This window comes from Streptosporangium sp. NPDC002607, assembly GCF_053592655.1.
On sequence record NZ_JBSFWD010000006.1, the window covers coordinates 245,544 to 303,214 of the forward strand.

Sequence of the window (57,671 nt, forward strand, 5' to 3'; positions counted from 1 at the left end):
GAAGCCGCGGGAAATCGCGGATCCGGCCGTGTGTGGTCTCCTCCTCCGACCGCGCTGCGCCCCGATCGGGGTATGCGGCCTCGGTCCGGCGACTAGTCGTCCTCACCCCGGAAAAGCGGTACGAGGCGGTCGCTGCGGTTGTCGTTACGCAGGTTGTTGTTGTTGTTGTTGTGGTTGTTGATGATCAGCCTGAAGCGGTGGTGGGTGCGGTGGTGGTTGCGGAAGCGGTGGCCGCCGCCGCCGCAGCAGCTACGACGGCAGCCGCAGCCGCCGCCGCAGGTCGGGAAGGCGGCGGCGGTGACCGTGCTGGTCATCGCGTTGGCGCTCGTGACGGTGGTCGCCGCGCCCATGGCGACGACTCCGCCGGTCAGCGCTGTGCTGATCGCGAGCCCCGCGACGACACTCTTGAGCTTGGGCATTGCGTTTCCCCCTTGAAAGGATCGATTACCCCGATTTTTGGCATTTTCCGCATAAGCCGGAATCGCCGGAGATGGCGAGTGATGAGCCATCCCTGCTTGTCATGATTTCCACCCATGTCTTTCGAGAAACAGGAATCGAAGGCTTTTGCGCTCCTCTTATCTATTTGTGGCATACCTTGGGCCTTTATTAGTTATTTTGAAGTGAAATGCCTTTAATGTCGCTTTTGTTCTTCGGGGGAAGGGTGGCTGGAGGGGGCGTGTAACTAATGGTGATAAAGTATGCAATAAAAAGATATCTAGCTAAAATGGGCTTATGTGCCTTTTGTGGTACCCGGGGGCTGTCGTCTGTCGTATCGAGAGGCGAACTATCGTGGAAGAGCGGCCGGACGACAGGAGGAGACGCGTGGTACACAAACCGATCCCCAACTGGCAGGGCGAGATGGTCGACCTCGGCGACCAGCGGATCCACGTGCGATCGACCCCGCCAGGCCCCGCGGAGACCGCCGTCTACGTACACGGCCTCGCGGGCTCCGCGACCAACTGGACAGACCTGATGGGTGAGCTCTCCGACGTGGTGACCGGTCATGCCGTCGACCTGCCGGGCGCCGGATACTCGCCCGAGCCGCCCGGCGGCGACTACTCCGTCGACGCCCACGTACGGACCGTCACCGCCCTGATAGAGCGGGTCTCGCGGGCCCCCATCCACCTGTTCGGCAACTCCCTGGGCGGAGCCGTCTCCGTGCGGCTCGCCGCCACCCGTCCCGACCTGGTCCGCTCGCTCACCCTGATCTCACCGGCCCTGCCCGACCTGCTGCCCAGGTACGGCCCCGCGCGGGTGGCGCTGTCCGCCGTGCCCAGGCTCGGCGAGTGGGCGGCGAGCCGGCTGAGCCTGCTGCCCGCCGAGCGCAGGCTCGGTGCCACGCTCGCCATGTGCTACGCCGACGTGGGGAGGATTCACCCGGAGCGGCTCAAGGAGGCGATCGAGGAGGTGCGCCGCCGGGACGGCCTCCCGTACGCGGGGGCGGCACTGATCAACTCGGCGCGCGGCATCGTCGCCGAGTACTTCCGGCGCGGGGAGACGAACCTGTGGCGGCAGGCGGCCCAGGTGACCGCGCCCACGCTGGTCGTGCACGGTCGCCACGACCGGCTCGTCAACCCCCGGATGGCGGCCCGTGCGGGCCGGACGTTCCCGCAGGTGAAACTGGTGCTGCTGCCCGACGCCGGGCATGTGGCCCAGATGGAGTTCCCCGACAGGGTGGCCCGCGAGGCCAGGATCCTGATAGGTGAGACGGTCCTCACTCCGGTTGGGGAATGACCAGGGCACCAGGTTAGGTTGTGAGTGGAGCGTGCTGCGCTAACCGTATCGTCAAGACCCCCTGAAACGGGAGCAGAACTGTGTCGTTGCCACCGCTGGTAGAGCCGGCAGCCGAGTTGACCGTCGATGAGGTGCGCCGCTACTCGCGCCACCTGATCATCCCGGACGTGGGCATGGCCGGGCAGAAGCGCCTGAAGAACGCGAAGGTGCTCTGTGTGGGCGCGGGTGGCCTGGGTTCCCCGGGGCTGCTCTATCTCGCCGCCGCCGGAGTGGGCACGCTCGGCGTCATCGACTTCGACGTGGTCGACGAGTCCAACCTGCAGCGGCAGGTCATCCACGGCCAGTCCGACGTGGGCCGCCCCAAGGCCGAGAGTGCCGCGGACAGCGTCAGGGAGATCAACTCCCTGGTCAACGTGGTCATCCACAACGAAGTGCTCACCACGGACAACGTGATGGAGATCTTCGCCGGCTACGACCTGATCGTGGACGGCACGGACAACTTCGCCACCCGTTACATGGTCAACGACGCGGCGGTCCTCCTCGGCAAGCCGTACGTCTGGGGCTCCATCTACCGCTTCGACGGCCAGGCCAGCGTCTTCTGGGCCGAGCACGGCCCCTGCTACCGCTGCCTCTACCCCGAGCCCCCGCCGCCCGGCATGGTCCCCTCGTGCGCCGAGGGCGGCGTGCTCGGCGTGCTGTGCGCGTCGATCGGCTCCATCCAGGTCAACGAGGCCATCAAGCTCCTCACGGGCATCGGTGAGCCGCTGGTCGGCCGTCTGATGATCTACGACGCCCTGGAGATGAACTACCGCTCGGTCAAGGTCCGTAAGGACCCCGAGTGCGTGCTCTGCGGCAAGAACCCGACGGTCACCCAGCTCCTGGAGGACTACGAGGCGTTCTGTGGCGCGGTCTCCGAGGAGGCCCAGGAGGCCGCCTCCGGCTCCACGATCACCGCGGCCGATCTCAAGTCCATGCAGGACGCGGACGAGAACATCTACCTGATCGACGTCCGCGAGCCGAACGAGTACGAGATCGTGTCCATCCCAGGCGCGGTGCTCATCCCCAAGGGCGAGTTCCTCAACGGATCCGCGCTGGAGGGGCTCCCGCAGGACAAGAAGATCGTCCTGCACTGCAAGTCCGGTGCCCGTTCCGCCGAGGTCCTGGCGGTCATCAAGAGCGCGGGCTTCTCCGACGCCGTCCACGTGGGCGGCGGAGTGCTCAGCTGGATTAAGACCATCGACCCGAGCCTGCCGACCTACTGACCGGCCCGGTGGGGTTTTCACCGCCCGCGCCCCGTGGAGCACGCGCCCCACGGGGCGCTCGCCGTTCCCCTGCCGTTCGGGAGGCACTCGCCCCGCCGCCACATGTGCTTTCCGCTCCGACGGATATGGACGGAACGGCGGATGACACCCGCCTCACCGCATTAAGGTCGAGAGCGTGAACGAAGTCCCACGTCAGCGACGGCATTCATGGCCGGCGCTGGTCGTGGCATCGGCGCTGACGCTGTTCTGCGCGGTCGTGGCCGGGGTGGCGACCAGCGCCGCCGGAGCGGAGCTCACCCGGGGGCCGACCCAGGCGGAGCTCGATCGGGCGGCACTCGACGAGGTGGCCCGGCGCTGGCAGGCGTGGCCCGCCGGGCGGGTCTTCCCCAAGACGGTCCGTTACGCCGCGGAGCAGGGGGGCGAGGAGAAGGCCCGCAGGGTGGGCATCTCGCCGGAGACCCGCTGTGACGACGCGGTCGACGCCAAGCTGCGCAAGGCGCTTCGGGAGGCCGGCTGCCTGGGCATCCTGCGCGCCACCTACATCGACGCGCTCCAGGGGGTCGTCGTCACCATCGGGGTCGCGGTCTTCGCCGACGAGATCGGCGCCACCAGGGCCAAGGCGGCGCTGCCCAGGGGCGACCGGCCCTCGCCGGGCCTGAGGGCGCTGGCCTTCCCCGGCACCGTCACCGACCGGTTCGTCTCCGCGGGGCGCCAGGCCGGCCTCGTCCGGCAGGCGGGTCCCTACGTGGTGATGGCCACGGTCGGCCAGACCGACGGCCGGCCCGCCAGCGCGGTCGGCGAGCAGCGGCCCACCCTGTTCGCGTTCACCGGCGACATCGCCGACCGGATCCTCGCCGACCTGACCAGGCCCGCCCGTCCCGACTGTGCCTCCGCGGAGTGGCGATGCTGACCGTGCCGAGGCGTCTTTCCGCCGCCCGCGGGGCGCTCGCGGCGACGACGCTGCTGGCACTGGTGGTGCTGACGGGGGCGGCGGGACTGGCCCCGGCCGCGCGGGCCGACGACGTCAGGGACAGCCAGCAAGAGGTGCTGCGGACCCTCGACCTGCCCGCCGCGTGGCGGGTGTCCGAGGGGGAGGACGTGATCGTGGCCGTGCTCGACTCGGGGGTGGACAGCGGCCACCGCGACCTGGTCGGGTCGGTGATCGAGGGTAAGGACTTCACCGCCGGGGCCAACCCGCGGGGTGTGCAGCCCCTCCGGCTGCACGGCACGTACATGGCGTCGCTGATCGCCGGGCACGGTCACGGGCCAGGCGGGGCGGACGGGGTGATCGGTGTCGCGCCTCGCGCGAAGGTGCTGTCGGTGCGGGTCATCCTGGAGGACGAGGAGCCCGGCTTCCGGGAGTTCAACACCGCCGAGCGTTACGAGAACGTGGTGGCCAGGGGCATCCGGTACGCGGTGGACCACGGTGCCGACGTGATCAACATGTCGATCTCCAAGGAACTGGCGACCAGGGAGGAGCGGTCGGCGATCCGCTACGCGATCTCCAAGGGGGTCGTGCTCGTCGCGGCGGCGGGCAACGACGGCGCCGAGGAGACCGACGCCAGCGGCAACGCCCCCTACTCCTACCCGGCGGCCTTCCCGGGAGTGGTCTCGGTCGCCGCGACGGACCGGGGGCTGCGCCGTGCCTCGTTCTCCAACCGGAACCCCTCGGTCCTGGTGGCCGCGCCGGGGGTGGACATCCTCGGGGCAGGCCCCGGCGACGAGTACTGGGTAGGCCGCGGCACCTCGCAGGCGACCGCCCTGGTATCGGGGGTCGCCGCCCTCATTAAGGCGAAATATCCAGAAATGTCGCCCGTGCTGGTTGTCCAGGCGATCACTGCGGGAGCCACCCGGCGGCCCACCGGCGGCTACGACACCGGCATGGGCTTCGGCGTCGTCAACGCCACCCGGGCACTCGCCGCGGCCGCCAGGATCTCCCGGCACACCCTCACCGCGGAGGGGGCCGGTGGTCACGACCCCGCCCGCCCGCTGGGCCTGGTGGTCGAGCCGGTGCGGGTGGTCCACCGTGACCGGGACAGGATCAACCTGTACGGCGGGGTGGCCGTGGCCGCCGGGCTCGGCGCGATCGCCTGCCTGGTCACGATCGCCGTGTTCGTCGGCCGTGCGCGCTCGTCGACGACCTACCAGGAACCCACGCCCGACGCGGTCACCGCGCCCTGGCCGTGAGCACCGGGCCCGGACCCGGGTCGCGGCCGGAGCCGGGCCGAGGTCGGTACCAAGGTCGCCGCCGGAGCCGGCACCGCGAAAATGCACGCCGCTGATAGGGCGGAGAGGGCAGGCGACGTAGCATCGGAGTATGTCGCAGTCAGGGCGGTCCCAGGAGCCGGAGCGGCATCTGGGAGCCCCGGCCTCCCGCGCTCGCGGCGGCTGGCCACCGTCCGGCTCCCGGGTGAGCGCCGCCGGGGACGGCCGGACCAGGCGGGCGCCCGCGCAGGGCGCCACGGTCAGGCGGCACCGCGTGCGCTCCTGGCCCGCGGCGGGCCGTGATCGCGCGGCGATTCAGCGTGCCGAACTGGCGGCCCTGGAACAGGGCGTCCGGTTCCGTACGATCTTCCTGATCCTGGTGGGCACGATCCTCGCCATCGCCGCCACCAACGTGCTGACCGGCGCGGTCGGGCTGCTGCGCGAGACGAGTTCGCGCCCGCTGACCGCCGCCGAGCAGGCCCGCTACATCTCCGACGACATCGCCAGGCGCTGGTACACCTGGACCGCGGACCTGGTCTTTCCCGTCGAGCTGCAGTACATCGGCCTCAGCAGGGTCCAGCAGTACGCCCGCAGGGTCGGCCTCGCGCCCGAGGTGGCCTGCGCGGCCGGTACCGACGCGCAGGTGGGGTCGGTGCTCACCCGGAACGGCTGCCGCACGCTGCTGCGGGCCACCTACGTCGACCAGACGTCCACGTTCGTCTTCACCGTGGGCATCGCCGTGCTCGCCGACGAGGAGCGGCGGCTCGCCGCCTCCGCGCAACTGGCCGTGGACGACAGGGTGGGGGTGCGGCCCGTGGCCTTCCCCGGCACGGCGACCGAGCTGTTCGGGGCGGCCCAGCGCCAGCACAACGCCTGGGTCGGCGTCGGCCCCTACATCGTCTTCTCCACCGCCGGTTACACCGACGGCCGCACCCGCCAGGCGATCGCCCCGGAGGAGATCCTGCACAGCGAGCTGTGGCCCGCGGCCCAGGCGGTCGCGGGGCGCATCGCCAGGGCCCTCGGCGACGAGCCGAGCGCCGTGCCCCAGTGCACCCAGGGGAACGTGTGCTGAGGCGGCGATTGTGGGCGACGGGAGTGCTGGTCGCGATCTCGGTGGCGGTCCCGGTGGTGCCCGCCTTCGCGACCGTGCCCACCGAGATGCCCGCCGAGACGCCCGCCGCTCCGATACTGGCCGCGCCGCCGGAGGGCGCCGCCGACGTGCGCGAGGACCAGCGCTGGGTGCTGGAGATGCTGCGCGCGCAGGAGGCGTGGAAGGTCACCAGGGGCTCGGGCGTCACCGTGGCCCTGGTCGACAGCGGGGTGGACGACCAGGTGGCCGAGCTGCGCGGGCGAGTGATCTCCGGACCCGACATGGGATCTGTCAAGTTCGACAGGAGCAAGCCGGACGCCGGACGGCACGGCACCGCCATGGCCTCGCTCATCGCCGGGGCGGGCAACGGCGAGGAAGGTCTTCTCGGGATCGCCCCCGAGGCCGGAATCCTCTCGCTGCCGCTGATCGTCGAGGAGCGGCCCAAGGACGGTTCCGCGCTGCCGGAGGAGGATCTGCGCTCGCGCAACGACAGCCCGCTGGCCCGGGCGATCCGTTACGCCGCGGACAACGGCGCCAAGGTCATCAGCATGTCGCTGGGTGCCTACGGGCCGCACCGGAGCGAGCGGGAGGCGGTCTCCTACGCGCTGTCCAGGGGCGTGGTACTCGTCGCCGCCGTGGGCAACGACGGAGACTCCCAGTACACCATGGACAACTCCACCTCCTTCTGGAACTTCCCCGCCGGATATTCCGGGGTCATCGGTGTGGGCGCGGTGGACAGGCTGGGCAAGCCGGCGAGCTTCAGCAGTGACAATCTGTCGGTTCTGGTTTCGGCGCCCGGTGTCGGGGTACCGGTGGTCGTCCCCGGCGGAAACTACGGATCCTCTGAGGGGACCAGTTCGGCGACCGCGCTGGTGGCAGGGGTCGCCGCACTAATAAAAGCGAAATACCCGAATATCGCGCCGCAGATGGTGGCGCAGGCACTGGTCTCCACGGCTTCGGCGAGTCCCACCGCCGGCTATGACGACCACATCGGGTTCGGCGTCGTCGACGCCGCCGCGGCGCTCGCCAAGGCGGATCGGCTCGTGGCGGGTGCGGTGGAGATCTCGGTCCCGGATGACAAGCACTTCGGCGCCGGCGTCCCGCACGAGGAGTACAGCAGGCCGGGCCCCGATCCGCTGAGGCTCTGGCTTTACGGAACGGGCCTGGTCGGCGGCCTGGTGGCGTTCGCGGCGGCCGTGGTGATGCTCGGCCGGCACTCGGACGGGAATGGACCGGTAGTGGTCGATGCCGAAACGGCCAAGCGCGGGAGATCGCGGGGATAAGCGCAGTTTGAAGTCAATTAGAACGCGTTTAGGACACTGTTCGGATGCGGTAGCCCGAATGTCGGGATTTACACTCCGGGAAACCCGGAAGGTTCGCTATTCTCCCGCGTTATGGGGTACGAGTTGCGCGTGGAGCGCCCTGCGCCTCTCGCCTTCGCGGAACTCGCGACTGTGCTGGGGCAGGCGGGGTTCGAGTTCAGAGGGTCGCAGGAGTCGGGGGAGGTCCTGGCCCGCCACAATGGCGCGGTTCATGCCATAGCGATATGGAACGGCCGCCTGTCCGGCGCCCCCGGATCGGACTGGCAGGTGGCCCAGCTGGCACGCGTGTCCGCTCTGCTGGGGGCGCGGCTGGTCGGCGAGGACGGCGAGTCCTACGCGATCCGCGGCGGTCTGGTCGAGCAGTTGAACGGCTCGGTGGCCTACGAGTTCGGCAAACTCGACGAGATCCTCTCGGCCGGACCGACGGTATGGAGCCAGTAGGCCATCCCACCCCGTACGCCGAGCGGGTGCTGGATCTGGTCGAGCGCATTCCGCCCGGCATGGTGATGTCCTACGGCGACATCGCCGAGTATCTCGGCGAGGGTGGCCCGCGCCAGGTCGGCAGGGTGATGTCCACCTGGGGCGGGGGCGTGCCCTGGTGGCGCGTCGTGCACGCCGACGGCACCCCGCCACCCGGCCACGAGCAACGATGCCTGGCGAACTGGCGCGAGGAACGGACCCCGCTGAGGGGCGCCCGAGCCGATATGCGGGAGGCCAGATGGGACGGAAAGCCTTAGATCACAAAAGCCTGTAAATCCCGGGAACCCTTAATTCACCGCGTAACCGGCCCTGCCGTGGCGCACTAACATGGCCTAGGACAGCGCTCTGTCCGAAAGGCGGTGCTTTCCCCATGGCCATCGGTGCCACCCCCGCACGAGCCAGCGGCGACCCCGTCGTTGATCGTCTTCGGGTTGTCCAGGATCTCTGCGACCGGGGAGAACCACTCGACTCGATCATGGCCGCGGTGCTGGCCGACGGGCTGAAGCCGCATGAGCGCCGTCGTTTCGACGCCGACGCGCTGGCCGGGCCGCTGGGTTCCCGGCTGGACATCGCCACCAAGCGGGGCGCCGCGCGGCGCCGCGAGTTCGTCACGGTCCTGAAGCCGTACGTGACCGGTGTGGACGCGAGGGTCAAGCGGGACCTGCCGGTCGCTCGCAGGATCGCCTTTCACCTGATCGAGCACCGCGAGATCGACGACCTCGCCGACGGCGACGCGCTGCAGAAGCTCGTGGCCGCCGCCGCGGAGCCGTCCAGGCGCGTCCGCAAGAAACTCCGCTGGTACGCGGATCTGCCGCTCCAGGACGAGCTGCCCGAGGCCCTGTTCCGGCTGCGGGCCGCGGATCTCATCCCGATGACCCAGATCGAGGACGTCTCCTGGTCCGGCGGGCGGCTGCACGTCAGCGGCCACGCCTATCTGGCCGGGCTGTCGGTGCGCAGCCGCCGCTTCAACAGGGCCACGGTGGTGCTGCGCGGCCCGCGCTGGCTGCCGCCGGTGCGGCTGCGCACCCGGCGGGTCTTCCACCCCGAGGCGACCTACGGCGCGGAAGAGGCCGGCTGCAACTACGACTGGTCCGGGTTCACCGCCGAACTGAGCCCGTGGCCGCTGCGCTGGCGTTCCGCGGTGCGGGCCGTCGTGCGCGGCGGCAAGCGGCTGCTGCGCCGCCGCGCCACCGTGCAGGACACCACCACCTGGCGCGCCGAGATCGTGATCTGGAGCCGGGGCGCCCGTGCCGTCGGCCTGCTGCGCGGCCCCTCCACCGGCCGTACCGAGCGTCCCTCGGGGCTTGATCTCGGCGGGGGCTGGTGGATCCGCCCCGTCTGGACCTCCGACCGGGCACTCCAGGTGGTGCTACAGCCCACCAGGGCCGAGCTGACCGGCGTGAAGCTGGACGGCGAGCGGCTGGAGGTCCAGGTCTTCCTGCCGGGCAAGGAGGCGAGCAGGGGGCACGCCAGGCTGGACGGTCATCGGATCGCCGCGGACTTCACCCCCGTCGACGGCGGCACCGCGGTCGTCGTGCCGCTCGCCGTGGCCTCCCTGCTGCAGGAACGCGACGGCGGCCGTCTCTGGATCGAGCCCAAGGGCGATCCCGCCGCCTCCGTCATGATCGGCAAGGCGGAGGAGAGCCGTACGGTCGTCGGGGATCGTGAGATCACCGTGCTGCGTGACCGGCGTGACCGGGTGAGCGTCTCCGCGCACCGGATCCGCCCGGTCATCACCGCCGCGACCTGGGACGAGCAGGGCGTGCTCGTCCTGGAGGGCTCCTACCCGGGCTCCGGCGCGGCCGAGCTGACCCTCAAGCACCGCAGCGGGCTGATCCACGCCATCCCCCTGGAGCGGGAGGACTCCCGTTTCACGGTGCGGATCGCGGCCGCCGCGATGCCCCGTTTCGGGGACACGGTTCCGCTGGGCAGCGGCACCTGGAGCATGGCGGTCCGCGACCCGGCCGGCCAGATCGTCCCGTTCCGCGTCGACCACGCCATCCTCGACGATCTGGACGAGGACACGAAGATCCGCGACGGCCGTGAATACCGCCTGATCTCCACCCGCTTCGACATTCCGGTGCTCTCCGTCGCCGAGCACCGCCCCGACGACGAGAAGGGCGCCGGCGGCCTGTACGCGCTGCGCCGCGGCTTCTATCCCGCGGAGCGGACCCGCGAGCTGAACGACGCGATCGTCTACGTCGCCTACGACGGGCGGCAGTACGAGGGCAACGTCCGCGCGATCTACGAGGAGCGCGTGCGGCGCGGCGACGCCGGAGAGCACATCTGGGTGGTCAAGGACGGCGCGTTCACGCCGCCGGGCCCCGCGGAGCTCGGCTTCGGCGAGGGCGAGGGGCCGACCGTGGTGCGCGCGGGCAGCCGCGAGCACTACGCGGTGCTGGCCCGCTCGCGGTACGTGGTGACCAACGGCTTCCTGCCGCCCTGGTTCCGGGCGCGAGAGGACCAGACGGTCGTGCAGACCTGGCACGGCACCCCGGTCAAGCGCCTGGGCAACGACCTGCCGCACATGTCCCGTGACCCCAGGCCGCCGGCCTGGCACCGGCAGGCGGTCGAGGTGCGCGGCTGGGACCTGCTGGTCTCCCAGAGTCCCTGGGCGACCCGGGTGCTGCGCAAGGCGTTCGGCTACCAGGGGGAGGTCCTGGAGAGCGGCTACCCGCGCAACGACGTGCTGGTGGCCCCCGACCGCGACGAGATGGCGGCGCGGATGCGCGCCAGGCTCGGCATCGCCGAGGGGGCGAGGGTGGTGCTCTACGCGCCGACCTACCGCGACTACGACCGCAAGAACGCCTCGATCCGCCTGGACCTGGCCGAGGCGCACCGGGTGCTCGGCCCCGGCCACGAGTTCCTGATCAGGGCGCACTCGATGCAGGCGGCGCCCAACGTGCCCGCCGGCCTCGGACGCGACGTCACGACATATCCCGATATTACGGATCTACTGCTGATCGCCGATGTGCTGATCACGGACTACTCGTCGGTCATGTTCGACTTCGCGGCGACCGGCAGGCCGATGCTCTTCTTCACACACGACCTGCAGCGCTACTCGTCCAAGCGGGGCATGTACCTCGACCTGGCCGCGGAGGCGCCCGGCCCGCTGCTCTCCACCGGGGCCGAGGTGATCAAGGCACTGCGGTCGATCGACGAGGTGACCGCCGCCCACGCCGAGCGGTACGACCTCTTCCAGCGCACCTACGCGCCCCGCGACGACGGCAAGGCGACGGCCAGGCTCGTCGACCACGTCTTCCTCTCCTGAGCGGTTCCCGGGGTCGGCCGCCGAGCGGCCCCCGGGGTCGGCCGCCCGGCCCCTGAACCCGTCCCGGGACGTTCCGGCGCAGGTCAGCGCCTTGCTCTGATCATCGCTCCCAGCCGGCCCCGCCCGTAGCCCACCCGGCGGGGCCGACAATCCGCCATGCCGTACCCGCCGACTCGGCACGATCATCGTCCGGGATCTGGTGGAATGGCGAGTTGTGAGTGGTCAGGACTGGCGGCTGGTACGTCGTGAGGGTGCGGGGAGAACTGTTGCCCCTGTGCTGGACGAGCACCAGCGGGCGGTGGTGGCCCACGAGAGCGGTCCGCTGCTCGTGCTCGCCGGGCCGGGCACCGGCAAGACCACCACGATCGTGGAGACCGTCGTGGACCGGATCGAGCGCCGGGGCGTCGACCCCGAGCGGGTGCTCGTCCTCACCTTCAGCCGCAAGGCCGCCGAGGAGTTGCGCGAGTGCATCACGGCCCGGATGCGCCGTACCACCCGCACCCCGCTCTCCCTCACCTTCCACAGCTACGCCTACGCGCTGCTCCGCCGCGAGGCGGTGATCGCCGGAGGGGTGCCGCCGCGCCTGCTGACCGGCCCCGAGCAGCTCCTGGAGATCCGCCGCCTGCTCCACGGCGAGCTGGAGGACGGCGCCGTCCACTGGCCGCAGGACATGCACGAGGCGCTCAAGACGCGCGGCTTCGCCTCCGAGCTCCGTGACTTCCTGGCCCGCGCCGCCGAACGCGGCCTCGACGGGCCGGAGCTGGTCGGGCTGGGCCGTCGCCACGGCCGCCCCGACTGGGTGGCCGCAGGCAGGTTCGCGGACCGCTACCAGGCCAGGTTCGACCTCGATCTCGAACCGGTGCTCGACTACGCGGAGTTGATCCGGGCAGCGGGGGCGCTGCTCTCCGACCCCGAGGTGCGCGACCGCGAGCGATCGGCGTACGACGCCGTCTTCGTCGACGAGTACCAGGACACCGATCCCGCCCAGGAGTTCCTGCTCCAGCAGCTGGCGGGGGAGGGGCGCGACCTGGTCGCGGTCGGCGATCCCGACCAGTCGATCTACGGTTTCCGCGGTGCCGACGTCCGAGGGATCATGAACTTCACCGACCGGTTCCGCGACGCCCACGGCGCGAAGGCCCCCGTCGTCGCGCTGCGCGTCTGCCGCCGCAGCGGCCGGAACCTGCTGCGGGCCACCCGCCGCGTCACCACCCGGCTGCCCGCCACCCCCGGCGGGGCCGCCCACCGCGACCTGCGCGCCCTGCCGGACGCCGACCCCGGTGACGTACGGGTGCTGGTGGCCGACGGGACACCTCAGGAGGCGGCGATCGTGGCCGACACGCTCCGCAGGGCGCACCTGCTCGACGGGGTCCCCTGGTCGCGGATGGCGGTGCTGGTCCGCTCCGCGACCCGCCAGGTGCCGCTGCTGCGCCGCGCCCTGGTCACCGCCGGGGTGCCGGTCGTGGTCGGCGGCGGCGAGGTGCCGCTCTTCCAGGAGCCGGGCGTGCGGCCGCTGATCAGGCTCATCCAGGTGGCGCTGCACCCGGAGACCCTCGACGAGGGGGTGGCGGAAGAGTTGCTGACCGGCGCGCTCGGCGGCACCGACATGATCGGTGTGCGCCGCCTCCGCCGTGCCCTGCGGATCGCCGAGCACGAGGCGCTGGCCCACCCCGCCGAGCACGAGGCGGCCGAGCAGGCGGATCGCGACGTGGCTCTCGATGTGCATCTCGATGTGGATCTCGACCTGGAGCGCGAGGCCCCCGGCCCCCGCTCCTCGGGAGAGCTGCTGGTCGCCGCGTTGAAGGACGCGCGGGAACTGGTGCGGGTGGAGCCGCACGTGGCGCTGCCCGCCGAGCGGGTCGCCGGTCTCATCTCCGCCGCCACCGAGGCCGTACGGCAGGGCGGCACCGCCGAGGACGTGCTGTGGACCGTCTGGCAGGCCACCGGGCTGGCCGGAAAGTGGACCGAGGTCAGCCTCAGGGGCGGTGTCAGGGGCACCATGGCCGACCGTGACCTCGACGCCGTCGTGGCGCTCTTCGACCACACGGCCAGGTTCGTCGACCGGCTCCCGCACGCCGGGGTGGACGTGTTCGTCGAGGACCTGGTCGCCCAGGAGATCCCCGGCGACTCCCTCGCCGCTCGGGCTCCCGACGGAGACAAGGTCCGCATCCTCACCGCGCACCGCTCCAAGGGCCTGGAGTGGGACGTGGTGGTCGTCGCCGGGGTCCAGGAGGGCGCCTGGCCGGACCTGCGGCTGCGCGGGTCCATCCTGAGTACCGACGACATGGTCGCCAGGGCCGAGGGTTCCGAGCACGAGAACCCGGCGGCCGTCTCCGCCGCGCTCGCCTCCCAGCTGCTGGCCGAGGAGCGTCGGCTGTTCTACGTGGCCACCACCAGGGCCAGGAGCAGGCTCATCGTCACCGCCGTGGGCGGCGACGACACCGAGGAGCGGCCCTCCCGCTTCCTCACCGAGCTGGTGCCCGGCTCGACCGAGGAGGCGGGCGTCGACGAGCGGTCCCGCTGGCTGAGCATGTCCGCGCTGGTGGCCGACCTGCGATCGGCGGTCACCGACTCCACCAGGCCGGAACCGCTGCGCAGGGCGGCGGCCGAGCATCTGGCCAGGCTCGCCGCCGCGGGAGTGCCCGGCGCCCACCCCAACGACTGGTACGCCCTCACACCCATCTCCGACGACCGCCCGCTGAGCTGGCCCGACGACATCGTGCGCGTCTCGCCCTCGGCGGTGGAGAGCTTCAGCAAGTGCGGCCTGCGCTGGCTGCTGGAGACCTCGGTGGGCGCGGGCGGCACCGACGTGGCCCGAGGTCTGGGCACCGTCGTGCACGCGCTGGCGGTCCTCGCCGCGACCGGCATGCCCACCGAGGAGACCCTCGGCAAGCGCCTGGACGAGGTCTGGAACGAGCTCGACTTCGGCGGTGTCTGGTACAACCGCAAGCAGCGCGCGGTCGCCGAGGAGATGATCTCCAAATTCGTCGCCTGGCACGAGAACAACCCCCGGACACTGGTCGGCCTGGAGGAGGCGTTCACGGCCATGGTCTCCGAGGGGGTGCAGATCAAGGGCCGGGTCGACCGGGTCGAGCGCGACGGTGAGGGCCGAGCCGTGATCATCGACATCAAGACCGGCAAGACCGGCGCCAAGGACACCGAGCTCGAACGCCACCCCCAGCTCGGCGTCTACCAGCTCGCCGCGCTGCTCGGCGCCTTCCAGCGGCACGGCCTGACCGAGCCGGGCGGCGCGGCCCTGGTCCAGGTGGGCGACGCGGCGGGCAAGAAGCAGGCCAAGGAGCAGGCACAGCCTCCCCTGTCCGACGACCCCGACCCGGATTGGGCCAAGGACATGGTCGGCACCGTCGCCGTCGGCATGTCGGGGCCGTTCTTCCAGGCCAAGGTCAACGACGGCTGCCGCACCTGCGCCGTACGGTCGAGCTGCCCGGTCAGCAAGAACGGAGACCAGGTGTGCTGAACCGCCTCGGCGCGGGGTGTCTCCGGCACCACGCGCCGTTCCCCGGGCACGTCCGTGCCGATCTCCGGCACCGGGGCCGTGTCGCGTCCACCGGGGGCGCCGCGTGCTGAGCCCGGTTCAGCTTGCCGCCAAGCTGGGCATCCTGCCGCCGACCCCGGAACAGGCGGCCGTGATCGAGGCCGGGCTCGAACCGATGGTCGTGATGGCCGGGGCCGGGTCGGGCAAGAGCGAGACCATGGCCGGGCGCGTCGTCTGGCTGGTCGCCAACGGGCTGCTCCGCCCCGAGCAGGTGCTCGGCCTGACCTTCACCAGGAAGGCCGCCGCGGAGCTGGCCGCGCGGGTGCGCGAGCGGCTCAACGGTCTCGTCGAGGTCGGGCAGGTGCCGGCGGAGCTGATGGAGGGCGAGCCGACCATCTCGACGTACCACGCCTACGCGGCCCGTCTGGTCACCGAGCACGCCCTGCGCGAGGCGCTGGAGCCGACCATGCGCCTGGTCTCCCCGGCCGTCTCCTGGCAGCTCGCCAGCCGGGTGGTCAGCGCGTACGACGGACCGATGGAGCAGGTCGAGTGGAGCCCGGCGACCGTCACCCGGGCGGTGCTCGAACTGGCCGGTGAGCTGGCCGAACACCTGCGCACCCCGCAGGACGTGCGCGACGTCGGCACCAAGCTCGCCCAGCGGTTCGCCGAGCTGCCCGGCACCCCGACCAAGGACCAGCGCAGACCGCTGCTCACCCAGCGGGCCAGGGAGCAACTGCTGCCGCTGGTCGAGGCGTACAACCGCCTCAAGCGCAGCCGGGAGGTGGTCGACCACGGCGACCAGATGGCGCTGGCCGCCAGGATCGCCGACAGGCACGCCGACGTCGGCGAGATCGAGCGCGGGCGGTTCGCCGTGGTCCTGCTGGACGAGTACCAGGACACCAGCCACGCCCAGCTCGTCCTGCTCCGCGCCCTGTTCGGCGGCGGCCACCCGGTGACGGCGGTGGGCGACCCCTGCCAGTCCATCTACGGCTGGCGCGGCGCCTCGGCGGGCAACCTCACCCGATTCCCCCGTGACTTCAGAACCGCCTCGGGGGAGCTCGCGCCCGTCAACCGCCTGTCGGTCAGCTTCCGCAACGGCGACGCCGTGCTGGACGTCGCCGCCCGGCTCCAGCTGCCGCTCCGGATGGAGGCCAGGGAGGTGCCGGTCCTGGTGCCCGGTAAGAACCGGGTCGAGCGCGGCCGGGTGATGTGCGCCTTCCACCAGACCGCGGACGACGAGGCGAGCTGGGCCGCCCTGGAGATCGCCAGGGTGCTGGGCGTCGAGAGCGCGCCCGACGGCATGCCGTGGGGCGACGGCGAGCGTAAGAAGGCCAAGCAGAGCATGTGGGGCGGGCCGCAGTCGCTCCAGCCGCACGACGTGGCGATCCTGGCGCGCAAACGCTCGCAGTTCCCCGCGCTCCGCAAGGCCCTGGAGGAGCGCGGCATCCCGGTCGAGGTCGTCGGCCTGGGCGGCCTGCTCCTCGTGCCGGAGATCGCCGACATCGTCTCCACCCTGCGAGTGATCTACGACCCGAGCGCGGGAGACGCCCTGGTGCGGCTGCTCTCCGGTCCCCGCTGGCGGATCGGCCCCGCCGACCTCAAGGAACTGGGCGAGCGGGCCCGCGAGCTGAACCGGGAGACCCGCGAGGGCGCGTCGCCGGTGGCCGACCCGCTGGACCAGGTCGTGGCCGACATGGCCGAGGAGCGCGGCAGCCTGGTCGACGCCCTCGACGAGCTGCCCGACCGTCCCGCCTGGCAGGATCTGTTCTCTCCGCTGGCGAGGGTGCGGCTGGTCGCCATGGCCCAGGAGTTGCGCCTGCTGCGCGCCCACACCGGCCAGCCGCTGCCCGACCTGATCCTGGAGATCGAGCGCAGGCTCGGCCTGGACATCGAGGTGGCGGCCAGGGGGACGGCCGTCGGCCCGTTCGCCGCCCGCGCCGACCTCGACGCCTTCCTGGACGCCGCCGCCCGGTTCGCCGGAGACTCCGAGGACCCCACGCTGGGCGCGTTCCTGGCGTTCCTGAAGGCGGCGGACGAGGAGGAGAACGGCCTGGACGCCGGGCGGGTGGGCGAGAGCAACAGCGTGAAACTGATGACGGTCCATGCCTCCAAGGGGCTGGAATGGCCGGTCGTGGTGGTGCCCGGCCTCTCCCAGGCGCTGTCGAAGGCCGGGACGCTCACCGTCGGCACCGTGTTCCCGGCCCGCTCCACGACCAGCCCGAGGTGGACGGAGAACCCCCGCAAGCTGCCCTACCAGCTCCGCGGAGACGCCTCCGACCTGCCCGGACTGGCCGGGCTGGCCAAGGAGGAGCTGGCCGACTTCGACGAGCGCTGCCGCGACCGCGACCTGCTTGAGGAGCGCCGCCTGGCGTATGTCGCCGTCACCCGCGCCCACTACCTGCTGATCGCCTCCGGCTACCGCTGGGGCACCGCGTCCAGGCCGCTGGAGCCGTCGGACTTCCTGCTGGAGATCCGCGACACCTGCGGCAGGGTGGCCTTCTGGGCCCCGGAGATGGAGGAGGGCGCCACCAACCCGCTCCTCGCCGAGCCGGCCGAGGCCCGGTGGCCGATCGAGCCCGACGATGCCCGCTACGCCGCCGTTCTCGACGGCGCCACCATGGTGGAGGCCGCCCTCGCGGCCCTCGCCGGGGGGACCGCTCCGGTCTCCTTCGAGGACGTCCCCTTCCCCGAGGTTCCCCGGGACTACGAGGATGTTCCTCTCCCCGAGGCTCCCCGGGACGAGGAGGTGCCCTTCCCCGAAGATCTGTGGGACGAGGAAGCGTTCTTTCCCGAAGACCTGTCGGATGGGGAGGCTCCCGGCTCGGACGACCGCGGGCCCGTTCCCGAAGAGGCGGAGAACGGTGATGTGCCCTTCCCCGCCGATCCGCAGGAGGGGAACGCGCCCTTTCCCGGGGCTTTTCCCGGGGCGGCGAACACCGGGCAGAGCGACCGGGCCGACTCCGGTGCCGAGACAGCCGAGACAGCCGAGACAGGGGAACGGCGGCCGGTGCCGGCGGCCGAGCTGCGGGGGTGGGACAGGGAGCGGGCGAAGGCCTGGGAGCGTGACATCGAGCTCCTGCTCAGGGAGCGGGAGATGAACCGGCGGCGCGGTGGCGGCAGGGTGGAGCTGCCCACCCACCTGACCGTCTCCTCCCTCGTCACGCTGGCCTCCGACCCCAAGGCGCTGGCCAGGCAGATCCGCCGCCCGGTGCCCAAGAAGCCCGCGCCGCTGGCCCGCCGGGGCACCTCCTTCCACCGCTGGCTGGAGGGGCGCTGGGGCCAGCAGCGGCTGATGGACGAGTTCGAGCTGCCCGGCGCGTCCGACGACTTCGAGGAGACCGACGCCCACCTCGACCAGCTGCGCGACCGCTTCGAGGAGAGCGAGTGGGCGGGCAGGGAACCACTCGACGTCGAGGTCCCCTTCGAAACCGTGATCGCCGACCGGGTGGTCCGCGGCCGGATGGACGCCGTCTTCCAGATCTCCGAAGGGCGCTACGAGGTCGTCGACTGGAAGACCGGCCGGCGTCCCAGGGGCAAGAAGGCCGAGGCCGCCGCCTCCGTCCAGCTCGCCGCCTACCGGCTGGCCTGGTCCCACCTGGCCGCCGTCCCGCTGGAGCAGGTGGGGGCGGCCTTCCACTACGTCCTGCTGGGCGAGACGGTCCGCCCCGTCGACCTCCTCGACGAGCACGGCCTCGTCACCCTCGTCGAGTCGGTCCCCGAACTCCCCTGATCGGCCCGAAGATGTGGGCGAACCTGGAGCAGCACGCGCCGGGCCGTCTCGCCGGGTCAGAGGTCGGGGCGGTTCTCGCCGCCGCACACGCCGTGATCCTGGCCGAAGCGCGTGGAGGCCGGCGAATCATCACCTCCGCGCCACATCTGTACTACGACATCCCTGATGTTCGGCTGGAAACCCTGCCCTGAGCGCCTTCCCGGTAAGCCCTTCGAACACCAGGAGGCAGGCGCGCCGGTCCGAAAAGGGATTGTCCGCGCCGGAGGGGAGGTCTACTCTCTGACTTGTTGACCAGATTTCATAATTGGTCACGAGGTCAGAGGGAAAGGTTTCAGGGTGACGGAACGAGCAGGGCAGACCGTCGGCCGCGCCGACCGGATCCTCGACGCGGCGGCCGAGCTGCTCGTACGCCTCGGCTACCGGAAGGTGACGATCGACGACATCGCCCAGCTGGCCGGCATCGGCAAGGGCACCGTCTACCTGCACTGGCGCACCAAGCAGCAGTTGTTCGAGGCCGTGCTGCTGCGCGAGTCCATCTCCTATGTCGAGGAGCTCCTCGACGAGCTGCGCCGGGACCCGGCGATGCTGCTGCCGCACCGCTTCATCCCCGCGTCGTTCCTCATCGTCGATCGCCGGCCGGTGCTGCGGGCGCTGTCCGAGGAATACCTGCGGCAGGCACAGAGCAGGTCGGCCGACGCCTTCCTGCACAGCCAGGAGCTGCTCGCCTCCGAACGGTTCTACGACCTGATGACCCGGCACGGCCTGCTCCGCGACGACGTGCCGAACCTGGCGTACACGCTGAGCGCGACGATGACCGGGTTCCATCTCTACCAGGACCTGGATCCGATGGCCGTCCAGCTGGACATGCGGGCCAAGCTCGACTCGCTCGCCCACGTCGTCAGACACGCCTTCGAACCGGCCGAGCCGCCGACCTCCGAGGAACTGGCCAAGGCGGTCTCGGAGGTCATCGCCGTCTTCGAGGACCTGATCCCGCCCTACCGCACCTGGATCTACGCGTACGAGAGAACGCACGAGCCCGGCTGATCCCGGACCCGTCCCGATGAGAAAGGCACGCCATGACCACCATCGCCGACACATGGAGCCTGCACGAGGGGCACTTCTGGCTACGCGGAAGGCGGCCGGACCAGCCGGTGAGTTTCGACGCCGGCACCGGGATGTGGAACGTCTACGGCTACCCCGAGGCACTGCGGATTCTCGGCGATCCGAAGACCTTCTCCTCCGATACCAGCCGCGTGGTGCCCGAGGTCGCCAAGCCCGCCGAGCGCAGCCTGACGCAGCTGGACCCGCCCATGCACAGCAAGCTTCGCAAGCTCGTCAGCCACGCCTTCACCCCGAAGGTCGTCGCCGACCTCGAACCGCGCATCGCCGCGCTGACCAACGAGCTGCTCGACGCGGCGGCCGAGACGGACCGGCTGGAGCTGGTGGCCGACCTCGCCTACCCGCTGCCGGTCATCGTCATCGCGGAGCTGCTCGGGGTGCCCAGCTCCGACCGCTACCTGTTCAAGCAGTGGGTGGACAGGATGTTCGAGGGGTCCCAGCGGTTCTCGCTCGTCAACCGGAGCGAGGAGCAGGAGCGCAACCTGGAGTTCGTCATGGAGCAGGCCAAACACCTGGCCGACTACCTTGGCGAACACGCCGCGGAGCGCAGGGTTCGGCCACGCGCGGATCTGCTCACCCAGCTCGTCGAGGCGGAGGTGGACGGTGAGCGGCTCAGCCAGGCCGAGGTGGTGAACTTCGCCAACGTTCTGCTGATAGCCGGGCACATCACCACCACCATGTTGCTGGGCAACACCGTGCTCTGCCTGGACGCCCAGCCCGAGCAGTTCGCTCGCGCCCGCGCGAACCGGTCGACGGTTCCCGCCGTGATCGAGGAGTCCCTGCGCTTCTTCAGCCCGTTCGCGGCCCTGGGCCGGGTAACCAACGTCGACGTCGAGCTCGGTGGACAGCACGTGCCCGCCGACCAGCTGCTCATGGTGTGGATCGCGGCGGCCAACCGTGACCCCCGGCAGTTCGCCGACCCCGACGTCTTCGACCCGACCCGTGACCCCAACCCCCACCTCGGTCTCGGCCGGGGAATCCACTTCTGCCTCGGCGCGCCGCTGGCCCGCCTGGAGGGCAGGGTCGCGCTCGACATCCTGCTCGACCGCTTCCCCCGCCTGCGCACCGACCCGGACGAGTCACCGCAGTTCATCCCCAGCCCCAACATGACCGGCGTACGGAAACTGCCGCTGCTCACCTCCGCCGGCTGAGCGGGCTGCTCCGCCAGGAGAAAAGGGGCGTGGAAGCAAACGCCTCCACGCCCTTTTCTTGGTGTTCGTTGCCCCTAGCAGTGTCGGGCGCGGGCGTGTTTGTACCCCAACTCGAATCCGCGCTTGTATTCCGCGGAACCGCTAGGGGTTTTGCTGCTCACGCCGCTCTTGCAGGAGCGCTCACCGGCTTTGTACCCGACCGCGTACCCCTTCTTGCAGCTCTTGTCCTTCTGGCATGACTTGGTCGGGGATGGGGCCGCCGTCGCGTTGTGCGAGGGGCTGCCTGCTACCGCCTCCGGGTTGGTCGGGGTCGCGCCCGCCATGCCCGCCAGGCCGCCGATCAGCACGACACTCGTTGCGCCGACCGCGATCGTCTGAAGGATTCGGTTGGACATGGTGCTCATCTCCTTTGCCGATCGAGCGGTGCCGTCGTGCCGGCCGAGGCCGGACCACGGGACCGCGACATTCTCAGCGGGAGAGTGATACCCGACATTCGCTGACAAAAGCATATAAAACGGACTCTTTATTTCAAACCTGTAATCATCGTAAAAAAATTATTCGGCAGGAATCTGGGATTCATTGTTGAACGGATGAACTCCGGGGGACACGCAAGTCTTTCAGACCCCACTCGACGAGCGGCACGCACGGTTTGAGGGGGGCGGCGGGGCAACCCGTCGCTCCCCCTCAGGTGCCTGAACGGGCCACCCCAGGCTTGACGGTGCCCCGGCGGCCAAGATCCTTTATGTGATGAAAACAGGGATGCACGGAGAGGAAGGCCGCTCTACTCTCGGTTCCGCTGACGTTCTTGAACGGTTGGACGGAACGGGAGGAACCCATGGAGAACGCGGCAGAGGCCCGTGCCGACGAGCGTGCCAGGATCGTCGCGGACCTGCGCCGCGCGGCCGAGGGCTACCGCTCCTACGCTGCCTTCATCGAGGAGATCACGGACCCGTCGACGCCGTGCGATCTGAGCGACAGTCTGCCGGTCGTGCAGGCGGAGGCCGAGATGCTGGAGAACGCCGCGAAGGTCGCCGAAGGCGATCGCCGGGCGCTGGCGAGGCTCATCCCGCCCGTCCTGCAGACGGACGAGGACGTCGCCGCGCTCGCTTCCTCTCCCGAGGACGCCGAGGTGCACAGGCGAATCCGTGACCATGCCGTCCAGACGCAGGAATGATCTTTCGTGACCGATGAAGCATCCGGGCAGGAAGCTCGTGCTCTCGCCCGGCACATCACGCGGGTCAGGAGGGTGTGACCGTCAGGGCTTGCGGCCTACTCCGACGTAGCCGATCGAGGTGTTCCGCTCGCCGAACAGGGGCGGATCGACAGGGCGCCAGTCCTTGGGGAACACCAGGCCGGGTTCGACCAGCTCGTAGCCGTCGAAGAAGCGGGAGATCTCCGCGTGCGTGCGCAGGCTCAGCGCCTCGGTGGCACGGTTGTAGATCTCCAGAGCCTCCGGCGTGGTGTCGGGCTTGGCATCGATCGCGTGACTGAGAACGAGGTGGCTGCCCGGCGCGCTCGCCTCGTGGAGCCGCTGGATGATCTGGTAGGCGCCCGCGCCGTCGGGGTTCTCGTCCGGGATGAAGTGCAGAATGGCCAGCAACAGGAACGCCACGGGCCGGTCGAAGTCGACGTGCTCGCGCAATTCGGCCAGCAGCGTCTCCGGGGCACGCGCGTCGGCCTGCACGATGGTGACGTTGTCGCCGTTCGCCAGGAGCGCCCGGCTGTGCGCGCACACGATGGGGTCGTAGTCCACGTAGACCACGCGGGTGTCGGGCGCGACCGCGTGCGCGATCTCGTGGGTGTTGCCCCGCGTGGGTAGCCCGGAGCCCAGATCCACGATCTGCCGGATGCCCGACTCGACCAGATGGCGTACGGCACGTGCGAGGAACGCCCGGTTCTCCCTCGCGGAGTCGCGGGTCTCGGGAAAGAGCTTCAGAATCTGCTCGGCTGCGGCCCGGTCGGCGGCGAAATTGTCCTTGCCGTCCAGGTAGTAGTCGTACATCCGGGCGACATTGGGCACGTTCGGGTCGACCCCGGCCGGCGTAGCCTGATCATCCACACTTTCTCCTGATTTTTCGGCATCCGTCCGGAATTGATCTTAGAGAGTCTGCCGCACGTTGGCAGCAGGATGAGGCCATCGATGTGGGGCTTCGGCGGCGGACGCCGCCGGGACCGGTGAACAGCCCAAACGGCCTGCCCTCCCGGTCGGGTTTGATCCCTCCGGTGATGTGCCGGTCATCCTCGCGAGTGACGTCACGGCCCTGTCCCTGTTGTCACGATCTGGTCTGTGGCAACAGAGGCGGCTTTACGGGCGGGTTGGTGGCGGGTCGTCGGGAGGGGGGTGCTGTTCCTGGCGGCGATAGCCGCTTCCTGGTGGCTCGTCGGTATCATCTTCGCCCTCGGCTCAGGATGGTCGTTTCTGGGCGGGTTGCTCGGCCTCGCCCTGGTCGGCTGTGCCCTGGTGGTGCTGGACGAGATCTCCGAGGACGTTCCCTGGGCGCTCTGGGGGACACTTCCGTTCCTCGCCGTACTGGTGTTTTTCGGCATGTTCCTACCGGGCGACTACTACCTGAGCACCTTCGGTGAACCGGTGACCACGACCGTGGCAGAGCGGACATGGGTCGAGGGCCGGAGGTCGAACAGTGACTATTACCGATATGTCCTGCGGGGACCGGACGGTCGACTCCTTGAGGAGGTAATCAAGGACTACAGGAACGAGCCGCCACTGGAGATCGGGGCGCCGGTCGAGATGCTGGTGGATCCCCGGGGCGTGTTCGAGGCCAGAGAGCCGCAGGAACTGGGATCGTTCACCTTCCTCTGGGTCCCGGCGGCCGGGGTGGTGCTGATGACGATCGTGCTCAGCGTGATGGGTGAGCTGCGACGCCGGACCATGCTTCCCAAGGGTTCAGGCGCTTCGAAAGCCGATGACTCCGAAAGGCCTCCGACAAAGCGCGGTTCCGGGAACCCCGCCGAGTCCGACAGACCCGAACGAGCGAACGACTCCAGAAGATCCAACAAGCGAAGAGGTTAGAGCCCCCACTGCGGCGGCATGGCCCTCGTTTCCCGGCGCCACGCCCACTGGCTGGGGAGACTCATGCACCACCTCCGTGGGCACAACCCGTCTCAACGGCTGGTAACGCGTAATGGCGATGAGTTCGCCAGAGGCACCGAAGCTCGAAACCCGGCTCTGTTGTCGACGTGGCCGACGGCGTGCGGCACCGTGACCAGGCCGTCGACGAACGCGGTGATCTTGTGGTGGGAAGCGGTAGTTTTCATATGAAAAGTGCCTCGTGGACTGGTGTGGACAGGGCCTTCGACAAGCCCTGTCCTCCCAGGTCGTAGGAACTTTTCTGAGGTAGACGATCAAGCCCGGCGAAATTCACCGCGAAAGCCCGAAGCCGATGGAGGCATCTCATGACCGCCGGGTCCGAGAACAAGCAGAACAAGTCCTCCCGCAAGGGTGGCGTGCGCGAGAGCCTGTTCCTGTTGGTTTGCGGCGTCGTGGTGGCGGTGCTGCTGCAGCTTTTCGTCTTCCGGCTGTTCTGGATCCCGTCGGAGTCCATGGAGAACACCCTGCGCGAGGGCGACGGCGTGGTCGTCAACAAGCTGCACGGTGCGACCGAGCGTGGTGACCTGGTGGTCTTCAAGGGCTGGAACGGCGAGGACACCATCAAGCGGGTCATCGCGATCGGTAGCGACACCGTCAAGTGCTGCGACGCCAAGAAGAGGATCACCGTGAACGGGGTCCCGCTCGACGAGAAGGACTACCTCCACCCCGACGACTTCCCTTCAGGGGAGGAGTTCGAGAAGGTCGTTCCCGAGGGCCGCCTGTGGGTCATGGGCGACCACCGCTCGGCCTCTCAGGACTCCCGCAGCCACGAGGAGCAGGAAGGCGAGGGAACGATCGCGGAGGCCGACGTGATCGGCCGTGCCATGGCGATCTTCTGGCCCTTCTCCCGGGTGGCCGTCCTCTCGACGCCGGACACGTTCACCCAGGCGTTCACCGAAGACAGATAACTGCACCTTGTCATCCCTGGGCGATGGTCTGCCTGGTCACAGCATGATCGCACCAGGTCCACAGGATCCACGGCGCGGGACCACACGGTCACGGCCGTCCCATTCGTGTCGCGGTACGACGTGGACCACATACGATCGTGCCTCTGACCAGAGGTGGTTGAGGTGGCGCGGTGTGTTTGCCGGGAAACCCGGTCCCTCGCCAGAGCCGGAGCAGCCTCGGATCAGCCGATCCGGTACTCCACCCAGTCGCGGCCCGCTGCGGCGGCACGTGCGCGCGAAGCGCGAATGTGCTCGGGGCCGTTGCGGGCGACGAACTCCCGGAACAGCGACCACACCGAGGCCAGCCCGGTCACCGCGGCCTCGGGCGCGGACTTCCACGCGGGTACCTGCTCGGCGGCCCGCTCGGCCTGCTCGGGCGTGTGGCCGGCAAGGATGAGCCGAGGGATCAGCAGGGCGGCCTCCACCCAGGCGGCGCCCTGGCAGGCCAGCCCCCAGTCGATGAGCCGGACACCGTCCACCCCGGCGAGAAGGTTGTCCTCGTGCAGATCGGCGTGGAGCATTGTGTCTCCGGCTATCGCGGCCCAGTCCAGGCCGGTGCGGGCGCTGCGATAGGCGGACAGACCCCGCAGGTCGGCGGGCGGGTCGGCCAGCAGCCTGTCGGCGCGGCGGGTCAGAAACTCCACGTTGTCGGTGACGGATGGCACTGCTGCGCCCGGGGTGGGGGTGAGCCTCTCGCCCAGCACGTGGACGATGTCGAGCACGTCGGGCAGGTCGGGTGAGCCCGGTGCGAAGTCGACGGCCCGCTTCACATCGACGTGCTCGAACATCAATGTGATCCACCCTGCGGTGTGCCCGCTCCACAACATGCGCGGAGCGGGCACCTCCTCGGGCAGTACGGCGCCAACGAGGCGCTCGCGCTGGTAGAGCGGCGCAGACGGCGACCCGTCGGGGATTGCCTTGACGAACACCCGCCCGGTGGGCGTGTCCAGCCGCGCGGCGAATCCAGCGGTGAGACCACCCGGCAGCGAGGTCACACGCTCGACCGGCCCGCAAGCAATCCCGACCGCGTCGCGAACCTCTGCGGGGAGGTTTTCCCATCCGTATCCGGTCATGTGCCGCACTGTACGCCGCTCCTGTCTCGTTGACGGGTTAGTTGCTGTCGGTGCAGCCCTGGTGACACTGGCTGCACTTGCCGGTGCCACTACCGCTGCAGGCGGCGGGATGAGCCCACAGATCAGAGATGACGGGCAGACCGAGTTCGCGCATGACGGTGGTGGTGGCCGCCGCATTGGATCCTGACGGGACGGAGATGTCAGGAGCGTCGGGGGCGTGATGGATGAACCTGCTGGCGACCCGCTGGCAGAACTCGGCGTACTCGCGGGTGTACATCAGGAAGGTGTGCCAGCCGATGTCGACGATGGCAGATGGTGCGAGCCTGGCGCTGGGACGTGCCCCGCATGCGACCAGGAACGAGAGTGCCTGCTCCATGATCTGCTCAGCCCGGTCGGCATGGGCAGGGTGGTCGGCTTTGATGCGCGCGGTCAGGCGGTCGAACAGTTCGGGGGTGATCAGGGGTCGGGTGTTGATCGGTCGGTCGGCGGTGATGGTCATTTCATGCCTTCCCAGTCGGTGGTGCCGTTGGCCTGCTCTCACCGGTGGCCGCTGCGGGCACGCCGTCGTTGCTGGGCTGACCGCTGCCCACTGAGGGTGAGGCGTCAATCACACAGGCATGCCCTGTGGCCACTCAACGAAGTGGTACGAACTTGCGCGGTTCAGCCGAGGGCACGGATCGCAGCCGTGATCAGGGCTCGCGCTTTGATCCCGTAGACCGCATTGGAGGCCAGTTCGCCGAACCCCTTCACGTACAGGGCGATCTCGCGGGGCTGGGTAACTGTCACGCCCGCTGACAGCAGTTCCACGAACACGCGCCTGTCGTCATAGATGGAAAACGTCTCCATCGTCCACAGTTTCCGGCGCGCGGTGAACGGGATGATCCCGAGTGAAATCGACGGCAGAGACATTCCCTCCAACAGGTGACCGAGTTGCTCGGCCATCGCGCCGTCATCCGCCACCCGGTCGCGTAGCACCGACTCCTCCATCAGCATGGCGAACCGATGGTCGCCTTCACGCAGGAGGCGACCACGGGCCAGCCGCGTGGCCACCGCCTCGTCGACATCACCCGGAGTTCCATGGAAGTCGGCGAAGCACGACAGCACGCTCCGCATGTAGCCAGACGTCTGTAGAGGCCAGGGAATGAACTGCGAGCTGTAGAAACGAAACAGCCGAGTCTGCTCGTACAGCGACACCCACATCTCCTGGAGTCGCTTCATGCCGCCGCGCTGGAGTCGCCTCCACTCCACGTACATGCTGTCCGCGTCGCGAGAGGCGGCGATCAGGTCGGTGGTCTCGCTTTCCGCGCCACAGACGCGGCACCAGATACGAATGTCCTCATCGCTGGGTGGCGTACGGGCGTGAATGAGCCGTGAGCATTTTGACTCGTCCCAGCCGGCTGCCGCTGCCAGTGCCCTGGCGCTGAGGCCGGAGTCGCGCAGGATCTCTCTGAGGCGGTTGGCGATGACCTGGCGTGCCTGCTGGGCGCTGGACGACGGAGAGGTGGACACGCGCGACGGTAGGTCAGGTGGGCCGATAGTCCGCGTGATCGACACCCCGCTCCCAGACGGCCTCGAACGCCGCCAGGCAGAGCTTGATCACGGCGGGATCATCGCAGAACGCATGACCAGCGGGCTCACCATCTCCGGAGAAGTAGGCGAACCGGATCAACCGCTCGTCGAACAACCAGAAGTCGTTGCCGGGTAGCGCCAGGTCAGAGGTCAGCCGCCGGGGAAGCCAGCGCACCTGCTCGCCTCCGGCGAGGTTGGCGTAGGGAGTGGCCGAGTGCTCATAGCGGATGTAGTCGCTCACCGGTTCCGACACGACCCGAGCCCGCCGTACGGCCACGCCCCGAGCGACCGCACCGCTGACCAACGTCACCCACGGGGCATCGAAGTCGGTGCGGTTGAAGTGGACGCCCTCACGCCAGGCGACGAATCCTGGGCTGGAGATGCCATAGTCGTCGCGCATCTCCAGGTGGAGCGCGGAACGATGGCACTCGCCGAACAGGTCATCGAACGTCGGTTCCGCCGTCACCGCACGCCTCCATGAGCAGGTCCCTCATCCGGGCTGGAATCCTGACGATCTTCTCATTTCTCGCGATCGGGCTGCGGGCCTCGACCTCGGCCAATTCGGCTGGATCATCCACCTCCCAGCCCTGGATCACGAAACTGCCGTCGGTGCCGTCCACCCAGACCGAAGGACAGCCACCGTGCTCGCTTCCTGGGTCGATGCCGATGAACCGCAGCGCCACGGTGGCCTCCCGCGTAGGTGGTATGTACGGACGATTCCAACCGGAGGTACACGCGCTCGACGCTAGGTAACGGCCTGCTGGACGAGCAACGAACTTGCGAGGACTTGCGCACGGGTCTCCTCGCCGAGGTCGTTGACCGCATTCATGGCACTCAGCAAGCCCGCGAAGGCCACCGGCTATCTCTGGTCGAACTCGCCGCTCTTCACGCCACTGATGAAAGCGCGCCACTCACCGGAAGCGAAGCTCAGCGTGGGGCCGCTGGGGTCCTTGCTGTCTCGTACGGCCCGGCCGCCGCTGGACAGGTTGGCTACCTCGACGCAGTTATCGGTGTTGGCTCCACTGAGAGTGCTCTTGTACCAGGTGAGGTTCTGAGTGCTTTGATCCATGGTGTTTCGTCTCTCTTGATTTACTCCGGGAGTGTCTCCAGATGATGGACTGGCTCTGCCGGTTGTTCGGGTCAGTCGAACTTGCCGTTTTTGATGTTGTCGGTGAATGACTGCCACTCGGTGTGGGTGAAGCTCAAGGTGGGACCGTTGGGGTCCTTGCTGTCCCGTACAGCCCGGCTGCCGCCAGGTAGGGCCGCTACTTCGACGCAGTTGTCGTTGTTAGCCCCGCTGAGGGTGCTCTTGCGCCAGGTGAGACCATGAGTGCTGCGGTCCACTGTGTTTCGCCTATCTCTTGAGGTGCTACACGAGCGTCGCCATGTGTCGAACTGATTCCTCTGGTGATAGAGCCAATGTCATCACATGACTGAAAATAAGGCTATATCTCTGGTAGTCCCTCTGCTGCTCAAGCCAGAGGCTTTCCGTCGTGGTCACTGTGTAGATGAGGCTCGGGTCGTCGAGGAAGTCCAGGATGACGAATGCCCCTTCCAGGGCGTGGTGAGCGCCAGCAGAGTCGGGAACCACCTGGATAGTGATGTTTGGTTTGGCAGCCATGTCGATGAGATGGCGAATCTGCTCACGCATCACCTCTGCCCCGCCGATCAACTTTCGCAACGCGGCCTCGTCGATCAGCGCCAACAGGGTTGGTGGATTCTCTCTGGTGAGAATTTCCTGACGCGCAAGTCTCGCCTGTACGTGGCGCTCTACGAGACCCTCGTTCAGAACCCGACCGGCTTGCCACACTGCTTTGGCATAACTCTCCGTCTGAAGCAGACCTGGGACAAGGATGACTTCCCATGTGCGGATGGCACTGGCGCCCGTTTCGAAGTCGGGCAGGCTGCCACGGAAGACGTCCTGGTACTTCTCCCACCAGCCGCGCTGGCGTGACTCCCTGGCGAGGGTGATCATCGCCTCGCGCTGGTCTTCGTCGGTGACACCGTAGAAGTCGAGCATCAGGCGGATGTCATGGACGCTGGGAAGCTTCCACTCGTTGCGCTCCATCCTCGATATCTTCGACGGCTCCCACTCCAGTCTTCTGGCGGCCTCGGTCACCGAGAGGCCGGCTTCCTGGCGGAGTTGGCGGAATGCCTGAGAAAGCCTCCGCCGCTTGACCGTAGGGCTGTTCACCATGCTGAGACCCCCTTGAGAATTGCCCGGTATGACCTCCGGTCAAAGTGGACAATTTATCGCACAATCACTTGTGCGTTGCGATTTATACTTTGCTCTGCCGGCATGCTAGTGGGCTTGAGGCGAGAAAGTGGGCGCATTGCGACAGTGGTAAGCGCTCGCCCCCGGGACCTGGGTAAACGTGTCCGAGTTGATGATATATCGACGATTAGCATATTTAATGCTACTTGCAGGTCGACAATTCGGACATGGGTTGCATTTTAGCCCTAAATCGACGGAAGGAATATCTGCTCTGATCGATGTGGAATAAGAGGGATGGTGACGTTAGTGATCCTGGTCTACCTATCCGGCCCAAGCGGTTGCGATGGTCGCATCCCGTCTTGTCTCCACTGAACCGACGCCAATAGGCGAGGCCGTCACGGTGCAGCAACACCGTGACGGCCTCTTGAACCGGACTCTGGAGGTCCAATTCCGTGATCGATTTTACAAGGGCGATCCGGGTCATCCGGATGCGCTTCAGCGGTGACCGGCCGCCGGCCCCGTTGGGGTGTCGGTGGTGTGGGCATTCGCCCTACGCGCACGACGACCGATGCCTGCCACACCGGCAGGCGCACGCCTACGAGCGGCCGACTCCCGCGCAGTTCCGGGCGAGGCTGGCGGAATGGTGGCGGCTGGGGTTCGCGGGGCGCCTGTCCGCCTCGGCGGAGGTACGCCCGCCGGGGGAGACACGGTCGTTTTCCGGTCACGGACGTCACGCCCGGCCTGTGGAGCCGGTGGTCGCCGGGTCGCTCGCGCCGTACGGGCGAGGTCGACCACCGGACGATCTCGCCTTGAGCGGGCGGAGGTCGTACCCGGGCATGCTGCGGCAAGGGAAGGCGGCGTGAGCGGGCGGCATCGGCGGGGAGAGCCCGTCGATCAGCGAGGCCCACGGCAGTGGGACCGCGAGCAGCGGGAGGTCGCGGCCCGGCTGGATCGGGCCGAGGCGGGCTGGCTGGTCATGTACGGGGTGGGCGGGCGCCGGTTCTACGCCATCGCCGCCGGATGGGTTCCCGAGCCGCTGGTTGTGCAGGCGGGTACGGCCGAGGAGTTGTGCGCGCTGATGCGCGAGACCGAAGAGGCGGAACCGGCGACGCCGTCCGGTGTGCGGCCAGCGCCGGAATCCCACCGGCAGGCGGAATCCCACGAGCAGGCGGAGTCCCACGGGCAGGCGGAATCCCGCACGCAGAAGGAATCCCACCGGCAGGCGGAAACCCACCGGCAGGCAGAAACCCAAGGGCAGGCGGAATTTCACCGGCACGAGCAAGGAGATCCGATGATCGCAGGCACCCCCGATGGCCTCCGGACCGTCTGCTGGGACGTTCCCCGTGACCCGACGACCGTCAGCGAGGCCCGCCGGATGACGCGCGACACCCTCACCGGCTGGGGCCTGCCGCCCGAATTCGCCGACGATGCGGTGCTGGTGGTCGGTGAGCTGGTAGCGAACGCCACGCTGTACGGCGAGGAACCGATCCGGCTCTCACTCTGGGGCATGCCCCAGGGAGTCTGCGTACGGGTCACCGATCACGGTTCCGAACGGCCCAGAAAGCTCAGTCTGGGCGAGGACGCCTCCCACGGGCGAGGGCTCGCGATCGTGGAGGCGCTGGCCGATCGGTGGGGTGTGATTCCGATGCCTGGCGGGATCGGCAAGACGGTCTGGGCCGCCCGGGGGACTTCCCACTCGGAGTCCGACGCGTCCCGCACCGTCGACTGCGCGGAGCTGGTTCCGTCCTCCGGAGTCCGTGAGGAGGCATCCATGGAAAAAGGGGCCCGTGCCCGAGCAGGGGCGTTCGTGCGATCCTCCTCCGTCATCGAGGCGGCGCTCATGGCATCCGCCCGGTTCCGTGCGGGCGACCTGCTCGCCTGATGTCCGGTATGGACTGTGATCCCGCGGCCGAGAAACCGGGACCGCCAGGGCGGCCTTCCCGATGCTCAGCGCAGGTGAGGAAGGCCGCACGGGGCCGCAGGATCAGCCCGCCGGTGAGGCCGGCAGGGGCGGAGGTGATGCGCCGGCTGCGGGATCACACCGGACGGTCAGCCCGTGACCAGTTTGCCGAGTTCGGGGAGTACCGCGTCGGTGACGGTGATCCTCTTCTCGATCAGCCCGTTGGCGTGGAAGAGGTCGGCGACGTGCTGCTGCTCGGCGATGAACTCCTCGCTGATCGGGTGCAGGCCCCACGGGCGGGTGCGCAGCGCGTGCTCCCAGGCGTCCAGGTCGCCGCCGTCGTCCTTGGCGAACAACTCCGCCGCCGCGCGGGGGTTCTGCCGGGTCCACTCGTCGGACTCCTGGAGCGCGGAGACGATCCTGGCCAGCTCCTCGGGCTGTTCGAGGGCGAAGTCGCGGCGGGTGAACCACAGGGAGCGGTGGCTGAACAGGCCGTCGGTGGCGACCAGTTCCCGGATGGATGCCCGCTGCTCGACCCCGGTGAGGTAGGGGTAGGAGCCCACCCACGCGTCGACCCCGCCGGACAGGAACAGCTCGGCGGCGTTGTCGTAGACGTCGACCGGGACGATGTCGCTCCAGCCAAGCCCGACCCGCTCCAGGGCGAGCAGCAGCAGCGTGGTCTGCCACGAGCCGTGCCCGAGGGCGACCCGCTTGCCCTTCAGGTCTTCCAGGCTCCGGATCGGTGAGTCGTCGAGGACGACCAGGCGGCCGTTCTCGATCCGGGGTTCGGAGATCGCGACGTAGACGACGTCGTGCCCCTTGGCCTGGGCGGTCACCGGGGGTGTGGCGCCGGTGCCGATGAAGTCGTAGCCGCCGTCGAACAGGTGGTCGCTGTGCACCGACGGCAGCGCCCTGGTGGGGTCGACCCGCTCGCCGGTCGGCAGGGAGCGCAGGTTCACCCACTCCACGTCGGGGAGTCCCCGGTGGCGCAGCACCCAGAGCGAGTTGTTCTGGGGGAAATATCCGACTCGGGTGGTCATCAGGTACGTCCTTTCAGGAGGGGGAGCACGTGCGTGCCCACCCGGTGTGCCTCTTCCAGGTGCGGGACTCCGGCGAGGATGAGGGCGTCCACGCCGAGCCCGATCAGTTCGTCGAGCCGTTCGGCGACCTGGTGGTAGTCGCCGACCAGGCCGAAGGCGGGGCCGTCGCGCAACTCGCTGAACCCGCCCCAGACGCCTGGCGAGACCTCCAGGTCGCGGAGGTCCCCGCCGGCCGAGGCGAGGAAGGACCGGCTGCGCCGCACGCCGACCGAGTCGCCGGAGCCGGACTCCCCGCCGGAGTCGCGGGGCACCCTGGCCGCCCAGCCCCGGCGGAGCTCGTCCCACGCCTCCTCCTCGGTCTCGCGGGCGAGCACGTCCACCCGGACCGCGAACTTCGGCGGGGTGTCGCTGTGCGCGCGGACCAGGTCGAACTTCTCCGCCAGCGCGGGGTACGGCTCCAGCCAGGACAGGTAGTGGTCGGCGTGCCGCCCGGCGGCGGCGATCGCGGCGGGGGAGGAGCCGGAGAAGAAGATCTCCGGGAACGGCTGCCCGGCCAGCTCCTCGGGCAGGCCCGCGTTCTCCACCTGGTAGAAGCGGCCGTGGTGGGTGTGGGAGCCGTGCCACACGCCCTTGAGCACGTCGAGGAACTCCGAGGTGCGCGCGTAGCGGTCGTCGTGGTCGATCCGGTCGCCCCACCAGAGCTGCGCGGGTCCGCCGCCGCCGGAGATGACGTTGTAGACCACCCGCCCGCCGGTGGCCCGCTGCAGGGTGGCGGTCATCCGGGCCGCCTGCACCGGGTGCAGGAACCCCGGCTGGAAGGCGATCATGAACCGGTAGGAGCGGGTCTCCCGGGCCAGGGTGGCCGCCGCGGCCCACGGGTCGTCGGTGTGCGGGAAGGACGGCAGCAGCCCGCCGACGAAGCCGGAGTCCTCGGCCGCCCTGGCCACCTCGGCCATGTAGTCGACGTGGCTGTAGCCGTCGGGGGCGCCGTCCCTGACTCCCGGCGCGAGGGCGCCCGGCAGGTCGGCGAAGCCGCCGCGGCTGCCGCCCCTGCGGCGCAGCGAGGGCTGGTCGCCCTCCATGTGGATGCGCCAGTAGATGTCAACCGGCATGGGTGCTCTCCTTCAACAACGGCAGCAGGTGCTCGCCCAGCCGGTAGGTCTCCTCGGGGCGTGGCCCGGCCTCAAGGAAGAACTCCGAGACGCCCCGGTCGGCGTACTCCCCGATCGCGGCGGCCACGGCGGCGTAGCAGCCGGTCAGCCCGGTGAAGCCGGTACGGCGGGCCGCCGCCAGCGCCTCGTCGTCGTCCTCGCGGGCCAGCACCGGCAGCCGCAGACCGTACGCCGGTCCGGGCAACCGCTCGGTCAGGGTCTCCAGGTCGTCCTGCGGTGAGAAGACGTGCACGTCGGCGTGGCGGGCGGAGAGCTCAAGCGCCTCCGGCGAGGTGCCGCCGAGGTAGACGGTCGGGAAGGCCCGTCCGGAGAGCGGGGCCGCGAAGCCGCCCCCGGCCACCTGGTAGAAGCGGCCCCGGTACTCGAAGTCCCCCTGCCAGACGCCCTTGGCGACGGTGAGGAACTCCTCGGCCCGCGCGTACCGGTCGGCTCCGGTGAGGAAGTCCCCCTGGGCCCTGGCCACCGCGGGATCGAGGTCCACCGCGAGCCGCCAGCCGAGCCGGTCGGCGGAGAAGCGCTGCAGCGAGGCCGAGAACTTGGCCAGGTAGACCGGGGTGGCGATGCCCGGGGGGAACTCCGCGATCACCCGCAGGTGGCGTGAGTCGCGCAGCACCCCGGCGGCCAGCACCAGCGACTCCTGCCCCTCGGGATCGAAGGGCACCAGCGCGCCGGACAGCCCCGCCAGCTCGGCGGCCCGGCCCGCCGGTCCCGCCGGATCCGAGCGGGCGGGCCGTACGTCGGTGACGAAGCCGGGCAGCACCGGCCGGGCGGCGCTCCGGGTGGGCAGCGTGACGTTGAACCTGGCCATCACGCCACCGCGCCGGGCGGAACGTCGTGCGTTCGCGTCACTGTGCTGAGTGGCACGCGGTGCGCCCCTGGCACCGCGCCGAGTGGAACGTCGTGCGTCCGTGGCACCGTGCCAGGGGAAACGTCGTGTGCCCATGCCACTGTGCCGGGGCGCCGTGCCGCGTGGGAGCGTTCTCGCGGACTGGCCGGAATCGATGGGACAGCCATGTCAGATCTTTCCTAGAGGCTCGGCGGAGACGGGAAAAGGCAGCGCGGGGAGGGTGAACTCCTGCCCGGTCTCCTTCAGGAACTCGGGCGGCGGCGGGTAGCGCGGGGGAGTCGCGTCGGCGGGCAGCAGGCTGTGCCAGGGCTCCCGCGCGTCGAACTCGTCCCGGATCGCCGCCAGCGTCTCCGGCTGCTCGACCAGGGCGACCGCGGTGGCCGCCAGGTAGCGGGCGGCGGCCAGCAACCCCTGGTGGGCGATGGCCGCGCCCGCCGACGCCGCCGCCAGCGCGTTGTGCCCGCAGCTGTGCCCCGGGCCGTACGCGGGGCCGTAGAGCGGGTCGCCCGCGTAGCTGATCGGGTCGTGGTACGGCACGCCCGCGCGCTGGGACAGGCCGGGCAGCGCGTCGTACTCCACGTTGAACCCGAGCACGGGGCCGCGCCCGCCGCGGGTGGCGACGAAGGCCGCGGGGAATCCGGCGGTGCCCCACTCGATCGCGAAGCCGTACGAACGGAGCAGGTCCGCGGTGGCCGATGCCGAGCGCCACTCGCGGAGCGACGGTTCGGTGTACGACCAGATGGTGTCCGACAGGCCGGTCAGCACGGGCTCGTTCGCACCGATCCAGTTCAGCGCGGTTTTCTCCGTGCTCACCGCGCCACTCCCACGTGTCCGGGCTCCTTGGCGGAGACCCCGAGGTCGGCGAGCAGGCGGCGGCGGAGCGCCACGAAGTCGCCGTCCACCCGGTCGCGGGGGCGGTCCAGCTCGACGGTCAGGTCGGTGACGAACGCGCCCTCGCGGAGCACGACGATCCGGTCGGCGAGCAGGATGGCCTCCTCGACGTCGTGGGTGACCAGCACCACGGCGGGGCGGTGCCTGGCGCACAGTTCGGCGATCAGGTCCTGCATGTGCAGCCTGGTCAGCGCGTCGAGCGCGGCGAACGGCTCGTCGAGCAGCAGCAGCTCGGGCTCGCGGACCAGGGCGCGGGCCAGCGCGACCCGCTGCGCCTCGCCGCCGGACAGCGTCGCGGGCCAGGCGTCGGCGTGGCCGCTCAGGCCCACCTCGGCGAGTGCCGCCAGGCCCTTGGCGCGGGCGCCGCGGCCCTGCCCGAGGATCACGTTGGCCAGCGCGCGCTTGGAGGGGATCAGCCGAGGCTCCTGGAAGACGACGGTCCGCACCGGCGGGACCAGCACGGTCCCGCTCGTCGCGGCGTCCAGCCCGGCGAGGATCCGCAGCAGCGTCGTCTTGCCGGTGCCGCTGGCACCGAGCAGCGCGAGGAACTCACCGCGCCGTACCCGCAGGTCGATCCCGTCCAGTACGGCGCGGTCACCGAAGACCCTGCGCAGGCCCGTGGTCTGTACGGCCAGGCTCATCGGGCCGCCACCGCCTTCCGCCACGGCATGGTGAACCGCTCGGCCAGCCGGAGGATGACGTCGGCGGTCAGCCCGATCAGCGCGTAGAGGATGACGCAGAGGGCGAGGATGTCGGTGCGCAGGTAGTCGGTGGCCCTGGCCATCAGGTACCCCAGACCGGCGGTGACGTTGATCTCCTCGGCGGCGATCAGCGCGACCACGCTGAGCGTGGTCGACAGCCGCAGTCCGGCGAAGATCGAGGGCAGCGCGCCCGGCAGCACCACCTCCCTGGCGAGAGCGAGGCGGCCGAGCCCGAACGAGCGGGCGGCCTCCACGACCTTGCGGTCGACGTTGCGCACCCCGCTGGAGACGTTGATGTACATCGGGAAGGTGCAGGCCACGCTGATCAGCAGGATCTTGGAGGTCTCCTCGATCCCGAACCAGACCATGAACAGCGAGGTCAGCGCCAGGAACGGGATGGCACGCAGCGCCTGCATGGAGGAGTCGAGAAGCTCCTCGCCGAGCCTGCTCAGCCCGGACAGCACCCCGATGACCAGCCCGGCGGAGGCGCCGAGCAGCAGGCCGAGGCCCGCGCGGGTGAGCGAGACACCCAGTGCCTCCTGCATCTGCCCGTCGGCCCACAGCTCGCCGAAGGTTTTGACCACGTCCTGCGGACCGGCCAGCACGTCAGGGGTGATCACTCCTGATGCGGTTCCCGCGTACCAGAGCCCGACGAGCAGGACCGGGCCGAGGACGCGCAGGGCCAGGCTCGCCGCCGGATGGCGGCCGGTGTTCCTGGGCGGGTCTGGCGGGACGAGCCCCGCCGTTTCCTGTCCGGTCAGGACCGTCATGAGGCCGCGTCCGGCAGTGAGGTGACGTCGACGACGTACTGGGAGACATCCAGCGGGGCGGTGAGGACCTTCTGGTCGAGGAAGAACTTGGCGACCTCCTGGTACTTGGCGATCTCGGCGGCGGTCACCGGCTGGGCGGGCTTGCCCTGCTTCTGGATCTGGACCACCAGGTCCTGCTGGGCGCCGGTCACGGCCTGCGGCCCGGCGGAGGTGAAGACGTTGAGGTAGGCCGCCGGGTCGGCGTTCTCCTTGGCGGTGCCCTCCTCGATGAACGCGTACAGCGCCTTCAGCACCTCGGGGTGCTTGTCGATCAGGGTGTTGGCGGCGACGTAGATGACGTAGTTGTCCGACTTGATCTCCGCCCCGCTGGCCAGGATGCGGGCGTCCAGGCTGGTCACGGCCGGGATGAGGAAGGTGGAGAAGGTCGACCAGGCGTCCACCTTGCCGGAGCCGAAGACCGGCGCCGTCTGCGGCGGGGCCAGGTAGACCCGCTTGACCTTCTCGACCGGCACGTTGAACGTCTGCAGCGCCTTGAGGAGCAGGTACTCGCTGGTGCCGCCGTGGCCGACCGCCACGGTGTGCCCGGCGAGGTCGGCCACGGACTTGATCGGGGAGTCCTTCTTGACCACGATCCCCTCGCCCGCGAGGTCAGGCGGGACGGTGGCGAAGATCTTGAAGCTGGGCTTGACGGCCAGCGCCGTGACGCCCGAGGTGATCGAGCCGACGGCGATGTCGAGCGACCCGGCGTTGATGGCCTGCGCCGCCGGAGCGAAGACGGAGAAGTCTCCGGCCCACTGGACCTTCGCGTTCACCTTGGCCAGGGCGGCGTCGAGGCTGCCGTCCTTCTTCGCCACCGCCAGGAAGCCGCTGTTGCCCGGATCGGAGATCCGCACCACCACTGGCTCGGCCTTGGCATCCGGCGCGGCGGCGGCCGAGGTGTCCGCCGAGGGAGTGGAGCCGCACGCGACCAGCAGGGCGAGGGGGAGCGCGGCGGCCAGGGCGAGTCTACGCATGGGATTCTCCGTGGGATCGGGCATTGGCGAGCGGGGTGTGGTCGGCCCAGGTGGCGACGTCCACCGCCGACTCCAGGAAGCCGTGGCCGCGCAGGAACCGCTCCTGCTCGGCGAGCAACTCCAGGCGCTCCGCGGACAGGTCGAGGTGGAGGGAGGCGCCGGAGTGGTAGGCGCCGGCCACTCCCGCCGAGCCCGCGCCGGTCTCGGCGCCCAGGATCCTGGTGACGTCGGCCGGGTGGTCCGCGGCCCAGTCGGCCGCCCGCAGGAGCACCGCGAGGAACCGGGTGACCAGGTCGGGGCGCTCGTCGAGCAGCCGCTGGTGGACGGTGATGGGGCGCGGCGTCCCGTTGTTGATCCGCGCCCGCCGGTCGGGAACGGCGTCGAGGTCGACCGCCACCTCGGCGTTGTGGCGCAGGGCCGCCTCGACGGCGAGCGCGCCCTTGACATAGACCGCGTCGACCTCGCCGCGGGCCAGGGCGGCCAGCTCGGCCTCCCACTGGCCGCCGTCCGGGGTGGCCTCGACGTCCACCGGGTCCGCGTCGCCCAGGTCGAGTCCGGCCAGGGAGAGTGCACCCCGGAAGCCCTGTAGCGCCATGGCCCGCCAGAAGTCGATGGCGAGGCGGTGCCGGGGGACGGCCAGACGTAGACCCTTGAGCTGCTCCGGGCTCTCCAGACCACTGCCGCCGCGGACCAGGATGACCTGGCGCTCCTCGATCCAGGTCAGGCCGATGAGCCGGGTGGCCTCGCCGCGCGAGCGGGCCCAGAGCGCGGGGACGTTCCCGCCCTCGCGGAACAGGCCGGTCAGCTCGTGGGTGAAGTGGTGGTCGGCGGAGACGTCGGCCGTCGCGTCCTGCAGGGACCGGACGCCGATCCCGTCGGGTGCGAACTCCTCGGTGAGCCAGCCCCGGTTGGCGGCGACACCGGTCGCGGTGGGCACCGGACACCGGGTGAACCAGATCGTGTCTGGCGCAGCTGTGGTCATGCGAAAGAGTTTGCTAGTAAATTGGTAGGAAATGCAAAGTATGTCCCGCGATGCGGGAAGCCTTTCCCCCGCCAACCGCCTCTACCTGCTCATATCCCTCCCCACCCGAGAGAAGGAGATTCCCGCATGACGGCATCGAGCCGCGTGGACGGTGTCCAGTCGGTCCTGCGGGCGGTCGGGATACTCAACTGCTTCCGCGAGGGCGAGCCCGCGCTGACCGTCTCGGAGCTCGCCCGGCGGACGGACCTGTCCACCTCCACCGCGCACCGGCTGGCCCGCAGCCTGCTCGACACCGGATTCCTGGAACAGGACACCGAGACCGCCTGCTACCGGCTGGGTCCTTCGATCACCGAACTTGGCCAGCTCTCCTTCCATCGGCGCGGCCTGCACAAGGTCGCCCCGGAGCTGGGGCAACTCGCCCGTGTCACCTCGGCCACCGTGGATCTGGCGGTCCGCAACGGCCCGCACGCGGTCATCCTGGTCGGGGGTTCCCTCAACCCCGACCGGGGAGTCGGCCTGCACCGCCCGCTCCACTCGACGGCGCTCGGCAAGGTCCTGCTCGCCTGGGCGCCGCCGGGGAACGGCGACCTCGCCGCACTCGGCCCGCTCCAGGCCCAGACCCAGCGGACGATCATCGACCACGCCGCCCTCCGCGCCGAGCTGGACCAGGTGCGCCAGAGTGGCCACGCTCTCAACGACGGAGAGTCCTCGGAGGGCGTCCGCACCGTCGCGGTCCCCGTTCTGGACCGCGCCGACCGTGCCCGCTACGCCCTCGCCGTACGGGCGACGCCCCGGCTCATCAGCGACGCGCGAATCCCCTGGTTCGTCAAGCAGGCCCGCGCCTGCGCCCGCGTCCTGGAGGTGCTCCTGCTGCCTCCCGCCGAACGCCGCTGGCACTCGTGATCCGGCGGGCACGGCACCCCTGTTTCGACCTGCCGCACTGACGGCGAGTCATGAACCGGCGCAGACGATTATCACACCGGCCATTGATTCGCCGTTGGTCCGGAACGTATGTTCCTAGCAACATCCGAGTATGCCTCATGTTTTAGGGATTCTCCTATGCATGCACGTCTCAGGCGGACGATCACGGCGGCCTCCGCGCTGCTGATGGCCCTCGCGCTGACATCCCCCCTCGTACCGGCATCCGCATCCGTACCGACGTCCGCGGTCACGGCCGCGGCGGCCTACCCTCCCGACGACTACTGCCTCGGCGAGTGCGTCGACATCCTGCCCCCGGGCCAGAACGGCAACGCGACCCTCGCCGGGATCCTGGCCCACCAGTCACTGGGGACGAAGCCCAAGCACAGTGACGACCAGCTCGGCAAGTACGCCAACCTTCTCTCCGGCTACACCGGGCTGACCAACGACCAGATCGCCAATTTCTTCAACGACGCCTCGTTCGGCGTCCCCGAGGGGCAGGTGGAGAGCACCATCAGCCCCCGCTCGGACGTGACGATCGTCCGTGACAAGGCGACCGGCACCCCGCACATCACCGGGACCACCCGCGAGGGCACGATGTTCGGCGCCGGGTACGCGGGCGCGCAGAACCGCCTCTGGGTGATGGACCTGATGCGGCACGTCGGCCGGGGCGAGCTGACCTCGTTCGCCGGAGGCGCGCCGGGCAACCGGGAACTGGAGCAGAGCGCCTGGCGCAACGCCCCGTACACCGAGGCGGACCTGCAGGCGCAGATCACCAGGCTCAGGAACGCCAGCCCCCGGGGCGCGCAGCTCTACACCGATGTCGAGCACTACATAGCCGGCATCAACGCCTACATCGACACCTGCATGGCCAACCGGGACTGCCCCGGTGAGTACGTGCTGACCGGGCACATGGACGCGATCACCAACGCGGGCGGCCCGGTGAAGTTCACCATGACCGACCTGGTGGCGATCTCCGGTGTCATCGGCGGTCTGTTCGGCGGCGGCGGCGGTGCGGAGATGCAGTCCGCGCTGGTCCGGGTCGCGGCCCGCGCCAAGTACGGCACGACGATCGGCGACCAGGTCTGGTCGGCGTTCCGCGCGCAGAACGACCCGGAGACGACGCTCACCCTGCACGACGGCCAGAGCTTCCCCGCAGGGAACGCGCCCGCCGGAGCCACCGGAGTCGTCCTCCCCGACCCGTCGACGGCGCCGGTGAACATCGTCGAGAACAGGACCGGATCGGCCACCACCCCGGCCTCGGCCCTGACCGCCAAGGGCATGCTGGACGGGCTGCTCGTCGACAACTCCAAGCCGGGCATGTCCAACGCCGTGGTGGTCTCGGCGGCCAAGTCGAAGACCGGGCACCCGGTCGCGGTGTTCGGCCCGCAGACCGGCTACTTCGCCCCCCAGCTGCTCATGCTCCAGGAACTCTCCGGCCCCGGCATCCGGGCGCGCGGCGCGGCCTTCGCCGGACTCAACCTCTACGTGCTGCTCGGCAGGGGCACCGACTACGCCTGGAGCGCGACCTCCAGCGGCCAGGACATCACCGACACCTACGCCCTGCAGCTCTGCGAGCCCGGCGGCGGCGCGGCCACCGTCGCGTCGAACCACTACCTCTACCGGGGCGTCTGCACCGCGATGGAGACGCTGCGCAAGACCAACTCCTGGAAGCCCACGGTCGCCGACTCCACCCCCGCCGGCTCGTACGACCTGGTGATCCAGCGCACCAAGTACGGGCTGGTGAGCTGGCGCGGCACGGTCGGCGGGCAGCCCACCGCCTTCACCGCGCTGCGGTCGACCTACCACCACGAGGTCGACTCGGCGATCGGCTTCCAGATGTTCAACGACCCGGCCGCCATGGGCGACGCGACGGCTTTCAAGAACTCGGCCGCCACCATCGGCTTCGCGTTCAACTGGTTCTACGTCAACTCCACCGACTCGGCGTACTTCATGTCGGGCAGCACCCCGGTCAGGTCCTCGGTCTCCGACCCGAACCTGCCGATGACCGCCGACGCGGCCCATGAGTGGGCGGGCTACGACCCGGCCACCAACAGCGCGACCTACACCGCTCCCGCCACCCACCCGCAGGCGGTCAACCAGGACTACTTCGTCAGCTGGAACAACAAGCAGGCCAAGGACTACGGCGCCGCGGACGGCAACTTCAGCTTCGGGCCGGTCCACCGGGCCGACCTGCTGGACGCCCCGATCAAGGCGGCCCTGACCGGAAGCGGCAAGCTCGACCAGGCCGGCACCGTGAAGATCATGGCGGAGGCTGGCGTGACCGACCTGCGGGGCAAGAAGGTGCTGCCCGACCTGCTCCGGGTGATCAACAGCGCCGCGGTGACCGACCCGGCCCTCGCCTCCGCGGTCTCCAAGCTCTCCGCCTGGACGTCGTCGGGTTCCAGGCGGCTGGAGACCTCGCCGGGCAGCAAGGCCTACGCCCATGCCGACGCGATCCGCGCGTTCGACTCGTGGTGGCCCAGGCTGGTCCGCGCGCAGTTCAAGCCGGGACTGGGGGACGGCCTGTACCAGTCGCTGGTCAACGCCCTCCAGATCAACGAGTCTCCCTCGGGCCATCAGCAGGGCGACCAGTCCACCCTGCCCACCTCCGCGAACGAGGCTCAGGCGCACAAGGGCTCGGCGTTCCAGTACGGCTGGTGGGGCTATGTGAGCAAGGACCTCAGGAGCGTGCTCGGTGACCAGGTCACCGGGCCGCTGCCCGCCAGGTACTGCGGGGACGGCACGGTGGCCGGCTGCCGCACCGTCCTGCTGAACAGCCTGTCGGAGGCGCTCGCCGAGCCCGCGGCGACGACCTACCCCGGAGACGACGTGTGCGCGGCGGGCAACCAGTGGTGCGCCGACGCCGTCGAGCAGTCGCCGCTCGGCGGGATCACGCACTCGCTGATCTCCTGGCAGAACCGGCCGACCTACCAGCAGGTCCTGTCCTTCCCGGCCCGCCGGGGCGACGCGATCACCAACCTGGCGGAGGGGAGGACGGCCAAGTCGTCGAGCAACCAGCTCCTCTACCCGGCGAGCAGGGCCGTCGACGGCAACCCGACGACCCGCTGGTCGAGCTCGTCCAGCGACAACCAGTACCTCCAGGTCGACCTCGGTTCCGCCACGACCGTGGGCAGGGTCATCCTGCGCTGGGAGACGGCCTACGGGGCCGCGTACTCGATCCAGACCTCGACCGACGGCTCCGCCTGGACCACTGTCTACTCCACCACCGCCGGAAACGGCGGTGTGGACAACGTGACGTTCACCCCGACCACCGCCCGCCACGTCCGCATGCAGGGCGTCACACGCGGGACGACGTACGGCTACTCCCTCTACGAGCTGGAGGTCTACCCCCGATAAGCGCGCCCTGAGGTAGCGGACGGGGGCGTCGGTGGACCACCACCGCCGTCCCCTCCGCCGGTCCGAGAGCCGGATCCCGCCGGGAGGCGCGCTCCTCAGATCGCGGCCAGCGGGTTGGCGACCGGCACGTACCCCGCGGCGCGGTCCGCCGACCGTGCCCACCTGACCGACAGGTTGGCCTTGGCGGGCAGCGGCGCCCCCGCCAGCAGGTCCGACAGCGGCCGGGGCCACCCCCGCGACTCCGCGTACCCTGCCAGAACCTTCCCGGCCACCGCCCACAGCTCCCGCGCGGGCCCGGCCCCGGCCCCGGAAAGGGAGGCGGCGATCTCGGCGAGATGGTTGACCATCAGGCAGTAGACCACCCGGCTCCAGCCGGCCTCCGCGTCGTAGGTGAGGGCCTCGGCGACCCGGGCCGGCAGGCCGGACAGGTCGTGCCGCCCGGCGACGAGCTTCGTGCCCTCCATGTCGCGGAAGACCGCCTCCACCGGCAGCCCCTCCGTGTCCACCCCGATCAGCACGTTCTGCAGGTGAGGTTCGAGCACCACACCGTGGCCGAGGTAGGCGTCGAGCACCGGCAGCGCCACCCGCTCCACGTACGCCCGCCACCAGCGCACCGGATCGGCAGACGTCACCTGCCGCCCGGCGGCCAGTGTGCCGCTCAGCAGGGGGGTCACCCCGGGTCTGCAGACCGACCACGGGCTGACCCGGACGATGACGCCGAGCCCCTCAAACAGCCGGGTGCCCAGCTCGGCGGAGCGGTAGCCGGGTTCGGGCAGCCAGCGGGTACCGGGGAAGGCCGCGGACAGCTCTCCGAACATCGGCCCGAGACGGCGGCTCAGCTCGACCGCGCCCGCCAGCTCGTACCAGGAGTTCTTCCGCAGGCAGTTGGTGATCCGCACGTCCAGGCTGAACTTCAGGCACCGGTCGATCAGCGGCTCGTAGACGGTACGGACCGACGAGGTGGGAACCGCCATCCGGGTACTGTTCCCCAGGTCGAGAAGCCGGCCGTCGGCCAGCGGCGCGGCCAGGTCGGCCGAGAGCAGCTCCAGCTGCCACGGGTGCGCGGGCAGCAGCGAGTAACCGGGCGGCGCCGCTCCGAGCGCGTCGAGCGAGCCGGCCTCGCCCGCCTCCGCCAGCACGTCGTCCCTGACCCCGAGCAGCCGCAGCGGAAAACTCGCGTGCGCCTCGGGCGCGTAGCGCAGCCAGTCCGCGCCGCCGCGCGCCTTCGGGCTGGGGTGGAACGGGTGACCGAAGACCAGCGCCTGCTCCGAGGCCAGCCACGGGTCGGCGGGGGGCGGCACGTCCCGCCGGGCCGCGAGCAGCGCCGCCATGGCGTCCCTGCTCGCGGCCACCTGGACGGCGAACTCGTCGTTGCCCTCGCCGAGCTCGGTCTCCACCAGCCGGACGAGCAGGTCCGCCGAGAGCGGCTGCCAGGAGTCGTTCTCCAGCCACTCGGCCCGCCCCTCGAAGCGCAGCGCGAGCCCGCCGTGCGCGCGGGCCCGCAGCAGGGTGTCCGCGACACGCAGCAACACGTACGGCTCGTCGTGCCTGACCTGCCCGCGAGGTCCCGAGATCTCCCGCACGCAACAGCGCAGCAGCGCCGCCAGTGAAGCCTCCTCGGCGACGGCTGCGGGGGAGTCGAGGGCGAGGCTGGTCATGGCGTCCTTCTGGTGATCGCGGCCGGTGTGGCCTGGGGCTGCTGGCGGAGGTAGTTCGGCCCGCTCGTGCCGTAGAACTTGTTCACATCCCGCGCGCCGGTGCGCGCCTTGTCCACCAGGGTCCCGGCGGTGACCATCGACTTGCCGACGAGCCTGGCGGCGTCCAGGGTCCTGGCCCGCAGCAGCCTGGCCATCGGGTTCTCCCCGTACTCGTCGAGCGCTCCGGCGAGCGCGTCGCGGACCAGCTCGGAGGCCCGCGGCGACGGCAGCGCGCCGAACGCCACGGCGGCGGCCGCCAGGTGCAGGGTGATGGTCACGAACATGTCGGCGAGCGCGTGCGGGTCGTCGGTCAGCATCCGCGCGTCCGTGAAGTCCGGGACCGGGAGGCCGGCACCTCTCAGCAGGTCGGGTGAGGTCAGCAACCCGTCGTTGTCCTTGACGAGCAGCCGCACGACACTTTCGCCCGTAGTGTCGGTGTCGAACACCAGCGAGAGGTTCTGCTGGTGGGCCTCGAGCGCGGTGCCGTACCTGACGAAGAGCCGCACGTGGAAGCGGAACAGCACCCGCAGGTACCGGGCGAGCAGACCGGCGACATCGCCGCCGAACCATCGTCCGGCGAGACCCTCCACGACCAGGCCGCCTCCGGGCAGCGGCGCCGCCAGCGCCGCGACGGAGACGACCTCCCCCACGGGCTGGCGGCGCAGCAGCCAGCCCAGATACTCGTGCCCGGCGTGCCCGTACGTCTGCTCGTCGGCCAGCAGCACCTCGGGATCCGGCATCGCCCGCAGCAGCAGCTCGGCCCGCGCCCCGTCGGCCAGCGTGCCGGGCTTGATCGACCTCCGGTTGCGCAGCCCGAGGGTGCTGGTGGCCAGCGGCAGCTTCAGGTGCGCGCCCGGGGCGATCTCGACGGTGCGCATCGACAGCGTGGGCCTGACCTGCAGATACGGCTGAGGGGCCACGGTCGCCCACGGAATCTCCTCGACGCGGGGGACCGTCAGCGGGTGCACGGGGAACAGCGCGTGCGTCCCGGCGAGACTCCCCGCCAGCCCGACGGCACGGAACCCGGGCGCCCCCGGTATCTCGGCCCCGGTGAGCCGCTCCCGGGGAACCGCGGCCCAGCGCAGCTCGAAGGCGGGCGCGAACTCCGGCGCGTACGCGGTCAGTTCCTCGTCGGACAGGCCGATCCGGCACCGGGCCGTCGGGTAGACGGGGTGATCGACGAACGCGGCCAGCGTCTCGTACCACATGCTGTCGCGTCCGCCACCGGTTCCCGTCGTGCCCGTGGTGCCGGACGTGGCGGCGGCCAGTCTGGCGAGTACCTCTTCGTGGTGGAGGTCGTGCAGGTCGAGGGCGCGCAGCGCCTCGTGGCACTCCCTGGCGAACGACTCGACCCCGGCCGCGTCGGCGGGGTCGGAGACCTCCCGCAGCGTGTGCAGGACCTCCCGCAGGCGGAGCGCCTCCTGCGGGGCCGCGACGAAGTCCTGGAACAGCGAGCCGGGGACCAGCCGCACCCGCCTGCCTCCCGGCAGGACCAGCGCGACGCCGTCCTTGCCGTGGGTCACCCGCCTGGCCAGGCCGCCGTAGTCCTCGCGCAGCAGCGCGTTCAGCACCCGGACGGCGAGGTACGTCTCCCGCCCGCGCACCGAACCTCCGCCGATACCGGGGCCGTCCACGGTTCCCTGGCCGGTCACACGTCGGTTCGCGGGTCCCCGGCTCATGCGATCACCCACGGGTTCTCCGCCCTGAAGGCCGCGACGGCGGCGTCCACGCCCGCCCGGTCGGGCCCGGTCGCGCGGACGATGCCCAGGTAGTCGCGGTTGGTGTTGCTCCGGTCGATCCGGTCGCCCACGGCGCGCAGCGGCCGGTGCCAGATCCGGACCGGGTCGCCGGAGGCGGGGACGACGGTCCCGGGAGCCTCCACCACGGTCCCGGAGCGATCGGCGACCAGGCTCAGCGCGGTCCCGTGCCCCCGCACCGGGGCGAGGTCCGCCGGCCCCATCCCGAGATGCGTCCCGAGGACGAGCTCGAACAGGGGCACCTGGAGCAGGCTCGCCAGCAGGAAGTCGCAGTGGTCGCCGATCACCCGGTAGTTGACCTCGACGATCCGTGGTCCGGCCGGGGTCATCACGTACTCGGTGTGGCAGGCCCCGAACCCCACCCGGAGTGCCTCCAGCGCCCGCAGCACGTGGTCGCGGCCGGGAGGCGGCTCCCAGTCGAGCCGTTCCTCCACGAAGTGCGGCAGTGGCCCGAGAGTGGTGCGGAAACCGCCGAGCACCCTGATCCGCTCGCCGTCGCCGAGCGTCTCCATCGTGTGCAGGGGGCCGTCGAGATACTCCTCCACGACCAGCGTCTCCGCCGGCCGCCTGCCCCTGATGGACAGGACGGCCGCCGCGAGCTCGCCCGCGTCGTGGACCAGCACGACGTCCTCGCTGGCCACGCCCTCGCACGGTTTCACGACCGCGGGGAAGGGCAGGTCCGCGACCGGCGGGTCGGCCGGTGCCAGCCGCGCGGTACGGACGGTCTCGACCCCGGCCGCGGCCAGCCGCCGCCGGGTGAGCGCCTTGTTCTTGGTGTCGACGCAGGCCCGCCAGTCCTTGCCGGGGAGTCCGAAGTACGCGGCGGCGAGTGCGGTCTCCGCCTGGATGTGGTCGGAGTTCGAGAAGATCGCGTCCGGGGTGCGGTGGTGCGCGACGGTGTCGATCACCGCCCGCGCGTCGCGCACGTCACAACGGAGCACCTCCGCTCCATGGTCACGGTACTGTTCCGGCCGGTCGGTGAGGATCGTGACCTCGCACCCGAGTGCGCGTGCCGCCGGGAGGAAGCCGTCGGTGACCGAGTCCGTCGGTTTCAGCGCGGTGAGGTACAGCCGCAATGCAGGAACCCCCGATATCAGGTAAGGCTAACCTAACTCGGTGCATCCTAGCGGGATGGAGATCATCGCGCCGGGATGATCGGTCTATTGACCGTATACGTCCGTGTCGTCAAAAGATGGGGTCTTTTCCGGAGGGCCTCCGGCCAGGGGTGACGCCGTCGGCCCTGTGCGGCTCCGCGTTCCGGCGGCGTAATATGTGCACTCGTTTGGGGAGGCGGAACGGCGTGGAGATCACTGCACAAGAAGGACTTCTGGGGCCGCTGCTGCTCGCGCGCAGCGCCATCGACAGGTCGGCGGTGCTCCGCGGCGACACCGAGTGGCTGGAGCGGGCCTGGGCGGACGGCGCGACCAGGGTCGTGGTCGTCGACGACGGGCAGGCGCTGATCCGGCGCAGCGGCGGAGAGGCGGAGCTGGTCCTGCTGTCCACCGCCGACGCTCCCGAGGGAGAGCGTTACCTGCTCGGCGTCGACGCGGAGGGCATCGCCTACTTCGCCGTGACGGCGTCGCTGGCCACCGCCACCCATACCGGCTCCTTCAACCGGATCGTCTCCCCGCTCGACCCCTCGGAACTGGGTGAGGGGCAGACCGTCACCGCCGGGTTGCGCCAGGTGGGATCGTTGCTGGGCGATCTGGACGCCGGCCTGCTGGTGTACGCGGTCGCCCTGGAGGCATGGCACTCCACCCACGAGTACTGCCCCCGATGCGGGAGCCGCACCGAGGTGCGGGCCGGCGGGCATGTGCGCGTCTGCCCCAAGGACGACAGCCAGCACTTTCCCCGGGTCGACCCTGCGGTGATCATGCTGATCCACGATGACGACGACAGGTGCCTGCTGGCCAGAGGACCGCAGTGGCCCGAGGGGCGGCTGTCGGTGCTGGCCGGTTTCGTCGAGCCGGGCGAGTCACTGGAACAGGCCGTGGCGCGCGAGGTGTCCGAGGAGGTCGGCGTGCGGGTCGCCGATGCGCGCTACATGGGCAGCCAGCCCTGGCCGTTCCCGCGCAGCCTGATGCTCGGCTTCTTCGCGCGGGCCACGTCGACGGAGTTCGTGCTGGACTCCGAGGAGATCGCCGAGGCCCACTGGTTCAGCCGCGCCGAGCTGCTGGCCGCGCTGGAGAGCGGCGAGGTGCGCCTGCCGTCGGAGCTGTCGATCGCCCGCAGGCTCATCGAGACCTGGTACGGCGCACCGCTGACCGGCGACTGGTGAACGTGCCCGCCGCCGTGTCCGCCGTACGCCACGGGCGCTGACGGATCCGGCGGCCGAGACCGCGCGGGCTCGGCCGCCGGTGACGGGTGCCCTCTTCGGGGCTTTCGCGAGACGTTCTCCGGCCCGGACCCTCGTACCGGTACGTGGTGCACGGGTGTGCGGGGCCAGGCATGTGGGAGCCCCGGTTTTCGGTGGAACCGGGGCTCGGGTGGTGCGGGGGGACGGTTACACGCCCGCGCCCGCCAGGATGCGCTTGACCTCGATCACCGAGGGGTTGGTCCTGACGATCTGGCCGGTGGGGGAGTCGACCACGACGGTGGGCACGACCTGGTTGCCGTTGTTGACGCTCATGACGAAGGTGGCGGCGTCCGGATCGCTCTCGATGTCGACCTCGTTGTAGGAGATGCCCTCGCGGCTGAGCTGGCTCTTCAGCCGCTTGCAGGGGCCGCACCAGGTGGTGGTGTACACAGTCAGCGCCATGTCGTGAAAAATCCCCTCATGTGATGTCCGGCGCCATTGGCAACAAAGTGAGAGCCCTTCATCTTCCCAATGAGAAAAGCTTCTCCGCGACCCACTGCTGGACCTGCTCCGCCACGCCGGGCAGCCGGTAAAGAGGCGCACTGTGCTCGATGCCCTGCTCGGTCAGCACCGTCACCGGCACGCCGACCTGCTGCAGGTGCTCCTTGAGTTGCCTGCTGTGCTCCGCCGACACGAACTCGTCCGACGAGTGCACGATCAGCATGGGCGCGTCGCCGCGGCTCGCGTGCCACGGTACCTCCATGCTGGTCCACACCCTGGCGCACTTGCCGGTGGGCTCGCAGCCCCCGGCGAGCTTGATGGCTGAATCGCGCAATTTGCGCTTGTTCGGGTCGAGGGTGCCGATGCCTTCGGTGTACGCGGTGAGCGGGGAGATCACCGGAGAGATGCCGACCACGCCGCGCAGGCCGGGCAGGCCGTTCTTGTAGGTGCCGACGGCGGTGGCCAGATGGCCTCCGGCGGAGAAGCCGACGACCACGTAGTTGTTCGGGTCGAAGGACCAGCGCGCCGCGTGCCGCCGCGCGGTGGCGATGGCACCGAAGGTGTCGGTGCGCGGGGCCGGCCAGGAGGCGTCGCCCGAGAGACGGTAGTTGATGTTGAAGACCACGTAGCCCTGTTCGGCGTAGCTACGGCTCACCTCGGTCATGTACTTCTTGTCACCCGAGGACCACCAGCCGCCGTGGACCAGGAAGACGCCCGGCCGCTTCAGCTCGTCGGGCTGGTACCAGACGTCCATGCGCTGGCGCACGTGCCGGCCGTAGGCCACGGTTTCGACAAGGGTGCCCTGGACCAGCGGGGCGGCCCCTGTGCTCGAAGTCGGCGTTGGAGTCGGCGTCGGAGCCGGCGTCGGGGTGACCTTGCCCGCCTTTCCGCCACCGACCTGGGTCGGCGCTGAGATCGCGTGTGCGGACGCGGTCGTGTGCACCACCGCGGGTCCGACCACCGTCGCCGCCAGAGCGAGCGCACCCACGGTTACCCAACTTCGCACGGGCCTCTTCCTTCCCCGGAACCAGTCGCACCTCATTGTGGGGCAAAAGGCCCACTTTATGCATCTCGATGATCGATACAGGGTGAAGGCGGCATGTTGCCAGAATGAGCGAGGTTTGGCCAGAGCCTGGGAGGATGTTGCGGCCCGGTCCGTTCGACTGCTTGTAAGGAGGCTCTGTGAGGCCCGACGACATTCTGGCGGCACTGGATCCGGAGCAGCGTGAGGTGGCCGAAGCCGTCCGGGGACCGGTCTGCGTCCTTGCCGGCGCGGGGACGGGCAAGACCCGTGCCATCACCCATCGCATCGCGCACGCCGTCCACAACGGGGTGGTCGACGCCCAGGGTGTGCTGGCGGTGACGTTCACCACACGCGCGGCCGGTGAGCTCAGGCAGCGGCTGCGCCAGCTCGGCGCGCCGGGCGTGCAGGCGCGCACCTTCCACGCCGCCGCACTACGTCAGCTCACCTACTTCTGGCCGCGGGTCATCGGCGGCGACCCGCCCAGGGTGATCGAGTCGAAGCTGCCGCTGCTGATCGACGCCTGCCGCTCCCTGCGCAAGAACCAGGACCGTTCGGAGTTGCGCGACATCGCCTCCGAGATCGAGTGGGCCAAGGTCACCCAGATCGGCCCCGAGGACTACGCGGAGGCCGCGAAGAAGGCCGGCCGGACCTCGCCCGTACCGGCCGAGGAGGTCTCCCGGCTCTACGAGATGTACGAGACCCTCCGCCGCGACCGGCACCTGGTCGACTTCGAGACCATCCTGGAGCTCACCGCGGCCGTGATGACCGAGCACCGCGAGGTGGCCAATGAGATCCGCAGGCAGTACCGCTACTTCGTGGTCGACGAGTACCAGGACGTCAACCCGCTGCAGAAGCTGCTGCTGGACACCTGGCTCGGCGGGCGCGACGACCTGTGCGTGGTCGGCGACCCCAACCAGACGATCTACTCCTTCACCGGAGCCACGCCTCGCTACCTGACGGGTTTCTCGGTCGAGTACCCCAACGCCACCGTGATCAAGTTGGTCCGTGACTACCGCTCCACCCCCCAGGTCGTCTCCCTGGCCAACCGGGTGCTCGACCGGGCGAGGACCCCGCACAAGCTCGCCCTGATCGCCCAGCGTCCGGACGGTCCCGAACCGGTTTTCGCCGAGTACGACGACGAGACCGCCGAGGCGGAGGGGGTGGCGCGGGCAGTGCGGAAACTCGTCACCGGCGGCGTGCCGACCCGTGAGATCGCCGTGCTGTTCCGGGTCAACGCCCAGTCCGAGGCGTACGAGCAGGCATTCAGCAAGGCCGGCCTGCCGTACGTGCTGCGCGGCGCCGACCGGTTCTTCGAGCGTCCCGAGGTCCGCCAGGCGGTCGTGCTGCTGCGCGGCGCCGCACGCTCCGCCGAACCCGGCGACACGCTCGCCTCGACCGTGCACCACATCCTGTCCGGCATCGGGCTCACCCCCGAGGCACCCGGTGGAGGCAAGGCCCGCGAGAAGTGGGAGTCGCTGAAAGCCCTGGCCGACCTCGCCGAGGACCTCGCCGTCGCGGGCGCGGACCTGCCCGCCTTCGTCGCGGAGCTGGAGCGCCGGGCCAGCGAGCAGCACGCGCCGCCGGTCGAGGGGGTCACCCTCGCCTCGCTGCACGCGGCCAAGGGCCTGGAGTGGGACGCGGTCTTCCTCGTCGGCGTCACCGAGGGCATGCTGCCGATCATCTACGCGGAGACACCTGAGCAGATCGAGGAGGAACGTCGCCTCCTGTACGTCGGTGTCACCCGCGCCCGCGCCCACCTGGGGCTGTCGTGGGCGCTGGCACGCTCGCCGGGAGGCAGGCGCTCCCGCAAACCCTCCCGATTCCTGGACGGGCTGACCGGTCGTGCCACGCAGCGGAGCCGCACACCCGCGGCGGCTGATCGCCGCGCGGTCGCCGCGCCGATCAGCTGCCGGATCTGCGGGAAGACCCTGATGGCCGCCGCCGAGCAGAAGCTCGGCAGGTGCGCCGCCTGTCCCGCGGACTACGACGAGGCACTGCTCGAAGCGCTGAAGGCATGGCGTACGGGAGTCGCGAAGAAGGAGAAGCTCCCGCAGTGGGCGGTCTTCACCGACGTCACCCTCCAGGCCATCGCCGAGCGGGCACCGGTCTCCGAACAGGACCTGTTGACGATCACGGGAATCGGACGCGTCAAACTGGAGCGTTACGGTGAAGCGGTGCTCGAACTGTGCCGTGTCGCCGCAAACCATACGGAGGGCGCGTGAACGAGGCGTTAAAGGAGCTCCTGGACCTGCTTGACCTGGAGCAGATCGAGCTCGACATCTTCAGGGGACGCAGTCCCGAGGAGCGTATCCAGCGTGTCTTCGGTGGTCAGGTGGCCGCGCAGGCCTTGGTCGCCGCGGGGCGGACGGTGCCCGACGGCCGCGACGTCCACTCGTTGCACGCCTATTTCATCCGCCCGGGGGATCCGGCCATCCCGATCGTCTACAACGTGGAGCGGGTCCGTGACGGCCGCTCCTTCACCACCCGGCGGGTGGTGGCCATCCAGCACGGCAAGGCGATATTCACCATGTCGGCCTCCTTCCACGTGCAGGAGACCGGCGTCGAGCACCAGGCGGCCACGATGCCCCAGGTGATCGATCCTGAGGAACTGCCGTCCTACCGGGACCGGATGCTCCAGATCGTGGGGACGAACTCACTGATACGCGAGTGGGCGTCCAGGCCCAGGCCGGTGGACGCCCGCTATGTGACCCCTCTCACCTGGGAGGCCCATCGCGACCCGGAGCTTCGAGGTTCGAACACCAACGTGTGGTTCCGTTATGAGGCGGAGCTGCCCGACGACCCGCTGCTGCACGTGGTGCTCGCCGCCTACGCCTCCGACTTCACCCTGGTCGACACCGTGCTGCTGGCCCACGGCCTGGCCTGGGGCGCCTCCAATGTCTCCGGCGCCTCGCTGGACCACGCGATGTGGTTCCACCGCCCCATCCGGGTGGACGAGTGGGTGCTCTATGCTCAGGAATCGCCGTGGTCGGGGGCGGCTCGCGGGCTCGCCAAGGGCGAGATGTTCACCCGGTCCGGGGAACTGGCCGTGTCGGTAGTGCAGGAGGCGATGATCCGCGTGAGATAGTCGCAAAGTCGCAGGTAGAAAATATGTTGCCCGCTCTGGTGGCCCGGGTTTAGGGTCATGGTCAAGCAAGTCGGACGTTCCTGTCCGACGATCCACGAATGGAGGTGAGTCCGCTGTGAAGAACATCCTGATGTCGTCCCAGATGGGGCTCGCTTCCGTGCGCCGTAACACCAGTCTGCCCTGCGGCAGCCAGGTCTCCCTCGCCCGTGGCGCGGCAGCTCCGGTTCTGCAGGACAACCCTGCCCGCTTCTGGGTCGAGGCCGACCGCCGGTCTGCTCTGATCGCCTTCGCGATGACAGAGGCCCCGGCTGTCCCGACCCTCGTGGGCGCCAGCTACGCAGCAACGACCAAGCACATCGGAAACGGTGGACTGCGCGGTCCGCAACCCTGGAGGCATCCTCCGGTCATAATCTGACCGAGGAAAGAGCCTTCAGGCCGCGGATCCGCACCAGGATCCGCGGCCTTCTTGTTTGTCCGCGTCATTCCTGACCCCCACCCAAGAGGTAGCCGAAGATCAACACCTAGCTGAGAGGTGAAACAGATGGGGGCCCAGACGGTCATGGACCTGATCGACGAAGCCACAATCCCCTGTCGTACCGACCCCGACCTGTGGTTCGCCGAGTCTCCGGAGGACGTGGAGTTCGCCAAGGCGCTCTGCGGAGGCTGCCCGATCCGCCAGGCCTGCCTGGCCCGCGCGCTGGAGCGCGAGGAGCCATGGGGAGTCTGGGGCGGCGAGCTCGTCCTGCGGGGGGCGATCGTCCCCCGGAAGCGTCCGCGCGGACGTCCGCGTAAGAACCCGGTCGCCGCCTGAACAATCCGGTCATCGCCCAGACCACCGAGAACTCGATCAACCAGGAATCACACGTTCCCGAAAGGACCACTACGATGAGCTACTTCAACACCACGGGACTCGACCTGCCGTCTATGCAAGAAGAACTGGTACGTGACCGAATACGGACCCTCCACCGCGAGGCGGAGGAGCATCGCAGGGCCGCCGGACTTCAACGTCTCCAACGCGCTCAGCGTGGTGCGGAACGCGCCTCGGCGCGCCTGCGCACCGCGCTCCTGCGCCTCGTCTGATCCGTGAGGATCGGCGGCGACGCGTAGCGGACGCACAGCGGAACACGGCAGATGAATGAGGGGTGACCCGCTCCGGCGGGCCACCCCTCACGCGTCTCGACGGTGCACCCTGCACGGGTCTCGCCGGGCCGCCACTTATGCCGTTCTACCGGGGTCCGCCGGGTCGCCGCTCATGGGTCTCGCCGAACCGCCCCTTACGCGTCTCGCCGGGTCGTCTCCGGTCAGGCGCTGGCGAGGGTGGGCTCTCCCGTATCCTCGTCGGCGAATCCGGGGACCCAGCGGATGACCTCCTGGCGGAAACGGGCGGTGGCGCCGAGCTGGCAGAGCACGCCGATCCCCGCCGTGTGCACCCGATGGATGAGGACGTACGACACGGGCAGGTTGAGCTGGCGCACCACGTTGCCCGGACGCAGGTCGGTGGCCATGGCGGCCTGCTGCTGGAGCCACTCCCTGCTGAAGGAGAACTCCTCCACGGAGGTCGGCTCGACGTAGGGGGCGAGGAACGCCCGCAGGGCTTCGGTGTCGATCTCGATGTGCGGGCGGATGAACCCCTCGTCACGCAGCCCCCGGACCACGGTCTCCATGTCGCCGTTGTTGAAGATGCGGGTCAGCTTCCCGAAGAGCGGCGGGTATCCGTCGGGCAGCCGGTTGACCGCGCCGAAGTCGAGCACGCACATCCTGCCGTCGTCGAGGATCCGGAAGTTGCCCGGGTGGGGGTCGGCGTGGAGCATGCCCAGCCGGGCCGGTGAGGAGAACAGGAACCGGACGAGCTGGAGCCCGGCCCGATCGCGCTCCTCCTGGGTGCCGCCGGTGATGATCCGTGACAGCGGGGTGCCGTCGACCCATTCGGAGACGAGCACCTGCTCGTTGGCGGCGATGACATCCGGGATCAGAAAGTCGGGGTCGTCCTTGAACTCCTGGGCGAAGGCGTGCTGCGCCTCGGCCTCGCGCAGGTAGTCGAGCTCCTCGATCACCCGCTCGCGCAGCTCGTTCAGGACCGCCTTGATGTCGAGACCGGGCAGTAGCACCCCAAAGAGCTTGCCGAGCCTGGCCAGCTGGGTGAAGTCGGAGAGCAGGGCCTTTCCCGCTCCCGGATACTGGATCTTGACCGCGACCGTCCGGCCGTCGTGCCAGACCGCCTTGTGCACCTGCCCGATCGAAGCGGCCGCGGTGGGCTTGTCGTCGAATGACTGGAAGTTCTCCCGCCAGTCGTCCCCCAACTGCTCGACGAGAACCTTGTGCACGGTCGCGGTGGGAAGCGGCGGAGCCGCGTCCTGGAGCTTGGTCAGGGTCGCGCGGTAGGGACCGGCGATCTCGGTGGGCAGTGCCGCCTCGAAGATGGACAGCGCCTGGCCGAGCTTCATCGCCCCGCCCTTGAGCTCTCCGAGAACCTTGAAGATCTGCTCGGCGGTGCGTTCCTGGATTTCCTGGGCGACGATCTCGGCCGACTTGCCGCCGATCCGTTTCCCGAGGCCGAGAGCGGTACGGCCGGCGAACCCGATGGGAAGGGCCGCCAGCTTTGCAGAGCGCGCAACGGCGCGACGCGGAAGGTCACTCACCTCGGTTAGCGGCGTGTCCCCCGTTACAGCGAGACGCCGCTCCCTCCCTTCGCTGTGCTTGTCCGTCAGCGGCAGGTAGCCGACGCGACCATTGTTAGCGAACCCAACTCGTTTCGGAAGCAACGACATTGAGGATGAACACTCCAGGATCGCCTTTTCCACGTCCAATCTGGCAATACTTCCATTGTGCTGTTTGTCACAACGGGTTCACGGCCATCTATCCAAGCAAGCGCATGACCGGTGGCCGATGCCGCCACCAGCGCGGACAGCGTCGTCCCGCACGCGATCTCCCCTGCGGGGAAGCCGCCCAGGCGCGCACTGACAATGGGCCAGCCGGGGTCGCGATCGCGTCGCGTCAAATCTAGGCAGTGCAGGCACGTGCTCCGTCCAGGTAGTACCAGCGGACCGACCGAACCGAAGGCCTCGAAGGCGGTTGCCAGCAAATGTGGGATCCCCCACTCGACGAGTTCCCTGACCAGGAGGCCGTCCAGGGGCACCACCGGAGCGAGCACCGCCAGGTCGGGTGGCCTGGCTCCGTCGGCCAGCTGGGCGGCGCCGTCGCCGGTCGACGCCGTGAGGCCGGGCGCCAGCCTCCTGGCCACCGCGACCGCACCGTCCTGCCTGCTCATCCCCACCTCCGTCCAGCCGAGCCCGCCGGGGACGACATCCCGTCGCCGGGTCGTACCGGGATCGACGACGCAGATGTGGCCGACCCCTGAGGCGGCGAGCAGGGCGACGACCTGCGCGCCCACCCGGCCCGCGCCGTAGACCCGCACCCGGGCCTGCTGCCTGCGTTCCAGCACGGCAAGCCCTCCGTCGACCGTGCCGGGGGAGAGGGAGAGCGCGTCCAGATCGGGCTGGAGCCGGTCGCGCTCGGCCATCACGAGCGCGCGCAGCGGGCCGGGACCCGCCGCCGCGTCGTCCACCACCCCCCGGCTGACCAGCAGATCGAGCAGGGTCCGGCCGCGCTCCTCGCCGAGACCCGCGTCGGTGGCGCCAGCCAGCACGCCCGCGAGATCCCTTACGCCGTCGAGACTCTCCACCCAGCGGCGGACCTCCGGCTCCAGATCGCTCAGCACCACCGCGTGCCGGGGATGCAGGCCGAACTGCAGGGTGCGTCGGTCACGGGCGACGCGGCGCAGCGCGGGCTTCAGGCGTGGTCGCATCAGGGGGCCTTTCCTCGAAGGGGGCAGCCTGCGGGAGAGCCGGTGAGCAGGCTGGCCGGGCGTGCCAGCGTGCCATGCCTCCGCGGGCCCCCGGACGTCTTTCCCGCCGCCTGTGGATAACTCCTGCCCTGTGGACAACTTC

52 protein-coding genes are annotated in these 57,671 nt (G+C 69.8%); 26 read left to right on the forward strand and 26 right to left on the reverse strand.

Annotated features, from left to right (window positions below; genetic code table 11):
• Positions 1–92: 92 nt before the first annotated feature.
• On the reverse strand, positions 93–419 hold the full coding sequence (locus ACWD3H_RS09750) for a hypothetical protein (protein WP_451954642.1): 327 nt from the start codon (positions 417–419) through the stop codon (positions 93–95).
• Between the two features lie 403 nt (positions 420–822).
• On the opposite strand from ACWD3H_RS09750, the gene ACWD3H_RS09755 reads away from it, so the two are divergent.
• The 14 genes from ACWD3H_RS09755 to ACWD3H_RS09820 all read left to right on the forward strand — a co-directional run bounded on the left by ACWD3H_RS09755 (position 823) and on the right by ACWD3H_RS09820 (position 20,857).
• Positions 823–1,734, forward strand: coding sequence for an alpha/beta fold hydrolase (locus tag ACWD3H_RS09755; protein ID WP_451954643.1), 912 nt, complete (start codon positions 823–825; stop codon positions 1,732–1,734).
• 80 nt (positions 1,735–1,814) lie between these two features.
• Positions 1,815–2,996 carry an adenylyltransferase/sulfurtransferase MoeZ gene (gene moeZ, locus ACWD3H_RS09760; protein ID WP_350960963.1) on the forward strand — a complete coding sequence of 394 codons (1,182 nt, stop codon included), beginning with the start codon at positions 1,815–1,817 and terminating at the stop codon, positions 2,994–2,996.
• 175 nt (positions 2,997–3,171) lie between these two features.
• Entirely contained in the window at positions 3,172–3,906 is a 735-nt protein-coding gene (locus ACWD3H_RS09765) for a hypothetical protein (protein ID WP_355554591.1), read from the forward strand.
• A complete protein-coding gene (locus ACWD3H_RS09770) occupies positions 3,900–5,183 on the forward strand; it encodes a S8 family serine peptidase (RefSeq protein WP_451954644.1) in 1,284 nt (427 codons plus the stop codon). The genes ACWD3H_RS09765 and ACWD3H_RS09770 overlap by 7 nt, the downstream gene beginning before the upstream one ends.
• 130 nt (positions 5,184–5,313) lie before the next feature.
• Positions 5,314–6,273, forward strand: coding sequence for a hypothetical protein (locus ACWD3H_RS09775; RefSeq protein WP_451954645.1), 960 nt, complete (start codon positions 5,314–5,316; stop codon positions 6,271–6,273).
• A 116-nt stretch (positions 6,274–6,389) separates the two neighbouring features.
• Positions 6,390–7,574 carry a S8 family serine peptidase gene (locus ACWD3H_RS09780; protein WP_451954684.1) on the forward strand — a complete coding sequence of 395 codons (1,185 nt, stop codon included), beginning with the start codon at positions 6,390–6,392 and terminating at the stop codon, positions 7,572–7,574.
• Between the two features lie 129 nt (positions 7,575–7,703).
• Entirely contained in the window at positions 7,704–8,054 is a 351-nt protein-coding gene (locus ACWD3H_RS09785) for a hypothetical protein (protein WP_343977409.1), read from the forward strand.
• Positions 8,042–8,350, forward strand: coding sequence for an MGMT family protein (locus tag ACWD3H_RS09790; RefSeq protein WP_350921873.1), 309 nt, complete (start codon positions 8,042–8,044; stop codon positions 8,348–8,350). The genes ACWD3H_RS09785 and ACWD3H_RS09790 overlap by 13 nt, the downstream gene beginning before the upstream one ends.
• Before the next feature lie 113 nt (positions 8,351–8,463).
• A complete protein-coding gene (locus ACWD3H_RS09795; RefSeq protein WP_451954646.1) occupies positions 8,464–11,364 on the forward strand; it encodes a CDP-glycerol glycerophosphotransferase family protein in 2,901 nt (966 codons plus the stop codon).
• 274 nt (positions 11,365–11,638) lie between these two features.
• A complete protein-coding gene (locus ACWD3H_RS09800) occupies positions 11,639–14,839 on the forward strand; it encodes an ATP-dependent helicase (protein ID WP_451954647.1) in 3,201 nt (1,066 codons plus the stop codon).
• A gap of 103 nt (positions 14,840–14,942) precedes the next feature.
• The gene (locus ACWD3H_RS09805; protein WP_451954648.1) at positions 14,943–18,587 is read left to right on the forward strand and encodes an ATP-dependent helicase; all 3,645 of its coding nucleotides are present in this window, start codon (positions 14,943–14,945) and stop codon (positions 18,585–18,587) included.
• Between the two features lie 11 nt (positions 18,588–18,598).
• On the forward strand, positions 18,599–18,778 hold the full coding sequence (locus ACWD3H_RS09810) for a hypothetical protein (RefSeq protein ID WP_451954649.1): 180 nt from the start codon (positions 18,599–18,601) through the stop codon (positions 18,776–18,778).
• 145 nt (positions 18,779–18,923) lie between these two features.
• On the forward strand, positions 18,924–19,631 hold the full coding sequence (locus tag ACWD3H_RS09815; protein ID WP_355554573.1) for a TetR/AcrR family transcriptional regulator: 708 nt from the start codon (positions 18,924–18,926) through the stop codon (positions 19,629–19,631).
• 32 nt (positions 19,632–19,663) lie between these two features.
• Positions 19,664–20,857, forward strand: coding sequence for a cytochrome P450 (locus ACWD3H_RS09820; protein ID WP_451954650.1), 1,194 nt, complete (start codon positions 19,664–19,666; stop codon positions 20,855–20,857).
• Between the two features lie 74 nt (positions 20,858–20,931).
• Here the strand turns inward: ACWD3H_RS09820 and ACWD3H_RS09825 are convergent, their stop codons facing one another.
• Positions 20,932–21,261 carry a hypothetical protein gene (locus ACWD3H_RS09825; RefSeq protein WP_355554569.1) on the reverse strand — a complete coding sequence of 110 codons (330 nt, stop codon included), beginning with the start codon at positions 21,259–21,261 and terminating at the stop codon, positions 20,932–20,934.
• A gap of 431 nt (positions 21,262–21,692) precedes the next feature.
• Between ACWD3H_RS09825 and ACWD3H_RS09830 the strand changes: the two genes are divergently transcribed.
• Positions 21,693–22,031 (forward strand): hypothetical protein, encoded by a 339-nt coding sequence (locus ACWD3H_RS09830; RefSeq protein WP_350921894.1) that lies wholly within the window; start codon positions 21,693–21,695, stop codon positions 22,029–22,031.
• An 81-nt stretch (positions 22,032–22,112) separates the two neighbouring features.
• On the opposite strand, the gene ACWD3H_RS09835 is transcribed toward ACWD3H_RS09830, so the two are convergent.
• The gene (locus tag ACWD3H_RS09835) at positions 22,113–22,916 is read right to left on the reverse strand and encodes an SAM-dependent methyltransferase (RefSeq protein ID WP_451954651.1); all 804 of its coding nucleotides are present in this window, start codon (positions 22,914–22,916) and stop codon (positions 22,113–22,115) included.
• Between the two features lie 228 nt (positions 22,917–23,144).
• Here ACWD3H_RS09835 and ACWD3H_RS09840 point away from each other — a divergent pair, with 228 nt between their 5' ends.
• Together ACWD3H_RS09840 and lepB are read left to right on the forward strand one after the other, a co-directional pair.
• Positions 23,145–23,888 (forward strand): hypothetical protein, encoded by a 744-nt coding sequence (locus ACWD3H_RS09840; protein ID WP_451954652.1) that lies wholly within the window; start codon positions 23,145–23,147, stop codon positions 23,886–23,888.
• Between the two features lie 383 nt (positions 23,889–24,271).
• Positions 24,272–24,874, forward strand: coding sequence for a signal peptidase I (gene lepB / locus ACWD3H_RS09845; RefSeq protein WP_355554561.1), 603 nt, complete (start codon positions 24,272–24,274; stop codon positions 24,872–24,874).
• A gap of 221 nt (positions 24,875–25,095) precedes the next feature.
• On the opposite strand, the gene ACWD3H_RS09850 is transcribed toward lepB, so the two are convergent.
• From ACWD3H_RS09850 to ACWD3H_RS09885, 8 genes are all read right to left on the reverse strand, one after another.
• Complete coding sequence (locus ACWD3H_RS09850) at positions 25,096–25,986, reverse strand: phosphotransferase (protein ID WP_451954653.1); 891 nt, start codon at positions 25,984–25,986, stop codon at positions 25,096–25,098.
• A gap of 37 nt (positions 25,987–26,023) precedes the next feature.
• Positions 26,024–26,485: a glycine-rich domain-containing protein gene (locus ACWD3H_RS09855; protein WP_451954654.1), complete on the reverse strand. Its 462-nt coding sequence runs from the start codon at positions 26,483–26,485 to the stop codon at positions 26,024–26,026.
• Positions 26,486–26,646: 161 nt separating this feature from the next.
• Positions 26,647–27,495, reverse strand: coding sequence for a DUF5753 domain-containing protein (locus ACWD3H_RS09860; RefSeq protein ID WP_451954655.1), 849 nt, complete (start codon positions 27,493–27,495; stop codon positions 26,647–26,649).
• Between the two features lie 13 nt (positions 27,496–27,508).
• Complete coding sequence (locus tag ACWD3H_RS09865) at positions 27,509–28,021, reverse strand: DUF6879 family protein (protein WP_451954656.1); 513 nt, start codon at positions 28,019–28,021, stop codon at positions 27,509–27,511.
• A complete protein-coding gene (locus tag ACWD3H_RS09870) occupies positions 27,996–28,238 on the reverse strand; it encodes a hypothetical protein (RefSeq protein ID WP_355554552.1) in 243 nt (80 codons plus the stop codon). Before ACWD3H_RS09870 ends, ACWD3H_RS09865 begins: the two co-directional genes overlap by 26 nt.
• Positions 28,239–28,414: 176 nt before the next feature.
• A complete protein-coding gene (locus ACWD3H_RS09875) occupies positions 28,415–28,624 on the reverse strand; it encodes a DUF397 domain-containing protein (protein ID WP_355554550.1) in 210 nt (69 codons plus the stop codon).
• A 71-nt stretch (positions 28,625–28,695) separates the two neighbouring features.
• Positions 28,696–28,899: a DUF397 domain-containing protein gene (locus ACWD3H_RS09880; RefSeq protein ID WP_451954657.1), complete on the reverse strand. Its 204-nt coding sequence runs from the start codon at positions 28,897–28,899 to the stop codon at positions 28,696–28,698.
• Between the two features lie 25 nt (positions 28,900–28,924).
• Positions 28,925–29,752 (reverse strand): helix-turn-helix domain-containing protein, encoded by an 828-nt coding sequence (locus tag ACWD3H_RS09885; RefSeq protein ID WP_451954658.1) that lies wholly within the window; start codon positions 29,750–29,752, stop codon positions 28,925–28,927.
• 877 nt (positions 29,753–30,629) lie between these two features.
• On the opposite strand from ACWD3H_RS09885, the gene ACWD3H_RS09890 reads away from it, so the two are divergent.
• Positions 30,630–31,652, forward strand: a complete 1,023-nt coding sequence (locus ACWD3H_RS09890; protein ID WP_451954659.1) for an ATP-binding protein — start codon at positions 30,630–30,632, stop codon at positions 31,650–31,652.
• A gap of 167 nt (positions 31,653–31,819) precedes the next feature.
• On the opposite strand, the gene ACWD3H_RS09895 is transcribed toward ACWD3H_RS09890, so the two are convergent.
• The 8 genes from ACWD3H_RS09895 to ACWD3H_RS09930 all read right to left on the reverse strand — a co-directional run bounded on the left by ACWD3H_RS09895 (position 31,820) and on the right by ACWD3H_RS09930 (position 39,086).
• Entirely contained in the window at positions 31,820–32,710 is an 891-nt protein-coding gene (locus tag ACWD3H_RS09895; protein WP_451954660.1) for an ABC transporter substrate-binding protein, read from the reverse strand.
• The gene (locus tag ACWD3H_RS09900; RefSeq protein WP_451954661.1) at positions 32,710–33,822 is read right to left on the reverse strand and encodes an LLM class flavin-dependent oxidoreductase; all 1,113 of its coding nucleotides are present in this window, start codon (positions 33,820–33,822) and stop codon (positions 32,710–32,712) included. The genes ACWD3H_RS09895 and ACWD3H_RS09900 overlap by 1 nt, the downstream gene beginning before the upstream one ends.
• On the reverse strand, positions 33,812–34,690 hold the full coding sequence (locus ACWD3H_RS09905; RefSeq protein ID WP_451954662.1) for an LLM class flavin-dependent oxidoreductase: 879 nt from the start codon (positions 34,688–34,690) through the stop codon (positions 33,812–33,814). Before ACWD3H_RS09905 ends, ACWD3H_RS09900 begins: the two co-directional genes overlap by 11 nt.
• A 207-nt stretch (positions 34,691–34,897) precedes the next feature.
• The gene (locus ACWD3H_RS09910) at positions 34,898–35,542 is read right to left on the reverse strand and encodes a hypothetical protein (protein ID WP_451954663.1); all 645 of its coding nucleotides are present in this window, start codon (positions 35,540–35,542) and stop codon (positions 34,898–34,900) included.
• Positions 35,539–36,261 (reverse strand): ABC transporter ATP-binding protein, encoded by a 723-nt coding sequence (locus ACWD3H_RS09915; RefSeq protein WP_355554536.1) that lies wholly within the window; start codon positions 36,259–36,261, stop codon positions 35,539–35,541. Before ACWD3H_RS09915 ends, ACWD3H_RS09910 begins: the two co-directional genes overlap by 4 nt.
• A complete protein-coding gene (locus ACWD3H_RS09920) occupies positions 36,258–37,091 on the reverse strand; it encodes an ABC transporter permease (RefSeq protein WP_355554534.1) in 834 nt (277 codons plus the stop codon). The genes ACWD3H_RS09915 and ACWD3H_RS09920 overlap by 4 nt, the downstream gene beginning before the upstream one ends.
• Complete coding sequence (locus ACWD3H_RS09925) at positions 37,088–38,104, reverse strand: ABC transporter substrate-binding protein (RefSeq protein WP_451954664.1); 1,017 nt, start codon at positions 38,102–38,104, stop codon at positions 37,088–37,090. The genes ACWD3H_RS09920 and ACWD3H_RS09925 overlap by 4 nt, the downstream gene beginning before the upstream one ends.
• Positions 38,097–39,086, reverse strand: a complete 990-nt coding sequence (locus ACWD3H_RS09930) for an ABC transporter substrate-binding protein (protein WP_451954665.1) — start codon at positions 39,084–39,086, stop codon at positions 38,097–38,099. The genes ACWD3H_RS09925 and ACWD3H_RS09930 overlap by 8 nt, the downstream gene beginning before the upstream one ends.
• A gap of 126 nt (positions 39,087–39,212) precedes the next feature.
• Between ACWD3H_RS09930 and ACWD3H_RS09935 the strand changes: the two genes are divergently transcribed.
• Complete coding sequence (locus tag ACWD3H_RS09935; RefSeq protein WP_355554526.1) at positions 39,213–39,989, forward strand: IclR family transcriptional regulator; 777 nt, start codon at positions 39,213–39,215, stop codon at positions 39,987–39,989.
• Between the two features lie 156 nt (positions 39,990–40,145).
• Positions 40,146–43,364 carry a penicillin acylase family protein gene (locus tag ACWD3H_RS09940; RefSeq protein WP_451954666.1) on the forward strand — a complete coding sequence of 1,073 codons (3,219 nt, stop codon included), beginning with the start codon at positions 40,146–40,148 and terminating at the stop codon, positions 43,362–43,364.
• A gap of 95 nt (positions 43,365–43,459) precedes the next feature.
• Here ACWD3H_RS09940 and ACWD3H_RS09945 read toward each other — a convergent pair whose 3' ends face one another.
• Genes ACWD3H_RS09945 through ACWD3H_RS09955 form a run of 3 tightly spaced genes read right to left on the reverse strand, consistent with a single transcriptional unit; the run spans position 43,460 to position 47,894 of the window.
• The gene (locus tag ACWD3H_RS09945; RefSeq protein ID WP_451954667.1) at positions 43,460–45,022 is read right to left on the reverse strand and encodes an IucA/IucC family protein; all 1,563 of its coding nucleotides are present in this window, start codon (positions 45,020–45,022) and stop codon (positions 43,460–43,462) included.
• Complete coding sequence (locus ACWD3H_RS09950) at positions 45,019–46,740, reverse strand: IucA/IucC family protein (protein WP_451954668.1); 1,722 nt, start codon at positions 46,738–46,740, stop codon at positions 45,019–45,021. The genes ACWD3H_RS09945 and ACWD3H_RS09950 overlap by 4 nt, the downstream gene beginning before the upstream one ends.
• On the reverse strand, positions 46,737–47,894 hold the full coding sequence (locus tag ACWD3H_RS09955; RefSeq protein ID WP_350921972.1) for a siderophore biosynthesis protein: 1,158 nt from the start codon (positions 47,892–47,894) through the stop codon (positions 46,737–46,739). The genes ACWD3H_RS09950 and ACWD3H_RS09955 overlap by 4 nt, the downstream gene beginning before the upstream one ends.
• Before the next feature lie 224 nt (positions 47,895–48,118).
• Between ACWD3H_RS09955 and nudC the strand changes: the two genes are divergently transcribed.
• Positions 48,119–49,096 (forward strand): NAD(+) diphosphatase, encoded by a 978-nt coding sequence (gene nudC, locus ACWD3H_RS09960; RefSeq protein WP_451954669.1) that lies wholly within the window; start codon positions 48,119–48,121, stop codon positions 49,094–49,096.
• Between the two features lie 225 nt (positions 49,097–49,321).
• Here nudC and ACWD3H_RS09965 read toward each other — a convergent pair whose 3' ends face one another.
• Positions 49,322–49,576, reverse strand: a complete 255-nt coding sequence (locus ACWD3H_RS09965; protein WP_350921976.1) for a mycoredoxin — start codon at positions 49,574–49,576, stop codon at positions 49,322–49,324.
• 58 nt (positions 49,577–49,634) lie between these two features.
• Positions 49,635–50,621, reverse strand: coding sequence for an alpha/beta hydrolase (locus ACWD3H_RS09970; RefSeq protein WP_451954670.1), 987 nt, complete (start codon positions 50,619–50,621; stop codon positions 49,635–49,637).
• A 176-nt stretch (positions 50,622–50,797) separates the two neighbouring features.
• Between ACWD3H_RS09970 and ACWD3H_RS09975 the strand changes: the two genes are divergently transcribed.
• The 5 genes from ACWD3H_RS09975 to ACWD3H_RS09995 all read left to right on the forward strand — a co-directional run bounded on the left by ACWD3H_RS09975 (position 50,798) and on the right by ACWD3H_RS09995 (position 54,804).
• Positions 50,798–52,861, forward strand: a complete 2,064-nt coding sequence (locus ACWD3H_RS09975; RefSeq protein WP_451954671.1) for an ATP-dependent DNA helicase UvrD2 — start codon at positions 50,798–50,800, stop codon at positions 52,859–52,861.
• Positions 52,858–53,724 carry an acyl-CoA thioesterase II gene (tesB, locus tag ACWD3H_RS09980; RefSeq protein ID WP_350921983.1) on the forward strand — a complete coding sequence of 289 codons (867 nt, stop codon included), beginning with the start codon at positions 52,858–52,860 and terminating at the stop codon, positions 53,722–53,724. The genes ACWD3H_RS09975 and tesB overlap by 4 nt, the downstream gene beginning before the upstream one ends.
• A 115-nt stretch (positions 53,725–53,839) precedes the next feature.
• Positions 53,840–54,139 (forward strand): hypothetical protein, encoded by a 300-nt coding sequence (locus ACWD3H_RS09985; protein ID WP_451954672.1) that lies wholly within the window; start codon positions 53,840–53,842, stop codon positions 54,137–54,139.
• Between the two features lie 126 nt (positions 54,140–54,265).
• A complete protein-coding gene (locus ACWD3H_RS09990) occupies positions 54,266–54,535 on the forward strand; it encodes a WhiB family transcriptional regulator (RefSeq protein WP_030910441.1) in 270 nt (89 codons plus the stop codon).
• 74 nt (positions 54,536–54,609) lie between these two features.
• The gene (locus ACWD3H_RS09995; RefSeq protein WP_350964065.1) at positions 54,610–54,804 is read left to right on the forward strand and encodes a hypothetical protein; all 195 of its coding nucleotides are present in this window, start codon (positions 54,610–54,612) and stop codon (positions 54,802–54,804) included.
• 221 nt (positions 54,805–55,025) lie between these two features.
• Here the strand turns inward: ACWD3H_RS09995 and ACWD3H_RS10000 are convergent, their stop codons facing one another.
• Together ACWD3H_RS10000 and ACWD3H_RS10005 are read right to left on the reverse strand one after the other, a co-directional pair.
• Positions 55,026–56,363, reverse strand: a complete 1,338-nt coding sequence (locus ACWD3H_RS10000) for an ABC1 kinase family protein (RefSeq protein WP_451954673.1) — start codon at positions 56,361–56,363, stop codon at positions 55,026–55,028.
• A 65-nt stretch (positions 56,364–56,428) separates the two neighbouring features.
• Positions 56,429–57,529 (reverse strand): ThiF family adenylyltransferase, encoded by a 1,101-nt coding sequence (locus ACWD3H_RS10005; protein ID WP_350921994.1) that lies wholly within the window; start codon positions 57,527–57,529, stop codon positions 56,429–56,431.
• Positions 57,530–57,671: the final 142 nt, after the last annotated feature.

Excerpts from the sequence above, each read along its gene's own strand:
- ACWD3H_RS09750 (WP_451954642.1), bottom strand. The coding sequence starts at position 419 with ATGCCCAAGCTCAAGAGTGTCGTCGCGGGGCTCGCGATCAGCACAGCG.
- ACWD3H_RS09770 (WP_451954644.1), top strand. The coding sequence starts at position 3,900 with ATGCTGACCGTGCCGAGGCGTCTTTCCGCCGCCCGCGGGGCGCTCGCG.
- ACWD3H_RS09775 (WP_451954645.1), top strand. The coding sequence starts at position 5,314 with ATGTCGCAGTCAGGGCGGTCCCAGGAGCCGGAGCGGCATCTGGGAGCC.
- ACWD3H_RS09790 (WP_350921873.1), top strand. The coding sequence starts at position 8,042 with ATGGAGCCAGTAGGCCATCCCACCCCGTACGCCGAGCGGGTGCTGGAT.
- ACWD3H_RS09795 (WP_451954646.1), top strand. The coding sequence starts at position 8,464 with ATGGCCATCGGTGCCACCCCCGCACGAGCCAGCGGCGACCCCGTCGTT.
- ACWD3H_RS09810 (WP_451954649.1), top strand. The coding sequence starts at position 18,599 with ATGTGGGCGAACCTGGAGCAGCACGCGCCGGGCCGTCTCGCCGGGTCA.
- ACWD3H_RS09820 (WP_451954650.1), top strand. The coding sequence starts at position 19,664 with ATGACCACCATCGCCGACACATGGAGCCTGCACGAGGGGCACTTCTGG.
- ACWD3H_RS09825 (WP_355554569.1), bottom strand. The coding sequence starts at position 21,261 with ATGAGCACCATGTCCAACCGAATCCTTCAGACGATCGCGGTCGGCGCA.
- ACWD3H_RS09830 (WP_350921894.1), top strand. The coding sequence starts at position 21,693 with ATGGAGAACGCGGCAGAGGCCCGTGCCGACGAGCGTGCCAGGATCGTC.
- lepB (WP_355554561.1), top strand. The coding sequence starts at position 24,272 with ATGACCGCCGGGTCCGAGAACAAGCAGAACAAGTCCTCCCGCAAGGGT.
- ACWD3H_RS09850 (WP_451954653.1), bottom strand. The coding sequence starts at position 25,986 with ATGACCGGATACGGATGGGAAAACCTCCCCGCAGAGGTTCGCGACGCG.
- ACWD3H_RS09855 (WP_451954654.1), bottom strand. The coding sequence starts at position 26,485 with ATGACCATCACCGCCGACCGACCGATCAACACCCGACCCCTGATCACC.
- ACWD3H_RS09875 (WP_355554550.1), bottom strand. The coding sequence starts at position 28,624 with ATGGATCAAAGCACTCAGAACCTCACCTGGTACAAGAGCACTCTCAGT.
- ACWD3H_RS09885 (WP_451954658.1), bottom strand. The coding sequence starts at position 29,752 with ATGGTGAACAGCCCTACGGTCAAGCGGCGGAGGCTTTCTCAGGCATTC.
- ACWD3H_RS09895 (WP_451954660.1), bottom strand. The coding sequence starts at position 32,710 with ATGACCACCCGAGTCGGATATTTCCCCCAGAACAACTCGCTCTGGGTG.
- ACWD3H_RS09900 (WP_451954661.1), bottom strand. The coding sequence starts at position 33,822 with ATGCCGGTTGACATCTACTGGCGCATCCACATGGAGGGCGACCAGCCC.
- ACWD3H_RS09905 (WP_451954662.1), bottom strand. The coding sequence starts at position 34,690 with ATGGCCAGGTTCAACGTCACGCTGCCCACCCGGAGCGCCGCCCGGCCG.
- ACWD3H_RS09915 (WP_355554536.1), bottom strand. The coding sequence starts at position 36,261 with ATGAGCCTGGCCGTACAGACCACGGGCCTGCGCAGGGTCTTCGGTGAC.
- ACWD3H_RS09920 (WP_355554534.1), bottom strand. The coding sequence starts at position 37,091 with ATGACGGTCCTGACCGGACAGGAAACGGCGGGGCTCGTCCCGCCAGAC.
- ACWD3H_RS09925 (WP_451954664.1), bottom strand. The coding sequence starts at position 38,104 with ATGCGTAGACTCGCCCTGGCCGCCGCGCTCCCCCTCGCCCTGCTGGTC.
- ACWD3H_RS09930 (WP_451954665.1), bottom strand. The coding sequence starts at position 39,086 with ATGACCACAGCTGCGCCAGACACGATCTGGTTCACCCGGTGTCCGGTG.
- ACWD3H_RS09935 (WP_355554526.1), top strand. The coding sequence starts at position 39,213 with ATGACGGCATCGAGCCGCGTGGACGGTGTCCAGTCGGTCCTGCGGGCG.
- ACWD3H_RS09940 (WP_451954666.1), top strand. The coding sequence starts at position 40,146 with ATGCATGCACGTCTCAGGCGGACGATCACGGCGGCCTCCGCGCTGCTG.
- ACWD3H_RS09945 (WP_451954667.1), bottom strand. The coding sequence starts at position 45,022 with ATGACCAGCCTCGCCCTCGACTCCCCCGCAGCCGTCGCCGAGGAGGCT.
- ACWD3H_RS09950 (WP_451954668.1), bottom strand. The coding sequence starts at position 46,740 with ATGAGCCGGGGACCCGCGAACCGACGTGTGACCGGCCAGGGAACCGTG.
- ACWD3H_RS09965 (WP_350921976.1), bottom strand. The coding sequence starts at position 49,576 with ATGGCGCTGACTGTGTACACCACCACCTGGTGCGGCCCCTGCAAGCGG.
- ACWD3H_RS09990 (WP_030910441.1), top strand. The coding sequence starts at position 54,266 with ATGGGGGCCCAGACGGTCATGGACCTGATCGACGAAGCCACAATCCCC.
- ACWD3H_RS09995 (WP_350964065.1), top strand. The coding sequence starts at position 54,610 with ATGAGCTACTTCAACACCACGGGACTCGACCTGCCGTCTATGCAAGAA.
- ACWD3H_RS10005 (WP_350921994.1), bottom strand. The coding sequence starts at position 57,529 with ATGCGACCACGCCTGAAGCCCGCGCTGCGCCGCGTCGCCCGTGACCGA.